The 57,280-nt window shown below is 56.0% G+C and carries 52 protein-coding genes (1 of these 52 running past the window's edge); 42 read left to right on the forward strand and 10 right to left on the reverse strand.

Annotated features, from left to right (window positions below):
* Positions 1–124 precede the first annotated feature (124 nt).
* Positions 125–1,039: a DNA-binding transcriptional activator PunR gene (punR, locus tag ACP7CZ_RS06885; RefSeq protein WP_054919795.1), complete on the reverse strand. Its 915-nt coding sequence runs from the start codon at positions 1,037–1,039 to the stop codon at positions 125–127.
* Positions 1,040–1,161: 122 nt separating this feature from the next.
* On the opposite strand from punR, the gene punC reads away from it, so the two are divergent.
* A complete protein-coding gene (gene punC, locus ACP7CZ_RS06890; RefSeq protein ID WP_054898625.1) occupies positions 1,162–2,346 on the forward strand; it encodes a purine nucleoside transporter PunC in 1,185 nt (394 codons plus the stop codon).
* Positions 2,347–2,484: 138 nt separating this feature from the next.
* On the opposite strand, the gene ACP7CZ_RS06895 is transcribed toward punC, so the two are convergent.
* Positions 2,485–3,318, reverse strand: coding sequence for a hypothetical protein (locus ACP7CZ_RS06895; protein WP_054898624.1), 834 nt, complete (start codon positions 3,316–3,318; stop codon positions 2,485–2,487).
* Positions 3,319–3,475: 157 nt separating this feature from the next.
* Between ACP7CZ_RS06895 and ACP7CZ_RS06900 the strand changes: the two genes are divergently transcribed.
* Positions 3,476–4,978 carry a nucleobase:cation symporter-2 family protein gene (locus tag ACP7CZ_RS06900; protein ID WP_032892803.1) on the forward strand — a complete coding sequence of 501 codons (1,503 nt, stop codon included), beginning with the start codon at positions 3,476–3,478 and terminating at the stop codon, positions 4,976–4,978.
* A gap of 114 nt (positions 4,979–5,092) precedes the next feature.
* Here the strand turns inward: ACP7CZ_RS06900 and ACP7CZ_RS06905 are convergent, their stop codons facing one another.
* Together ACP7CZ_RS06905 and ACP7CZ_RS06910 are read right to left on the reverse strand one after the other, a co-directional pair.
* Entirely contained in the window at positions 5,093–6,025 is a 933-nt protein-coding gene (locus ACP7CZ_RS06905) for a proline iminopeptidase-family hydrolase (protein ID WP_057975713.1), read from the reverse strand.
* A gap of 94 nt (positions 6,026–6,119) precedes the next feature.
* The gene (locus ACP7CZ_RS06910) at positions 6,120–6,884 is read right to left on the reverse strand and encodes a LuxR family transcriptional regulator (protein WP_034126677.1); all 765 of its coding nucleotides are present in this window, start codon (positions 6,882–6,884) and stop codon (positions 6,120–6,122) included.
* Between the two features lie 183 nt (positions 6,885–7,067).
* Here ACP7CZ_RS06910 and ACP7CZ_RS06915 point away from each other — a divergent pair, with 183 nt between their 5' ends.
* From ACP7CZ_RS06915 to ACP7CZ_RS06940, 6 genes are read left to right on the forward strand one after another with little or no spacing between them, the layout of a single operon-like run.
* Positions 7,068–7,955 (forward strand): proline iminopeptidase-family hydrolase, encoded by an 888-nt coding sequence (locus tag ACP7CZ_RS06915; RefSeq protein ID WP_034126678.1) that lies wholly within the window; start codon positions 7,068–7,070, stop codon positions 7,953–7,955.
* Between the two features lie 3 nt (positions 7,956–7,958).
* Complete coding sequence (locus ACP7CZ_RS06920) at positions 7,959–8,906, forward strand: ABC transporter permease (protein WP_197901399.1); 948 nt, start codon at positions 7,959–7,961, stop codon at positions 8,904–8,906.
* Positions 8,903–9,760 (forward strand): ABC transporter permease, encoded by an 858-nt coding sequence (locus ACP7CZ_RS06925; RefSeq protein WP_197901400.1) that lies wholly within the window; start codon positions 8,903–8,905, stop codon positions 9,758–9,760. Before ACP7CZ_RS06920 ends, ACP7CZ_RS06925 begins: the two co-directional genes overlap by 4 nt.
* Positions 9,757–10,713, forward strand: coding sequence for an ABC transporter ATP-binding protein (locus ACP7CZ_RS06930; RefSeq protein ID WP_054919784.1), 957 nt, complete (start codon positions 9,757–9,759; stop codon positions 10,711–10,713). The genes ACP7CZ_RS06925 and ACP7CZ_RS06930 overlap by 4 nt, the downstream gene beginning before the upstream one ends.
* Entirely contained in the window at positions 10,710–11,681 is a 972-nt protein-coding gene (locus ACP7CZ_RS06935) for an ABC transporter ATP-binding protein (protein WP_054898620.1), read from the forward strand. Before ACP7CZ_RS06930 ends, ACP7CZ_RS06935 begins: the two co-directional genes overlap by 4 nt.
* Before the next feature lie 32 nt (positions 11,682–11,713).
* Positions 11,714–13,228 carry an ABC transporter substrate-binding protein gene (locus tag ACP7CZ_RS06940; protein ID WP_294149815.1) on the forward strand — a complete coding sequence of 505 codons (1,515 nt, stop codon included), beginning with the start codon at positions 11,714–11,716 and terminating at the stop codon, positions 13,226–13,228.
* Positions 13,229–13,347: 119 nt separating this feature from the next.
* Here the strand turns inward: ACP7CZ_RS06940 and ACP7CZ_RS06945 are convergent, their stop codons facing one another.
* From ACP7CZ_RS06945 to ACP7CZ_RS06960, 4 genes are all read right to left on the reverse strand, one after another.
* Complete coding sequence (locus tag ACP7CZ_RS06945; protein ID WP_197901402.1) at positions 13,348–14,088, reverse strand: YciK family oxidoreductase; 741 nt, start codon at positions 14,086–14,088, stop codon at positions 13,348–13,350.
* 177 nt (positions 14,089–14,265) lie between these two features.
* Positions 14,266–14,937 (reverse strand): N-acetylmuramic acid 6-phosphate phosphatase MupP, encoded by a 672-nt coding sequence (gene mupP / locus ACP7CZ_RS06950; RefSeq protein WP_034135125.1) that lies wholly within the window; start codon positions 14,935–14,937, stop codon positions 14,266–14,268.
* A 4-nt stretch (positions 14,938–14,941) separates the two neighbouring features.
* Positions 14,942–15,640, reverse strand: a complete 699-nt coding sequence (gene ubiG / locus ACP7CZ_RS06955) for a bifunctional 2-polyprenyl-6-hydroxyphenol methylase/3-demethylubiquinol 3-O-methyltransferase UbiG (RefSeq protein ID WP_003189760.1) — start codon at positions 15,638–15,640, stop codon at positions 14,942–14,944.
* A 64-nt stretch (positions 15,641–15,704) separates the two neighbouring features.
* Positions 15,705–17,036: a TRZ/ATZ family hydrolase gene (locus tag ACP7CZ_RS06960; protein ID WP_034126684.1), complete on the reverse strand. Its 1,332-nt coding sequence runs from the start codon at positions 17,034–17,036 to the stop codon at positions 15,705–15,707.
* A 109-nt stretch (positions 17,037–17,145) separates the two neighbouring features.
* On the opposite strand from ACP7CZ_RS06960, the gene mtnA reads away from it, so the two are divergent.
* The 31 genes from mtnA to ACP7CZ_RS07115 all read left to right on the forward strand — a co-directional run bounded on the left by mtnA (position 17,146) and on the right by ACP7CZ_RS07115 (position 52,993).
* Complete coding sequence (gene mtnA, locus ACP7CZ_RS06965) at positions 17,146–18,216, forward strand: S-methyl-5-thioribose-1-phosphate isomerase (protein ID WP_057975719.1); 1,071 nt, start codon at positions 17,146–17,148, stop codon at positions 18,214–18,216.
* Between the two features lie 424 nt (positions 18,217–18,640).
* Positions 18,641–21,295, forward strand: a complete 2,655-nt coding sequence (gene gyrA, locus ACP7CZ_RS06970) for a DNA gyrase subunit A (protein WP_032892792.1) — start codon at positions 18,641–18,643, stop codon at positions 21,293–21,295.
* 242 nt (positions 21,296–21,537) lie between these two features.
* Positions 21,538–22,623 (forward strand): 3-phosphoserine/phosphohydroxythreonine transaminase, encoded by a 1,086-nt coding sequence (serC, locus tag ACP7CZ_RS06975; protein WP_054921888.1) that lies wholly within the window; start codon positions 21,538–21,540, stop codon positions 22,621–22,623.
* Complete coding sequence (gene pheA / locus ACP7CZ_RS06980) at positions 22,623–23,717, forward strand: prephenate dehydratase (RefSeq protein WP_032902668.1); 1,095 nt, start codon at positions 22,623–22,625, stop codon at positions 23,715–23,717. Before serC ends, pheA begins: the two co-directional genes overlap by 1 nt.
* A 9-nt stretch (positions 23,718–23,726) precedes the next feature.
* Entirely contained in the window at positions 23,727–24,839 is a 1,113-nt protein-coding gene (gene hisC / locus ACP7CZ_RS06985) for a histidinol-phosphate transaminase (protein WP_294149758.1), read from the forward strand.
* A gap of 28 nt (positions 24,840–24,867) precedes the next feature.
* Positions 24,868–27,078, forward strand: coding sequence for a bifunctional prephenate dehydrogenase/3-phosphoshikimate 1-carboxyvinyltransferase (locus ACP7CZ_RS06990; protein WP_294150438.1), 2,211 nt, complete (start codon positions 24,868–24,870; stop codon positions 27,076–27,078).
* Positions 27,075–27,764, forward strand: a complete 690-nt coding sequence (gene cmk / locus ACP7CZ_RS06995) for a (d)CMP kinase (RefSeq protein WP_003189772.1) — start codon at positions 27,075–27,077, stop codon at positions 27,762–27,764. The genes ACP7CZ_RS06990 and cmk overlap by 4 nt, the downstream gene beginning before the upstream one ends.
* Positions 27,765–27,884: 120 nt before the next feature.
* Positions 27,885–29,570 carry a 30S ribosomal protein S1 gene (gene rpsA, locus ACP7CZ_RS07000; RefSeq protein WP_003189774.1) on the forward strand — a complete coding sequence of 562 codons (1,686 nt, stop codon included), beginning with the start codon at positions 27,885–27,887 and terminating at the stop codon, positions 29,568–29,570.
* Positions 29,571–29,730: 160 nt separating this feature from the next.
* Complete coding sequence (locus tag ACP7CZ_RS07005) at positions 29,731–30,015, forward strand: lipoprotein (protein WP_034126690.1); 285 nt, start codon at positions 29,731–29,733, stop codon at positions 30,013–30,015.
* A gap of 130 nt (positions 30,016–30,145) precedes the next feature.
* On the forward strand, positions 30,146–30,442 hold the full coding sequence (ihfB, locus tag ACP7CZ_RS07010) for an integration host factor subunit beta (RefSeq protein WP_003189779.1): 297 nt from the start codon (positions 30,146–30,148) through the stop codon (positions 30,440–30,442).
* Between the two features lie 24 nt (positions 30,443–30,466).
* Positions 30,467–30,709, forward strand: a complete 243-nt coding sequence (locus tag ACP7CZ_RS07015; protein ID WP_054921884.1) for a LapA family protein — start codon at positions 30,467–30,469, stop codon at positions 30,707–30,709.
* Positions 30,710–31,134: 425 nt separating this feature from the next.
* Positions 31,135–32,478, forward strand: a complete 1,344-nt coding sequence (locus ACP7CZ_RS07020; RefSeq protein WP_294149356.1) for a Wzz/FepE/Etk N-terminal domain-containing protein — start codon at positions 31,135–31,137, stop codon at positions 32,476–32,478.
* Positions 32,479–32,946: 468 nt separating this feature from the next.
* Positions 32,947–33,753 (forward strand): GNAT family N-acetyltransferase, encoded by an 807-nt coding sequence (locus ACP7CZ_RS07025; protein ID WP_197901034.1) that lies wholly within the window; start codon positions 32,947–32,949, stop codon positions 33,751–33,753.
* Positions 33,754–33,820: 67 nt separating this feature from the next.
* The gene (locus ACP7CZ_RS07030) at positions 33,821–34,861 is read left to right on the forward strand and encodes a DegT/DnrJ/EryC1/StrS family aminotransferase (protein ID WP_197901033.1); all 1,041 of its coding nucleotides are present in this window, start codon (positions 33,821–33,823) and stop codon (positions 34,859–34,861) included.
* Positions 34,862–34,875: 14 nt separating this feature from the next.
* Positions 34,876–36,024: a DegT/DnrJ/EryC1/StrS family aminotransferase gene (locus ACP7CZ_RS07035; RefSeq protein ID WP_197901032.1), complete on the forward strand. Its 1,149-nt coding sequence runs from the start codon at positions 34,876–34,878 to the stop codon at positions 36,022–36,024.
* A complete protein-coding gene (locus ACP7CZ_RS07040; protein WP_172415458.1) occupies positions 36,024–37,379 on the forward strand; it encodes a lipopolysaccharide biosynthesis protein in 1,356 nt (451 codons plus the stop codon). Before ACP7CZ_RS07035 ends, ACP7CZ_RS07040 begins: the two co-directional genes overlap by 1 nt.
* A gap of 11 nt (positions 37,380–37,390) precedes the next feature.
* Positions 37,391–38,401 carry a polysaccharide biosynthesis protein gene (locus ACP7CZ_RS07045; RefSeq protein ID WP_072446735.1) on the forward strand — a complete coding sequence of 337 codons (1,011 nt, stop codon included), beginning with the start codon at positions 37,391–37,393 and terminating at the stop codon, positions 38,399–38,401.
* A 1-nt stretch (position 38,402) separates the two neighbouring features.
* Positions 38,403–39,590 (forward strand): glycosyltransferase family 2 protein, encoded by a 1,188-nt coding sequence (locus ACP7CZ_RS07050; RefSeq protein ID WP_054921868.1) that lies wholly within the window; start codon positions 38,403–38,405, stop codon positions 39,588–39,590.
* A complete protein-coding gene (locus ACP7CZ_RS07055; protein WP_082430495.1) occupies positions 39,547–40,470 on the forward strand; it encodes a glycosyltransferase family 2 protein in 924 nt (307 codons plus the stop codon). The genes ACP7CZ_RS07050 and ACP7CZ_RS07055 overlap by 44 nt, the downstream gene beginning before the upstream one ends.
* Before the next feature lie 32 nt (positions 40,471–40,502).
* A complete protein-coding gene (locus ACP7CZ_RS07060) occupies positions 40,503–41,519 on the forward strand; it encodes an EpsG family protein (protein ID WP_172415457.1) in 1,017 nt (338 codons plus the stop codon).
* Between the two features lie 104 nt (positions 41,520–41,623).
* A complete protein-coding gene (galE, locus tag ACP7CZ_RS07065; RefSeq protein WP_072446731.1) occupies positions 41,624–42,643 on the forward strand; it encodes a UDP-glucose 4-epimerase GalE in 1,020 nt (339 codons plus the stop codon).
* Positions 42,640–43,764, forward strand: a complete 1,125-nt coding sequence (locus tag ACP7CZ_RS07070; protein WP_054921858.1) for a glycosyltransferase family 4 protein — start codon at positions 42,640–42,642, stop codon at positions 43,762–43,764. The genes galE and ACP7CZ_RS07070 overlap by 4 nt, the downstream gene beginning before the upstream one ends.
* Before the next feature lie 28 nt (positions 43,765–43,792).
* Positions 43,793–44,776: a UDP-glucose 4-epimerase family protein gene (locus ACP7CZ_RS07075; RefSeq protein WP_072446729.1), complete on the forward strand. Its 984-nt coding sequence runs from the start codon at positions 43,793–43,795 to the stop codon at positions 44,774–44,776.
* Complete coding sequence (locus ACP7CZ_RS07080) at positions 44,773–45,792, forward strand: MraY family glycosyltransferase (protein ID WP_072446727.1); 1,020 nt, start codon at positions 44,773–44,775, stop codon at positions 45,790–45,792. Before ACP7CZ_RS07075 ends, ACP7CZ_RS07080 begins: the two co-directional genes overlap by 4 nt.
* An 86-nt stretch (positions 45,793–45,878) precedes the next feature.
* Complete coding sequence (locus ACP7CZ_RS07085) at positions 45,879–47,876, forward strand: polysaccharide biosynthesis protein (RefSeq protein ID WP_072446725.1); 1,998 nt, start codon at positions 45,879–45,881, stop codon at positions 47,874–47,876.
* 125 nt (positions 47,877–48,001) lie between these two features.
* Positions 48,002–49,024 carry a glycosyltransferase gene (locus ACP7CZ_RS07090; RefSeq protein WP_054921849.1) on the forward strand — a complete coding sequence of 341 codons (1,023 nt, stop codon included), beginning with the start codon at positions 48,002–48,004 and terminating at the stop codon, positions 49,022–49,024.
* The gene (locus ACP7CZ_RS07095) at positions 49,024–50,205 is read left to right on the forward strand and encodes an NAD(P)/FAD-dependent oxidoreductase (protein WP_054921846.1); all 1,182 of its coding nucleotides are present in this window, start codon (positions 49,024–49,026) and stop codon (positions 50,203–50,205) included. The genes ACP7CZ_RS07090 and ACP7CZ_RS07095 overlap by 1 nt, the downstream gene beginning before the upstream one ends.
* Positions 50,198–50,992, forward strand: coding sequence for an NAD(P)-dependent oxidoreductase (locus ACP7CZ_RS07100; protein ID WP_054921844.1), 795 nt, complete (start codon positions 50,198–50,200; stop codon positions 50,990–50,992). The genes ACP7CZ_RS07095 and ACP7CZ_RS07100 overlap by 8 nt, the downstream gene beginning before the upstream one ends.
* On the forward strand, positions 50,989–51,813 hold the full coding sequence (locus ACP7CZ_RS07105; RefSeq protein ID WP_054921842.1) for a sugar phosphate isomerase/epimerase family protein: 825 nt from the start codon (positions 50,989–50,991) through the stop codon (positions 51,811–51,813). The genes ACP7CZ_RS07100 and ACP7CZ_RS07105 overlap by 4 nt, the downstream gene beginning before the upstream one ends.
* The gene (locus ACP7CZ_RS07110) at positions 51,810–52,172 is read left to right on the forward strand and encodes a DMT family transporter (RefSeq protein ID WP_232241726.1); all 363 of its coding nucleotides are present in this window, start codon (positions 51,810–51,812) and stop codon (positions 52,170–52,172) included. Before ACP7CZ_RS07105 ends, ACP7CZ_RS07110 begins: the two co-directional genes overlap by 4 nt.
* 11 nt (positions 52,173–52,183) lie before the next feature.
* Positions 52,184–52,993 carry a glycosyltransferase family 2 protein gene (locus tag ACP7CZ_RS07115; RefSeq protein ID WP_054921837.1) on the forward strand — a complete coding sequence of 270 codons (810 nt, stop codon included), beginning with the start codon at positions 52,184–52,186 and terminating at the stop codon, positions 52,991–52,993.
* Positions 52,994–53,140: 147 nt separating this feature from the next.
* Here ACP7CZ_RS07115 and ACP7CZ_RS07120 read toward each other — a convergent pair whose 3' ends face one another.
* Positions 53,141–54,007, reverse strand: coding sequence for an acyltransferase (locus ACP7CZ_RS07120; RefSeq protein WP_054921834.1), 867 nt, complete (start codon positions 54,005–54,007; stop codon positions 53,141–53,143).
* A 376-nt stretch (positions 54,008–54,383) separates the two neighbouring features.
* Positions 54,384–55,703, reverse strand: coding sequence for a hypothetical protein (locus ACP7CZ_RS07125; protein ID WP_252950396.1), 1,320 nt, complete (start codon positions 55,701–55,703; stop codon positions 54,384–54,386).
* A 196-nt stretch (positions 55,704–55,899) separates the two neighbouring features.
* Here ACP7CZ_RS07125 and ACP7CZ_RS07130 point away from each other — a divergent pair, with 196 nt between their 5' ends.
* The 3 genes from ACP7CZ_RS07130 to ACP7CZ_RS07140 all read left to right on the forward strand — a co-directional run.
* The gene (locus ACP7CZ_RS07130) at positions 55,900–56,232 is read left to right on the forward strand and encodes a ComEA family DNA-binding protein (RefSeq protein WP_057975727.1); all 333 of its coding nucleotides are present in this window, start codon (positions 55,900–55,902) and stop codon (positions 56,230–56,232) included.
* Positions 56,233–56,372: 140 nt separating this feature from the next.
* The gene (locus tag ACP7CZ_RS07135; RefSeq protein WP_057975728.1) at positions 56,373–57,017 is read left to right on the forward strand and encodes a GntR family transcriptional regulator; all 645 of its coding nucleotides are present in this window, start codon (positions 56,373–56,375) and stop codon (positions 57,015–57,017) included.
* Between the two features lie 14 nt (positions 57,018–57,031).
* Positions 57,032–57,280 carry the beginning of an urea carboxylase-associated family protein gene (locus tag ACP7CZ_RS07140; protein ID WP_054898468.1) on the forward strand. 600 nt of this gene lie beyond the right edge of the window, so the window shows 249 of its 849 coding nt (coding positions 1–249); it begins with the start codon at positions 57,032–57,034; the stop codon falls past the right edge of the window.

Consider the following 57,280-nt stretch of genomic DNA (forward strand, 5'->3'; position numbering starts at 1 on the left):
GTTCCCACGCTATGCGTGGGAACGCCTCCTGTGACGCTCTGCGTCACGCGTTAAGAGCGGACGCGGAGCGTCCAGGGCAGCATTCCCACGCAGAGCGTGGGAACGATCAGCAGCGTGGGAGTGATCAGAAAGAGGGGCCATTCAGCCATTCCTGGTTCATCGTTTCGGTGTCCCCCAAGTACTCCAACAACCACGCCATGGCCGGCGACAGTTTGTTCTGCGCCCACGCCACACACGACGGGCTGGCCGGAAATGGCCGGCTCAATTGCAGCGCCACCAACTCCCCGCGCTCGATCCATGGCAACACCTGATGGGCCGGCGCCATCCCTACACACAGGCCATCGCGCAGGCAATCCAGGGCCGACGCCCAGTTGGGCACTACCAGGCGGCGCTGGTTATCCAGGGTCCAGGTGTCGCGCTTGGGCAGGTTGCGGGAGGTGTCGGTCATGCACAGCGAGGCAAAGGGGCGCAGTTGGTCATCACTGAGCAAACCTTCCACCGCCGCCAGCGGGTGCCGGGCGCTGACCACGCACAGCCAGTTCAACAGGCCCATGTCGCGGAAGCTGAAGTGGCTGGCCACCGGCACCGCGCTGGTGGCGCCGATCACGATGTCGGTGCGTTCATCGGCCAACGCATCCCACACGCCGTTGTACACCTCGTATTCGAGCAGCAATTCCACTTCGGGAAACTGCCGATAGAAGTCGAGCACCAACTGCCGGCAGCGCTGGGGTTTGACGATTGAGTCCACGGCCACCTTCAACTGCCCGCTCCAACCATTGGCCACCTGTTGGCACAGGCGCCGGGTGCCGAGCATTTTTTTCATCACGCCGCGGGCTTCGTCGATAAACAGGCGGCCGGCAGGGGTCAGTTCCACGTCGCGATGCCGACGCACAAACAGCGGCACGGCCAACCATTCTTCGAGCTGACGCACGGTGTAGCTGATGGCCGACGGTACACGGTGCAGTTCCTGGGCGGCGGCGCTGAAGCTGCTGTGACGGGCGACGGCGTCCACCACATCCAGGGAATATTCCGACCACATAGGTACTGCCTTCAAAATTATTGATAAGAGTGTCCAATTATTATCGCTTCACACAGATATTGTCAGCCTCATAATGGGCGACAGTCAGCAAATAGTTTGATGGCAGTATCTACAAGGCTTCGATGAAAAATTCTTTTGGTTTTACCTGGTATCTGGCGGGGCTGAGCATGCTCGGTTATCTCGCCATGGACATGTACTTGCCGGCATTTGGCGCCATGGGCGAGCAGTTGAACATTGGTGCTGGCGCGGTGGGCGCCAGCTTGAGCATTTTTCTTGCCGGCTTTGCGCTGGGGCAGTTGCTGTGGGGGCCGCTCTCGGACCGCCTGGGGCGCAAGCCGATTCTGATCGCGGGCCTGAGCCTGTTTGTGCTCGGTTGCCTGGGCATGTTCTGGGTTCAGAGCGCGCCGCAACTGCTGGCCCTGCGCTTTATGCAGGCGATTGGCGTGTGTGCCGCCGCCGTCAGTTGGCAGGCCTTGGTGATTGATCGCTACCCGGCCGACAAGGCTCACCGCGTCTTCGCCAGCATCATGCCGTTGATGTCGCTATCGCCGGCCCTGGCACCGCTGTTGGGCGCCATGGTGCTGAATCACTTTGGCTGGCAGGCGATCTTCGGCGTGTTGCTGGTGGTGTCGTTGTTGCTGTTGTTGCCGACCTTGTTCCTGCGCAATGTGCCCAAGCGTTCGGAGCACAAGGGCAGCCCGGTGCGCCTGGGGTATGGGCAATTGCTCACTTCTCGGGTGTTTACCGGCAATGTGATGATCTTTGCCGCCTGTTCGGCCAGCTTCTTCGCTTGGCTGACCGCCTCGCCGTTCATCCTCGGTGGCATGGGTTACAGCCCGAATGACATTGGCCTCAGCTACGTGCTGCCGACCCTGGCGTTTCTCGTTGGCGGCTACAGTTGCCGCAGCGCCTTGCAGCGCCTGCCGGGTAAAACCCTGCTGCCATGGTTGCTGGTCGCCTATTGCTTGAGCATGGTGGCGTTGTACGTGGTGGCCACCTTGAGTGTGCCGACCCTGACCACCTTGTTGATCCCGTTCTGCCTGATGGCGCTGTGCAACGGCGCCAGCTACCCGATTGTGGTGGCGAATGCGCTGATGCCCTTTGCGGAAAATTCCGGCAAGGCGGCGGCCCTGCAAAATACCCTGCAATTGGGCTTGTGCTTCGTGGCCAGCCTGTTGGTGTCGTCGATGATCGAGCAACCGCTGTTGATCACGGTGATTGTGATGCTGGCGACGGCGCCACTGGCGGTGTTGGGCTATTGGCTGGCACGGCCGAAGGGCAACTCTTCCGAACTGGCCAACGCCTGAGCTGACAATACGATCAAACTGGTAGGAGCGAGCTTGCTCGCGAAAAACGTCAACGATAACGCGGGCTTTCTGAATGAACGCGGCGTCGGTGAGTTTTTCGCGAGCAAGCTCGCTCCTACAAAAAGCCTGCTTCTTCAGTTAGAACGTCACTTCCATGTTCAGCGTCGGTGTTGAGGTGCGGCTGCCACGGCCGCCGTCCACCCCAAACTTGTTATGCCAGTACTCATACCCCACCCCCAGGTACAGGTTAGGCTTGACGCTTTTACCCGGTCGCACCGCCACCATCAGCGCTGTACGCATCAAGGCCTCCGCTGCCGTATCGCGGCCATGGTAATCCTCACCTTTCTCCCCGACGTAATTGATAAACCCCTGGAATTTCGCCGCATGGTTGCCCACCTCGAACGGTCGCATCCAGGTCAGGTTGAGCATGTAGGTAGCGTCGAAGGTGTGGTTCGACTCTTGCGCGCCGGGAATGCCGGTGTGGTTCTTTTCCTTGTAGTACATCAGGCTCAGGTCCAGCACGCCGACAGTGTTGAACTTCAACGTAGGGCCAATCACCAGGGCGCGCTTCTTGGCGGAAGCGAAGTTGTTGTTGCGGTTGGCGTCGAAGCCCAGGGTCAGCGCGTAATCCTTGATCAGCGCCGTGCCCGGCGGCAAGTCGAACACGCGTGAGGCATACAGCTGATGCCGGTACACGGCGTACACCTCGCTGCCACCGTGGTCGGTGCCTTTGCGCGGGTCGCTGCTGTCGGACAGGAATACGTCGAGGTTGAGGAAATTGCTGCCGTAACGGTAGCCGCTGGCGTGGGTAAAACTGTAGATGCGCTTGCTGAAGTCGTCGGGGTTGTTCGGGTTGGTGAAGTGCTGCCCGTAGCGGAACCCGACGCTGTTGTTCATCCATTCCACCGCAACAGCCTCCCCGCCGCCGAGAAGGGTCAATGCGACGGTGGCGCCCTGTAGTGCCTTTTTCATTATTTTTGTCCTTTGGCGTTCTGGCTCGTGACGGCCGGATTGTTTTTGTAACGCCGTTGGAGGGTATCTTGTTCGATTGATTGTATACAACTCTATGGACATACAGTCTGAACATTGCATACAGTGAGCGCACAACAAAAACAGAGAACCCCTCACCATGACTATCCCGAAGGCGTCACCGCAGCGGCCCGAAGATGAAAATCTGGGCGTCGCCGCCAACATGGCTTACGGCCTGCAGCATGTGCTCACCATGTATGGCGGCATCGTCGCCGTGCCGTTGATCGTCGGCCAGGCCGCCGGGTTGTCGCCGGCGGATATCGGTCTGCTGATCGCTGCATCGCTGTTTGCCGGTGGCCTGGCCACGCTTTTGCAAACCCTGGGCCTGCCGTTCTTCGGCTGTCAGTTGCCGCTGGTGCAGGGCGTGTCGTTCGCGGGTGTGGCGACCATGGTGGCGATTGTCGGCAGCGACGGTGCCGGTGGTGTGCCAGCGATTCTCGGGGCGGTGATGGCCGCGTCCTTTATCGGTTTGTTGATTACCCCGGTGTTCTCAAGGATCACCAAGTTTTTTCCGCCGCTGGTGACGGGCATTGTGATTACCACCATCGGCCTGACCCTGATGCCTGTAGCGGCGCGCTGGGCCATGGGTGGCAACAGCCGGGCGGCAGATTTTGGCAGCATGTCCAACATCGGCCTGGCCGCACTGACCCTGGTGCTGGTGCTGCTGCTGAGCAAGATCGGCAGCGCAACAATCTCTCGCTTGTCGATCCTGCTGGCCATGGTGATCGGCACGGTGATCGCGGTGCTGCTCGGCATGGCGGACTTCTCTGGCGTCATGCAGGGGCCGATGTTCGGTTTCCCCACACCCTTTCACTTCGGCATGCCCACCTTCCATGTGGCGGCGATCATTTCCATGTGCATCGTGGTGATGGTGACGCTGGTGGAAACGTCGGCGGACATCCTGGCGGTGGGTGAGATCATCGACACCAAGGTGGACTCCAAGCGCCTGGGCAACGGCCTGCGTGCCGACATGTTGTCGAGCATGTTTGCGCCGATCTTCGGTTCGTTTACCCAGAGTGCATTCGCCCAGAACGTCGGCCTGGTGGCGGTGACAGGGGTCAAGAGTCGGTTTGTGGTGGCCACTGGCGGAGTGTTCCTGGTGGTGCTCGGCCTGTTGCCGTTCATGGGGCGAGTGATCGCGGCCGTGCCCACCTCCGTGTTGGGCGGCGCCGGGATTGTGTTGTTCGGCACAGTGGCGGCCAGTGGGATTCGCACGCTGTCCAAGGTGGATTACCGCAACAACATGAACCTGATCATCGTTGCCACGTCTATCGGCTTCGGCATGATCCCCATCGCCGCGCCGAGCTTCTACGATCAGTTTCCAAGCTGGTTCGCGACCATCTTCCACTCGGGCATCAGCTCGTCGGCAATCATGGCGATATTGCTGAACCTGGCGTTCAACCACTTCACCGCCGGCAACTCGGACCAGCAGTCAGTGTTTGTGGCGGGGACTGAGCGCAGCTTGTGCTTTCGCGACGTGGCTGCGTTGCGCGATGGGGATTACTACCGGGGTGGCAAGTTGTTTGATGCCGAGGGCAAGGAAATTCCCCTGGTAGCAGATACCTCAAAGAAAGCCGCAAAACCCGAAACCACTGAGGTTTAAACAGGTAGGAGCGAGCTTGCTCGCGAAAAACGTCAACGATGACGCGTGCTTTCTGAATAAACACGGCGTCTGATAGTTTTTCGCGAGCAAGCTCGCTCCTACAGAGGGCGGATTTCAGCCGGCCTTGAGGGCTTTGTGCGGCAACGAACACGCCTCATCCAGAAACTTCACCACCGTCCCCATGCACGCCTGGCGCTCTTCCACATGGGGCATGTGACTGGAGTCTTCAAACAGTGCCCAGCGCACGTCCGATATCTCATCCAGGAATGGCTTGACCACCAACGGTGTGGCTTCGTCATGTCGACCGGAAATCACCAGGGTTGGCACCTTGATGGCTGACAGGCGGCCGATCACATTCCAGTCCTTCAAGCTGCCAATCACGTGGAATTCGGTCGGGCCGCTCATGGCGTGGTACACCGTCGGGTCGGCATCCACCTGGGCGAAGGTGCGTGCCACTTCTTCGGGCCACGGGTTGACCCGGCACACATGCTGGTCATAGAAAATCCGTGAGGTCGCCAGGTATTGCGGGTCTTGGTAGGTGCCGGCCTGCTCGTGCTTTAGCAGGGTTTCATGCACGCCTTCAGGCAACAGCTTGCGCAGGCGGTTGGCTTCGCTGACCCAGGTGCGCATGCAGGTGGGGGAGTTGGCAGGGATAAACGCGCGCAGGCCCTTGGGTTGCAAGATTGCGTGTTCGCTGCCGAGCATGCCGCCCCAGGATTGACCGAGGATCGCGTAGTTCTCACTGATTTGCAGGTGGTCCAGCAGGTTGTTCAACTCGTCGAGGAACAGGCCGATGGTCCAGAACGACGGGTCTTTTTCCGGTAAGTGCGTGGAGCGGCCGTTGCCCAACTGGTCGTAGTGGATGACCGCGTGGCCGCTGGCGGCGACGTCCTTGAAGGCGTCGACGTAATCGTGGGTGCAGCCCGGGCCGCCATGGATGATCACCAAGGGCGTACGGCCTGTGGTCAGGTCGCCGGTGACGCGATACCAGGTCTGATAGGCGCCAAAGGGCGCGTAGCCTTCGCGAACTTTTTCGATGAATTCCATTTCGTACCCTGCTCTGAAAAAAAGGATCAGGGTTACGATAGTCTGAACAAAAAGTTTAGGTAACTAGCAAAACAGATAGGTTTTTGCCGAAAGCTCAACCTTCCAGCAAGCGGTAGTGGGTGGCGCGAACCACGGCCTGAACACGGTTCTTGGCGCCCAGTTTGTGCATGGCCGAGGCCAGGTGCAGAGTGACCACCGCCAGGGAGCGGCTCAATTGCGAGGCGATTTCGGCGGCGGTCAGGCCTTCAGCCGCCCATTTCAGGCATTCGCGCTCGCGCTTGGTCAGGCGTATGTGCGGATAAGCCCGCACCTCCTTGCTGAACAGCGGGTACGCCGCTTCCTGGAGGGCATGGGTAATCAGGCTGAAATCGGCCAGCGTATGTTGGGCGTCCTTCAATACCGTGCGCGCCTTGCCGGTGCGCAACCCGGTCAGCGAGGCGAAGCCGCCCCGGGGCAGATGAATCGGCACGCTGACGCCGCAGGTCAGCTGACGCTCATGCAGATAAGAAGAAACGGGGGCGTGGCAGGGGTCGATGATCTTTTGCAGGGCCGTCTCAGTCTTGGCCTCATAGGACCAGACAAACGGCGACACTGTGCTCAGCGCCAGGTGTTGCACCGGGTCGATCTGGTAAAACCCTTCGCTGCACCATAAGGCGTGCCAATCGCTCGGTGTGTTGCGCAGTTGCAACAGCGAGGGCGTGATCAATGCGCCGTTGAGGTCGATGGGCACCGGGGTGTAGTCATACACCAGGGCATCGAAGCCCAGTTGTTGGGCAAGGATAAACGTATTGTCCATCTGTTCATCCAGGCTCCTGCCCGGTATGAGGCGATTATTGAAGGCGGTCAGCTTGGCCAGCATCCGTTCTGCTCCCGAATTCATTTGAATCTAGACTTGCTGCAAGTAGAATGCCACGCCCCGGCGAAGGACTGCCAGGCCAAACCTATAAGAAATACTAGGTTATGGACGCACGGCATCCTCGGTAGTGTTGACCTGATAAACGGCCGCTACCCGCCAGGCCGATACAACACAAGGAATGTATGCATGTGGCGTGAAATTGCCCCCGACCAGCAGTACAACGTGCAAGTCGACGGCCATAACCTCGTGGTCTACAGCTTTGGCGAAGGCGATGAGGTGCTGCTGTGTCTCAACGGCGGGCCGGGCCTGCCGTGTGACTATCTGCGCGACGCCCATGGCTGGCTCAAAGCACATAACCTGCGAGTGGTTGCATTCGACCAGCTTGGCACGGGCGCATCAGCCAGACCGACCGATGCTTCACTGTGGGAAATCCGCCGTTATGTCGAAGAAGTCGAGACCGTACGCCAGGCGCTGGGCCTGGGCCGCGTGCATCTGCTCGGGCATTCCTGGGGCGGTTGGCTGGGGATCGAATATGCCGTGCATTATCCCGGTGCGCTCAAAAGCCTGATCCTGGAAAACACCGTCGGCGACATTCCCCACCTGTCCCAGGAACTGGAGCGTCTGCGTGGCGCCCTGGGCAGCGAAACCGTGGCCATGATGCAACGCCACGAAGCCATGGGCACCCTCGACCATCCGCAGTACCAGGCCGCCATCACTTTGCTCAACTACCGCCACGTGTGCCGGCTCGACGAATGGCCAGAGCCGGTCAAGCGGTCCCTGGGCGACTGGAACATGGGGCCTTACGAAACCATGCAAGGCCCCAACGAGTTCCTCTATATCGGTAACCTCAAGGACTGGAACCGCCTCAAGGAAATGGCCGAGTTCACGATGCCGATCCTGATCACCACCGGCCAGCATGATGAACTCACCCCCGCCTGTGCGATGCGCATGAAACTTGCAGCCCCCCACGCCGAGTTGCATGTGTTCCCCAACAGCAGTCATATGCCTTTTTACGAGGAGCCACAGGCGTACTTCCCGGTGCTGCTGGACTTTCTCGCTCGCCACCGAGGCTGACGCATGGACCTGGCGCGCTACCGTTTTGTGTTGTCCCGGCCCCTGCAATTGCTGCCGGTGCTGCTGGGCATCAGCCTGATCACCTTCGTGTTGGTGCGCTCGATTCCTGGCGACCCGGCGCGTGCCTTGCTGGGTTCGCGCAGCACGCCGGATGCGCTGCTGAAGATCCGCGCCCAGTTCGGCCTCGACCAGCCCTTGTGGCTGCAATACTTTTACTTCCTGAAAAACCTGCTCAAGGGCGACCTCGGCCAATCGCTGCTGTACAAGGTCGACGCCCTGAAACTGATCGTCACCCGGATCGAGCCGACGCTGGTGCTGGTGCTGGGCAGCGTGGTGCTCGCTTTGTTGATAGCGGTGCCACTGGCAACGATTGCGGCGCGCCAGCAAGGCCGTTGGGCGGACAAGCTGATCCGCGTGTTCACCACGGTCGGCCTGGGCATGCCGGCGTTCTGGCTGGGGTTGATGCTGATCCTGCTGCTCAGCGTGAAATGGGGCTTGTTCCCGGTGTCCGGTTACGGGCGCACTTGGCTGGATAAGGCGCACCACATGCTTTTGCCATGCCTGACCATCGCCCTGGCGCTGTCGGCGGTGCTGGTGCGCAACCTGCGGGCGAGCATGTTGATGGAGTTGCAGGCGGATCACGTCACCGCCGCACGTGCACGCGGGCTGGCGGAAGGCGCGGTGTTTCGCCGGCATGTACTGCCCAACGCTCTGGTGCCGGCGGTCAACCTGCTGGCGGTCAACATCGGTTGGCTGATCAGCGGCACGGTGGTCATCGAAAGCCTGTTCGCGATTCCAGGCATCGGCCAGTTGCTGGTGCGCGGCATTTTCACCCGTGACTACATGGTGGTGCAGGGTGTGGCGATGGTGCTGGCCTGTGCCACGGTGGTGGTCAACTTCCTGGCCGACCTGGTAACCGTGGCCCTCGACCCACGGGTGAAGATGCAATGAGCAGTCGCCCATTGATTGCCCCGTGGCGCTTGCGCCTGCGCTTTGGTTTTCGCAATGGCCGGCTGACCGCCGCATGGGGTTTGTTGATCCTGTTCGCGTGGTTGGCCCTGGCGTTGTTTGCGCCGTGGGTCGCGCCCTATGACCCTATCGCGCAGGACACCAGCATGAGTTTGCTGGCCCCCAGCCTTGCCCATCCGTTGGGTACGGACAATTACGGCAGGGACATCCTGTCGAGGGTGATCTGGGGGGCGCGCATCGACCTGCAGTTGGCGGTTATCGGGGTGATCTTCCCGTTCATCATTGGCACCTTTATCGGTGCGGTCTCGGGTTATATCGACGGGCGTTTCGACAGTGTCTGCATGCGTGTGATCGATGTGGTGCTGGCGTTCCCGTTCCTGGTGCTGATGCTGGCGATCATGGCCATCCTCGGGCCGGGCTTGCAGAGTTTTTACATCGCCATGGCGCTGGTGGGCTGGGTGTCGTACGCGCGCCTGATTCGCTCGCAGATCCTGGTGCTCAAGGAAAGCGAGTTCGCCCTGGCCGCCAAGAGCCTGGGCTTTGGCCATGGGCGCATTCTGTTCCGGCATTTGCTGCCTAATGCGCTGTTTGGCTCCATCGTGTTTTCCATGTCTGACGCGGTGCTGGTGCTGCTCAACGGCGCCGCCGTCAGTTACCTGGGCCTGGGGGTGCAACCACCGACCGCCGAATGGGGGACGATGGTGGCCGAGGGGCAAGCCTTTATCACCACTGCCTGGTGGATCTGCACCTTCCCGGGCCTGGCCATCGTGACCTTGGCCATGGGCTTCAGCCTGTTGGCCGATGGTGTTGCGCAGGTATTGGGAGAGCGCTCATGAGCCTGTTGCAGGTGCGCGACCTCAGTGTGATCGCCAACAACGCCGGGCGTGAGGTCACCTTGGTGGATCGGGTGTCCTTCGACCTGGCCGAAGGTGAAATCCTTGGCCTGGTGGGCGAGAGCGGTTCCGGCAAGACCATGGCCTGTCGCGGCCTGATGCGTCTGTTGCCATCGCCCAATCTGCGCGTGCAGGGCGGCGCTGTGCAGTTGGCCGGCCAGGACCTGTTGGCACTGGATGATGCCGGCATGCGTGCCGTGCGCGGCGGGCAGTTGGGCATGGTCTTCCAGAACCCCAGCAGCCACCTGGACCCGTTGATGCGCATCGGTGAGCAGATCGCCGAGGGCATCCGCCTGCACCAAGGCGCGTCGAAAAAAGACGCGCGCTTGCAGGCGATCGAGGTATTGCGTCAGGTCGGGATTCCCGACCCCCAGGCGCGGGTCGACAACTACCCCCATGAGTTTTCCGGTGGCATGCGCCAGCGCGCCATGATCGCCGTGGCCCTGGGCTGCAACCCGAAGGTGTTGATCGCCGACGAACCGACCACGGCCCTGGATGTGACGGTGCAGGCGCAAATCCTGCGGCTGTTGCTCGACCTGCGCGACCAGCGTGGCCTGTCGATCATCATGATCACCCATGACCTGGGCGTGGTGGCGCAAACCTGCGATGCCATCGCCGTGATGTATGCCGGGCGCCTGTGCGAGCACGGCAGCAAATACGAACTGCTGGCCCAACCGCAACATCCGTATACCGCAGGCCTGATCGACTGCCAGCCAGCCCACAGCAGCGGGCATGCGTTGTTGCGCACCATTGCTGGCCAGCCGCCGTTGCTCGATGCATTGCCCGACGGCTGCCGCTTCCACCCGCGCTGCCCACAGGCCGGCGCCTTGTGCGCCGAGTTGCTGCCCCAAGGCGCACGCGTGGCCTGTCACTACCCGTTGGGAGCGCGCCCATGAGCCTGTTACAGGTCAAGGATTTGGAAGTGCGCTTTACGGCGTCCGGCAGCGGCCTGTTTGGCCTCAACCGCCAGTGGGTGAGGGCGGTGAACGGGGTGTCGCTGAACCTCGCCGCCGGTGAAACGCTGGGTTTGGTGGGCGAGTCCGGCAGTGGCAAGAGCACCCTGGGCCGGGCAATTCTGCACCTCAACCCGATCAGCGCCGGGCAGGTGTTGTTCGACGGTATCGACATGGCCCATGGCAGTGCCATCGACATCGCCCGGCTGCGGCATGAGACCGCGATGATTTTCCAGGACCCCTACGCCGCGCTCAATCCACGGCACAGCATTGGCGAAACCATCGCCGAGGTACTGCGTGTGCAGCGTAAGGTGGCGGCGCAGCAGATTCCTGATCGTGTGAATGAGTTGCTCGAACTGGTCGGCTTGCGTCCTGAGCTGGCTTCACGCAAGCCCGGCTCGCTCAGTGGTGGCCAGTGCCAGCGCGTGGGTATCGCCCGGGCGCTGGCAGTGGAGCCGCGCCTGATCATTGCCGATGAATGTGTGGCCGCGCTGGATGTGTCTATCCAGGGCCAGATCATCAACCTGCTGCTGGAACTGCAACAGCGTATGAACCTGGCGATCCTGTTTATCGCCCATGACCTGGCCATCGTAAGGCGCCTATGCGACCGCGTGGCGGTGATGTACCTGGGCAAGATCGTCGAAGAGGGCCCGGTGGAAGCGGTGTTCACCGCGCCCCGTCACCCGTACACGGCGGCGCTGATCCAGGCCATCCCGGAGATCGATCCGCACCGGCCATTGCCTGCGCAGCCATTGCCCGGCGAACCGCCGAGCCCGCTGAATCTGCCGACAGGCTGTGCCTTTCACCCGCGTTGCCGGTATGCGCAAGCCATGTGTTCCTCGGTATTGCCCCCCACCCATTTCCAGCACGAGCATCGGTACAGTTGCGTGCTTGAAGACCCTTTGCTTTGACCCTCTGCCATTCATTAACAAGGAGTTGTGATATGCACTCGCGCCACTTGAAATTGCTCGCCGCCGCTACCCTCACGGCCTGGTCGCTGACCGCCGGCCTGGCCCATGCCGCCGGTGTGCTCACCATCGGCTGCCGTGAAGACAGCACCACTTTCGACCCGATCAAAAGCGCGCAAAACCGCGACACCTGGGTATTTGCCAACGTCTACGACACCCTGGTGCGCGTGGATAACCTGGGCACCAAGATGGAACCGGGCCTCGCCGAAAGCTGGGGCATTTCCAAGGATGGCCTGACCTACACCTTCAAGCTGCGCGAGGCGAAGTTCTCTGACGGCTCGCCGATCACTGCCGCCGACGCCGCGTTCAGCCTGCTGCGCATCCGCGACAACAAGGCCTCGTTGTGGAGCGACCCGTTCAGCCTGATCAACACCGCCACGGCCAGCGATGCCAAGACCCTGGTGGTCACCCTGAAAACCCCGGCTGTGGCCTTCCTCTCGCAACTGGCGTCGCCGACGGTGTCGATCCTGTCGGAAAAAGCCATGACCAAGATGGGCGAAGACGCCTACTCGGAAAACCCGGTGACGTCCGGCGCGTTTACCGTGGACGAGTGGCGCAAGGGCGACCGCGTGATCCTGAAGAAAAACCCGAATTTCTGGCAGGCCGGCAGCGTGAGCCTGGACGGCGTGGAATGGGTGTCGGTGACCGATGACAACACGCGCATGCGCATGGTGCAGAACAACGAACTCGACACGGCGATCTTTGTACCGTTCTCCCGCGTGGAAGAGCTGAAGAAAGACCAGAACGTGGTGATCCACGCCGACCCGTCTACCCGTGAAGATCACCTGTTGATCAACCACGAGCACGGCTTGTTGGCGAAGCCGCAAGTGCGCCAGGCCCTGGACATGGCCATCGACAAGCAATCGCTGGTCAAAGCGGTCACTTACGGTCAAGGCACCGTGGCTTATTCCTACATTCCAAAGGGCTCGCTGTACCACTACGCCAACAACCTGCAATGCCCGTACGACCCGGCCGAAGCCCAGAAGCTGCTGGCCGCTGCGGGTGCCCAGGACTTGAAGCTCAACTACGTGGTCAACGCCGGCAACGAGGCCGACGAGCAGATCGCGGTGATCATCAAGGACCAGCTAGCCAAGGTCGGCGTGACCGCCAACCTGCAGAAAGTCGACCCCACCCAAAGCTGGCAGATGCTGGTGGACGGTGAATACGATATTTCGGTGATGTACTGGACCAACGACATCCTCGACCCCGACCAGAAAACCACCTTCGTACTGGGCCACGACACCAACCAGAACTACATGACCCGCTACAAGAACGACCAGGTCAAGGCGTTGGTGGCGGCCGCGCGGATCGAGGCAGACCCGGCCAAGCGTGAGCAAATGTATGTGGAGTTGCAGAAGGTGGCCAAACAGGATGTGAACTGGATTGACCTGTACTACAGCCCGTACATCAACATCTCACGCAAGAACATAAGCAACTTCCTGCAGAACCCGTTGGGGCGCTTCACCCTTGAGGAAGTGGTCAAAAACTGAGTTTTTAACTACACCACAAAGCAATGTGGGAGCTGGCTTGCCTGCAATGGCGATGGAATATTCACCACCGCTATCGCAGGCAAGCCAGCTCCCACCTTTGTTTTGCGGTGTGTCAGGGCTTATTGCGCATCGAAGGCCTGGCCATTGATGCCGGCACTGTCGGGCCCCATCAGGTACAGGTACACCGGCATGATCTCTTCCGGCGCCGGCCTTTCCATCGGGTTTTCCCCTGGGTACGCCTGGGCGCGCATGCTGGTGCGGGTGCCGCCCGGGTTGATGCTGTTGGCGCGCACTGCGGCCACATCTTCCAGCTCATCGGCCAGGGTTTGCATCAGCCCCTCGGTGGCGAACTTGGACACGCCATAGGCACCCCAATAAGCACGGCCCTTGCGCCCGACACTGCTGGAGGTGAACACCACCGACGCGTCCTGGGACAGCTTGAGCAGCGGCAGCAAAGTGCTGGTCAGCGTGAACATCGCGTTGACGTTGACGTGCATCACCCGCATGAAGTTCTCGCCGGACAACTGCTCGATGGGCGTGCGCGGGCCGATGATCGAGGCGTTGTGCAACAAGCCGTCGAGGTGGCCGAATGCTTTTTCGATCATCGCTGCCAGCTCATCGTATTGATGGGGCAGGGCGGTCTCCAGGTTGAACGGGATTACCACCGGCTGTGGGTGGCCCGCGGCTTCGATCTCGTCATACACCTGGGCCAGGTTGGCTTCGGTCTTGCCCAGCAACAACACGGTGGCGCCATGGGCGGCATAGGTCTTCGCCGCTGCCGCGCCAATCCCGCGACCGGCGCCGGTTACCAGGATGGTCCGGCCTTTGAGCAGTTCTGGCGGTGCAGAGTAATCAAACATAAATAGCCTCGACAAAATTCAAGGTGATACACCACTTGAAGTGGAATCCATTTCCTGTGGGAGCTGGCTTGCCTGCGATGGCGGACTAACTGCCGCCAGATGTGCTGGCTGGCAGGCCGCTATCGCAGGCAAGCCAGCTCCCACATTGATCTCAGCGTTGTTGAGATCTTCGAACAATCAGCAACTGCACAGCGCGTTATCCAGCACCTTGCGCAATTCCAGCGGGTGATCCACCACCACATCCGCGCCCCAGTGGCGTGGGTTGTCATCCGGGTGGATATAGCCATAGGTGACCGCCGCCGTGCGCGTACCGGCGTCGCGGCCGGATTCGATGTCGCGTAGGTCATCGCCCACGAACAGCACGCTGGCCGGGTCCAGGTCGAGCATCTTGCACGCCAGGATCATCGGCTCCGGGTCCGGCTTGCTGTTTTTCACATGGTCCGGGCAGATCAGCACGGCCGAGCGTTCGGCCAGGCCCAGGCGCTGCATGATCGGTTCGGCAAAGCGCACCGGCTTGTTGGTGACCACGCCCCAGATCAGCTTGGCTTTCTCGATGTCTTCCAGCAGTTCGGCCATGCCGTCGAACAGTTTGCTGTGCACCGCGCAGTCCTTGAGGTAGCGCTCCAGGAATTCCTGGCGCAGCTCTTCAAAGCCTGGGGATTCAGGATCCATCGAGAAGGTCACGGCAACCATCGCCCGGGCACCGCCGGAGATTTCATCGCGGATGTGCTGCGGGTTGATCGGTTCCAGGCCTCGGTCGGCGCGCATGGCTTGGCAGATGGCGATAAAGTCCGGCGCGGTATCCAGCAGGGTACCGTCCATGTCGAAGAGAACCGCTCGCAACTTCACAGGCTTACTCCTCGCGCAGGGTCTGGATCATGTAGTTGACGTCAACGTCGTTGGCCAGCTTGTAGTGCTTGGTCAGCGGGTTGTAGGTCAGGCCGATGATGTCCTTGACGGTCAGCCCGGCCTGGCGGCTCCACGCACCCAGCTCGGAAGGGCGGATGAATTTCTTGAAATCATGGGTGCCACGCGGCAGCAGCTTCATGATGTATTCGGCGCCAATGATCGCGAACAGGTAAGCCTTGGGGTTGCGGTTGATGGTGGAGAAGAACACCTGGCCGCCGGGCTTGACCATACGGAAACAGGCGCGGATCACCGAGGACGGGTCCGGCACGTGTTCGAGCATTTCCAGGCAGGTGACCACGTCGAACTGCTCGGGCATTTCCTCGGCCAGGGCTTCGGCGGTGATCTGGCGGTACTCCACGCTCACCCCGGATTCGAGCTGGTGCAACTGCGCCACGGCCAGCGGCGCTTCGCCCATGTCGATGCCCATGACGGTGGCGCCGCGCTGGGCCATGGCTTCGCTGAGGATGCCGCCGCCGCAACCGACGTCCAGCACCTTCTTGCCGGCCAGGTTGACGCGCTCGTCAATCCAGTTGACCCGCAGTGGGTTGATATCGTGCAGGGGTTTGAATTCGCTCTCGCGGTCCCACCAGCGGTGAGCCAGGGCTTCAAACTTGGCGATTTCGGCGTGATCGACGTTGCTCATGGTGAATCCTCTGAATCTGATAAGTCGGTGTGTCGCGGCTGAACCCAAGGCTTCAGCCGCGTCGTTATTCGCTGTGCCCGCTGATGCGTTGGCCCCAGGCAATGGCCGTGGCGGTCAACTGTTGTTCATCCATGCGGGTCAATTGCCGGTCGTCGAGCAATGGCTTGCCGGCAACCCAAAGGTGTTTCACGCAATCGCGCCCGGTGGCATATATAAGCTGTGAGACCGGATCGTAGATCGGTTGTTGCGCCAACCCGGAAAGATCAAAAGCGACGATGTCTGCCGCCTTGCCGACTTCCAGGGAGCCAATCTGGCTGTCCAGGCCCATCGCCCTGGCGCCGTTGAGTGTGGCCATGCGCAGGGCGCGGTGGGCATCCAGCGCAGTGGCCGAGCCGGCCACGGCCTTGGCCAGCATCGCCGCCGTGCGGGTTTCGCCGAGCAAATCCAAGTCATTGTTGCTGGCAGCGCCGTCGGTGCCGATGGCCACGTTGACGCCAGCCTGCCACAAGCGCTCCACCGGGCAAAAGCCGCTGGCCAGTTTCAGGTTCGATTCCGGGCAGTGAATGACGCTGGTGTTGCTTTCTACCAGTAAAGCCAGGTCGTCTTCGCTGATTTGGGTCATGTGCACGGCCTGAAAGCGCGGGCCCAGCAGGCCAAGGCGAGCCAGGCGCGCCAATGGCCGCTCGCCGGTCTGCTCGACGGCTTGCTGCACTTCAAAGGCAGTTTCGTGAACGTGCATATGGATCACGGCGTCCAGCTCTTCGGCGATCACCCGGATCTTTTCCAGGTTGGCATCGCACACGGTGTAGGGCGCGTGGGGGCCGAAGGTGATTTTGATGCGCGGGTGGTGCTTGAGGTCGCCGAACAGCTCGATACCCTGGCGAATCGCCTCGTCGGCACTGCTGGCGCCGGGGATCGGGAAGTCGAGGATCGGCAGTGCGATCTGCGCACGCATACCGCTGTTGTGCACGCAGTCACTGGCGACCTTGGGGTAGAAATACATGTCCGAGAAGCAGGTGATGCCGCCCTTGATCTGCTCGGCAATGGCCAGGTTGGTACCGTCGCGCACGAACGCTTCATCGACCCACTTGGCTTCGGCTGGCCAGATGTGCTTTTCCAGCCAGGTCATCAGTGGCAAATCGTCGGCCAGGCCGCGGAACAGGGTCATGGCTGCATGGCCGTGTGCATTGACCAGGCCGGGGCTGAGCAGCATGCCGGGCAGTTCACGCACCTCTTGCGCCGCCAGCTTCAACGCCGCGTCCCGTGGCCCGATAAAGGCAATGCAGCCATCGCGGATACCCAGGCCGTGCTCCTTGAGCACCACCCCAGCGGGCTCGACGGGTACCAGCCAGGTCGGCAGCAGCAACAAGTCGAGCGGGGCGGCAGTGGAGGTCATCGCAGGCTTCTTCCCAGGCAGCTATAAAAGAAGGGCGAAGTATACCCGAGCGTCCCGGCTGGCGGATCGCTATAATCGGCGGCTTTTGTTCATGAGTGCGGGGTAAGGGATGCGCGACCGACTGTTGGCTGCAGAGAACGTGAAGGCCATCGAATGGCGTGATGGCGCGCTGCACCTGCTCGACCAGCGTGTTTTGCCGTCCCGGGAGCACTGGGTGGCCTGCGGTACCGTTGAAGCGGTGGCTGACGCCATTCGCACCATGGTGGTGCGGGGCGCACCGGCCATCGGCATCTGCGCTGCCTATGGCTTGGTGCTCGCCGCCCGCGAGCGCATCGCCGAGGGCGGTGACTGGCAGGCCGCGTGGGAAGAAGACTACGCCTTGCTGGCCCACACCCGGCCGACCGCATCGAATTTGTTCTGGGCCTTGCAGCGCATGCGCGACCGCCTGGATCGCCTCAAGCAGGACGCCGACCCGCTGGTGGTGTTGGAGGCCGAAGCCGTCGCGATCCATGAGAGTGATCGGGAAGCCAATGTGGTCATGGCCCAGTTGGGTATGGAGCGGATTCGCAAGCATCAGGGCAATGCCCAGGCGATCCTTACCCATGGCAATGCCGGCGCGTTGGCTTCCGGCGGCGTTGGCACAGCCCTCGGGGTGATTCACGCGGCGTATCTGGAGGGGTTGGTCGAGCAGGTCTATGTCAATGAAACCCGCCCATGGCTGCAAGGCTCGCGTCTGACGGCGTGGGAGTTGGCGGGCCAGGGCATCCCGGTGGCGGTGAATGCCGACTCCGCCGGGGCGCATATCCTCAAGACCAAAGGCGTGACCTGGGTGGTGGTGGGTGCTGACTGTATTGCGGCCAATGGCGATGTGGTCAGCAAGATCGGCACTTATCAACTGGCCGTCTGTGCCATGCACCATGGCGTGCGCTTTATGGTGGTGGCGTCAAGTTCGACCCTCGATTTGATGATGGCTACGGGGGAGGATGTTGCGCTGGAGCAGCGCGATATGGGTGAGTTGCTTGAGGTTGATGGGCAGCGGTTGGATATCGCGGCGCTTAACCCTGTATTTGATGTGACGCCTGCGGACCTGATTGACGTGATCGTCACCGAAAAAGGCATTGTCGAGCGGCCAGACACCGCAAAACTGGCCAAGTTGATGTGTCGTAAGCGGCTGCATTGAGTGTGTGGGTGCCTGTGGGGGCGCCATCGCAGGCAAGCCAGCTCCCACCTTTAACTGTATTCACAAATCAAAGGTGGGAGCTGGCTTGCCTGCGATCGGCCCTTGCAGTCAACAAAACGTCTGCATTCCACCCTCGCAAAAAAGCACCATCGCGCCTCTGAGCCCCTCTCGTCCCCTTCAAGCCTGTCATCCGTCAAATTACTAGCCTCCATGCGCATCAGGGGGATAGGTGCGTGGCGGCGATTGTGATAACATCCGGCGGTTTCCAGGGCTGCCCCGAGGGGTTGCCTATAACGTGCAGATCCGTGTCATAACTCGTTGATTTGTCGTAAGTCGTTGTCAGGCACCGTGCCGGCAGCGGCGAGCTTCGTTCGTCCCGAATGGATGTGACGAGGTTTCACCCGAAAAAGGAATCAGGCTTCTCATGGGCGAACTGGCCAAAGAAATCCTCCCGGTCAATATCGAAGACGAGCTGAAACAGTCCTACCTCGACTACGCGATGAGCGTAATTGTCGGTCGGGCACTGCCTGATGCGCGCGATGGCTTGAAGCCCGTGCACCGGCGTGTGCTGTTCGCGATGAGCGAGCTGGGTAACGACTGGAACAAGCCGTACAAGAAATCTGCCCGTGTTGTCGGTGACGTGATCGGTAAGTATCACCCTCACGGCGACACTGCGGTGTACGACACCATCGTTCGGATGGCGCAGCCGTTTTCCTTGCGCTACCTGCTGGTAGACGGCCAGGGCAACTTCGGTTCGGTGGACGGCGACAACGCCGCAGCCATGCGATACACCGAAGTGCGCATGACCAAGCTGGCGCACGAGCTGCTGGCCGACCTGCATAAAGAAACCGTGGACTGGGTGCCGAACTACGACGGCACCGAAATGATCCCGGCTGTCATGCCCACCAAGATTCCCAACCTGCTGGTCAACGGTTCCAGCGGTATCGCCGTGGGCATGGCCACCAACATCCCGCCGCACAACCTCGGTGAAGTCATCGACGGTTGCCTGGCCCTTATCGACAACCCTGAGCTGACCGTCGATGAGCTGATGCAATACATCCCCGGCCCGGACTTCCCGACCGCCGCGATCATCAACGGTCGCGCCGGCATCATCGAAGCCTACCGCACTGGCCGCGGGCGCATTTACATGCGTGCCCGCTCGATGATCGAAGATATCGACAAGGTCGGTGGCCGCCAGCAGATCGTCATCACCGAGCTCCCTTACCAACTGAACAAGGCACGCCTGATCGAGAAGATCGCCGAGCTGGTTAAAGAGAAAAAGCTGGAAGGCATCACCGAGCTGCGCGACGAGTCCGACAAGGACGGTATGCGCGTGGTCATCGAGCTGCGCCGCGGCGAAGTGCCTGAGGTGATCCTCAACAACCTCTACGCTCAGACCCAGCTGCAAAGCGTGTTTGGTATCAACGTGGTTGCCCTGATCGACGGCCGCCCGCGCATCCTGAACCTCAAGGACCTGCTGGAAGCCTTCGTGCGTCACCGTCGCGAAGTAGTGACCCGCCGTACCGTGTTCGAACTGCGCAAGGCCCGCGAGCGCGGCCATATCCTGGAAGGCCAGGCGGTTGCGTTGTCGAACATCGATCCGGTGATCGCCCTGATCAAGGCCTCGCCAACCCCGTCGGAAGCCAAGGAAGCGCTGATCAGCACGCCTTGGGAATCCAGCGCCGTGGTCGCGATGGTTGAGCGCGCTGGCGCCGACTCGTGCCGCCCGGAGACCCTGGACCCGCAATACGGTCTGCGTGAAGGCAAGTACTTCCTGTCGCCAGAGCAGGCCCAGGCCATCCTGGAACTGCGTCTGCACCGCCTCACCGGCCTTGAACACGAGAAGCTGCTGGCCGAGTACCAGGAGATCCTCAACCAGATCGGCGAGTTGATCCGCATCCTCAGCAGCGCCGTGCGCCTGATGGAAGTGATCCGCGAAGAACTGGAAGTGATCCGCGCCGAATACGGCGACGTGCGCCGCACCGAAATCCTCGATGCGCGCCTGGACCTGACCCTGGGTGACATGATCCCGGAAGAAGAGCGCGTGGTGACCATCTCCCACGGCGGCTATGCCAAGACCCAGCCGCTGGCTGCTTATCAGGCCCAGCGTCGTGGCGGTAAAGGTAAATCGGCTACCGGCGTGAAGGATGAGGACTACATCGCTCACCTGCTGGTCGCCAACAGCCACACCACGCTGCTGCTGTTCTCCAGCAAGGGCAAGGTGTACTGGCTCAAGACTTACGAAATCCCGGAAGCCTCCCGCGCTGCCCGTGGCCGTCCGTTGGTCAACCTGCTGCCCCTGGACAGTGATGAATACATCACTACCATGCTGCCGGTCGAGGAATACACCGAAGGCCACTTCATCTTCATGGCCACCGCCAAAGGCACCGTGAAGAAGACCCCGTTGGAATCCTTCAGCCGTCAACGCAGCGTGGGCCTGATCGCCCTGGAGCTGGATGAAGGCGACGTGCTGATTTCCGCAGCCATCACTGATGGCGAGCGCGAAGTCATGCTGTTCTCCGACGGCGGCAAGGTCACACGTTTCAAGGAGTCCGACGTGCGTGCCATGGGCCGTACCGCCCGGGGTGTACGCGGCATGCGCCTGCCGGAAGGGCAGAAGCTGATTTCGATGCTGATCCCGGAAGAAGGCAGCCAGATCCTCACCGCATCCGAGCGTGGTTATGGCAAGCGTACCGCCATCAGTGAGTTCCCGGAGTACAAGCGTGGCGGCCAGGGCGTGATTGCCATGGTCAGCAACGACCGCAACGGCCGTCTGGTCGGCGCGGTGCAGGTGCTCGATGGCGAGGAGATCATGCTGATTTCCGACCAGGGCACCTTGGTGCGTACCCGTGTAGCGGAAGTGTCGAGCCTGGGCCGTAACACCCAGGGCGTGACCCTGATCAAGCTGGCCAAGGACGAAAAACTGGTCGGCCTGGAGCGTGTGCAGGAGCCTTCGGAAGTCGAAGGTGAAGAGCTCGAAGGTGAGGAATTTGAAGGCGAGGTGATCGCAGCTGGCGATGACAACGTTGACGAGCCAACCCTCGACGCTGCCGCAGACGAAGAAGAACCGCAGGAATAAGCGGACACACAGGGGGCGGATGAAGATTCGCCCCCTTGTTGTTTGTCCCGTATGAAATACAGCGCCCTTTGCCTGGACGCGGTCCATGTGGGAGCTGGCTTGCCTGCGATACAGGCGCCTCGGTCATTAAGTGATACCGCGGCGCTGCTATCGCAGGCAAGCCAGCTCCCACAGATGTCCGCTCCAGAACGAGGGCGTTGCTGACATGATTGCAGCCCCACCAGATCAGAGTGAGATTGGATGTGAGCAAGAGAGCCTATAACTTCTGTGCCGGTCCCGCGGCGCTTCCTGAAGCAGTCCTGCAGCGTGCGCAGGGTGAACTCCTCGACTGGCATGGAAAAGGCCTCTCCGTGATGGAAATGAGCCATCGCAGCGATGAGTTCGTGTCTATCGCCAACAAGGCCGAGCAGGACCTGCGCGACCTGCTGGACATCCCATCCAATTACAAAGTGCTGTTCTTGCAGGGTGGTGCGAGCCAGCAGTTCGCCCAGTTACCGCTGAACCTGCTGCCCGAAGGCGGCACTGCCGACTATATCGACACCGGTATCTGGGGGCAGAAGGCCATTGAGGAGGCCTCGCGCTACGGCCATGTCAACGTGGCGGGCACCGCCAAGCCCTACGACTACTTCGCCATTCCCGGTCAGAACGAGTGGAAGCTGACCAAGGACGCGGCCTACGTTCACTACGTCGCGAACGAAACCATCGGCGGCCTGGAATTTGATTGGGTGCCGCAAGTCGGTGACGTTCCGCTGGTGTGCGACATGTCTTCGGACATCCTCTCGCGCCCGATCGACGTGTCCAAGTACGGCATGATCTACGCCGGCGCGCAGAAGAACATCGGCCCGAGCGGCATCCTGGTCAATATCATCCGCGAAGACCTGCTGGGTCGCGCCCGCTCGGTGTGCCCGACCATGCTCAACTACAAGGTCGCGGCCGATAACGGCTCGATGTACAACACCCCGCCGGCGTTTGCCTGGTACCTGTCGGGCCTGGTGTTCGAATGGCTCAAGGAGCAGGGCGGCGTGGCGGCCATGGGCAAGCTCAACGAAGAGAAGAAGCGCGTCCTGTACGACTTTATCGACGCCAGCGGCCTGTACAGCAACCCGATCAACCTCAGCGACCGCTCGTGGATGAACGTGCCGTTCCGCCTGGCCGACGACCGCCTGGACAAGCCGTTCCTGGCCGGCGCCGACGCGCGCGGCCTGCTGAACCTCAAGGGCCACCGCTCGGTGGGTGGCATGCGCGCCTCCATTTATAACGCCGTTGACATCCACGCCATCAATGCGCTGGTTGCCTACATGGCAGAGTTCGAGAAGGAACACGGCTAATGTCTGAGCAAGAACTCAAGGCCCTGCGCGTACGCATTGACAGTCTGGACGAAAAGGTCCTGGAACTGATCAGTGAGCGCGCGCGCTGCGCCCAGGAAGTGGCCCGGGTGAAAATGGCGTCCCTGGCGGAAGGCGAAGTGCCGGTGTTCTACCGGCCCGAGCGTGAAGCCCAGGTGCTCAAGCGTGTGATGGAACGCAACAAGGGCCCGTTGGGCAACGAAGAGATGGCGCGGTTGTTCCGTGAAATCATGTCTTCGTGCCTGGCGCTGGAGCAGCCGCTGAAAGTGGCTTACCTCGGCCCTGAAGGCACCTTCACCCAGGCGGCAGCCATGAAGCACTTCGGCCATGCGGTAATCAGCAAGCCGATGGCGGCCATCGACGAAGTCTTCCGTGAAGTCGCGGCCGGTGCGGTGAATTTTGGCGTGGTGCCAGTGGAAAACTCCACCGAAGGCGCGGTCAACCACACGCTGGACAGCTTCCTCGAACACGACATGGTCATCTGTGGTGAGGTGGAGTTGCGTATCCATCACCACCTGCTGGTGGGTGAAAACACCAAGACCGACAGCATCAGCCGTATCTATTCCCACGCCCAGTCCCTGGCCCAGTGCCGCAAGTGGTTGGACGCCCATTACCCGAATGTAGAGCGCGTTGCGGTGTCCAGCAACGCCGAGGCGGCCAAGCGGGTCAAGGGTGAGTGGAACTCGGCGGCGATTGCCGGCGATATGGCTGCCGGCCTGTACGGCCTGACGCGCCTGGCCGAAAAGATCGAAGATCGCCCGGATAACTCCACGCGCTTTTTGATGATCGGCAGCCAGGAAGTGCCGCCGACCGGCGACGACAAGACCTCGATCATCGTCTCCATGAGCAACAAGCCCGGCGCGCTGCATGAGCTGCTGGTGCCATTCCACGACAACGGGATTGACCTGACGCGCATCGAGACTCGTCCTTCGCGCAGCGGTAAGTGGACCTACGTATTCTTTATCGACTTCATGGGCCATCACCGCGACCCGCTGGTCAAGGGCGTGCTGGAGAAAATCAGTCAGGAAGCCGTGGCACTCAAGGTGCTGGGCTCTTACCCGAAAGCGGTTTTGTGAGGCTTTGACATGAGTGGCAACTTCCTCGCCCTGGCGCAGCCGGGCGTGCAACAACTCTCGCCTTACGTTCCAGGCAAGCCTGTGGACGAACTGGCCCGCGAGTTGAATCTGGACCCGTCCAAAATCGTCAAGCTGGCGAGTAACGAAAACCCGCTGGGCCCGAGCCCCAAAGTGTTGGCGGCGATCCGTGAAGAGCTGGCCGAACTGACCCGTTATCCCGATGGCAACGGTTTTGCGCTCAAGTCTTTGCTGGCGGACAAGTGCCGGGTCGAGCTGAACCAGGTAACCCTGGGCAATGGCTCCAACGACATCCTTGAACTGGTCGGCCGTGCTTACCTGGCGCCAGGCTTGAATGCGGTGTTCAGCGAGCACGCGTTTGCGGTCTATCCGATCGTGACCCAGGCGGTGGGGGCGGATGCTCGGGTGATTCCTGCCAAGGAGTGGGGCCACGACCTGCCGGCGATGCTGGCGGCCATCGATGCCCAGACTCGCGTGGTGTTTATCGCCAACCCGAACAACCCGACCGGCACCTGGTTTGACGAGCAGGCACTGAACGAATTCCTGCAGGACGTGCCGGAGCATGTGCTGGTCGTGCTGGACGAAGCCTACATCGAGTACGCCGAAGGCAGCGACCTGCCCGATGGCCTGGATTTCCTCGCGGCCTACCCGAACCTGCTGGTGTCGCGTACGTTCTCCAAGGCTTATGGCCTGGCGTCGTTGCGGGTCGGTTATGGCTTGTCCACGCCCGTGGTAGCCGATGTGCTGAACCGCGTGCGCCAGCCGTTCAACGTCAACAGCCTGGCCCTGGCGGCCGCCTGTGCGGCGGTGAAGGATGCCGAATACCTGGAAGAAGGCCGTCGTCTCAACGAAAGCGGCATGCTGCAATTGCAGGAAGGCTTTCGTGAGCTGGGCCTGGGCTGGATTCCGTCCAAGGGCAACTTCATCTGCGTCGACCTCGGCCAGTTGGCTGCGCCGGTGTTCCAGGGCTTGCTGCGCGAGGGCGTGATCGTGCGCCCGGTGGCCAACTACGGCATGCCGAACCATCTGCGTATCACCATCGGTCTGCCGGCTGAGAACAGCCGCTTCCTTGAGGCGTTGGCCAAGGTTCTGGCCCGTGGTTGATGTCACTGCATTGCAACCTGCTGTGCCTATGATCGGTCGCCTGGTGGTGGTCGGCCTGGGGTTGATCGGTGGCTCCTTCGCCAAGGGCCTGCGTGAAAGCGGGCTGTGTGGCGAAGTGGTGGGCGTGGACCTCGACCCGCAGTCGCGCACGTTGGCGGTGGAGTTGGGCGTGGTGGACCGCTGTGAAGCGGACCTGGCCGTTGCGTGCCAGGGCGCGGATGTGATCCAGCTCGCCGTGCCGATCCTTGCCATGGAGAAATTGCTGGCGGTAGTGGCTGGTATGGACCTCGGGCAAGCGATTCTTACCGATGTGGGCAGCGCCAAAGGCAACGTGGTGCGTGCGGCACGATTGGCGTTTGGTGGGATGCCGCCGCGCTTTGTGCCGGGCCATCCAATCGCTGGGTCCGAGCAGAGCGGGGTAGAGGCATCCAATGCGCAGCTGTTCCGTCGGCATAAGGTGATCCTGACGCCGCTTGCGCAAACCGATCCCACGGCGTTGGCAGTGGTGGATCGTCTCTGGCGCGAGCTGGGCGCGGATGTAGAGCATATGCAGGTCGAGCGTCACGACGAAGTGTTGGCAGCGACCAGCCACTTGCCGCATCTGTTGGCATTTGGCCTGGTGGATTCGCTGGCCAAGCGCAACGAGAACCTCGAGATATTCCGCTACGCCGCCGGCGGCTTCCGCGATTTCACGCGGATTGCCGGCAGCGATCCGGTGATGTGGCACGACATCTTCCTCGCCAATCGCGAAGCGGTGTTGCGCACTCTGGACACCTTCCGCAGTGACCTCGACGCCTTGCGCGATGCGGTGGATGCGGGAGACGGCCATCAACTGCTGGGCGTGTTCACCCGTGCGCGGGTGGCGCGTGAACATTTCAGCAAGATCCTCGCGCGCCGGGCCTACATGGAAACCGCAGTGAGCACCGATGACTTGACCTTCATCGCCAGCCCGGGTGGCCGCTTGAGCGGGCGCATCCGCGTGCCGGGTGACAAGTCGATCTCTCATCGCTCGATCATGCTGGGGTCGTTGGCCGAAGGTGTGACCGAGGTGGAGGGCTTCCTTGAGGGTGAAGATGCCCTGGCGACCTTGCAGGCCTTTCGCGACATGGGCGTGGTGATCGAGGGCCCGCACCATGGGCGCGTGACCATTCACGGTGTCGGCCTGCATGGCCTGAAGGCTGCGCCGGGGCCGATCTATGTGGGTAATTCCGGCACATCGATGCGCCTGTTGGCCGGTGTATTGGCGGCGCAGCGCTTCGAAAGCGTGCTGACCGGCGATGCCTCGCTGTCCAAGCGCCCGATGAACCGCGTAGCCAAGCCGCTGCGGGAAATGGGCGCAATCATCGAGACGGGGCCGGACGGGCGTCCGCCACTGAGCATTCGTGGTGGGCAGTCGCTCAAAGGCTTGAACTATGTACTGCCCATGGCCAGTGCCCAGGTGAAATCCTGCCTGTTGTTGGCGGGGTTGTACGCTGAGGGTAAAACCTCGGTGACCGAGCCCGCACCGACCCGCGACCATACCGAGCGCATGCTGCGCGGCTTTGGTTACCCGGTGGCGGTGCAGGGCGCGACGGCGTCGCTGGCGTCGGGGCATGGGTTGACCGCTACGCGTATTGAAGTGCCGGGGGATATTTCGTCTTCGGCGTTTTTCCTGGTGGCGGCCTCGATTGCCGAGGGCTCCGAGCTGCTGCTGGAGCATGTCGGTATCAACCCGACCCGCACCGGGGTAATCGATATCCTGCGGCTGATGGGGGCTGATATCGCCCTCGAAAATCAGCGCGAGGTGGGCGGCGAGCCGGTTGCGGATTTACGTGTGCGTGCCGCCGCGCTCAAGGGCATCGAAATTCCAGAGGCCCTGGTGCCGTTGGCGATTGATGAGTTCCCTGTGCTGTTTATTGCCGCAGCCTGCGCTCAAGGTCGCACCGTTTTGCGCGGTGCCGAGGAGTTGCGGCTCAAGGAGTCCGATCGTATCCAGGTGATGGCCGACGGTCTGTTGGCCCTGGGCGTGAAGTGTGAACCCACGCCTGATGGGATTATCATTGACGGTGGCCCGATGGGCGGCGGTGAAGTGCATGCCCATGGCGATCACCGGATTGCCATGGCGTTCAGTGTGGCTTCCCTGCGGGCGATGGCGCCTATTCGTATCCTTGACTGCGCCAATGTTGCTACGTCTTTTCCGAACTTTCTGACACTGTGTGCCCAAGTCGGCATCCGTGTTGCCCAAGAGGCTCAATTGTGAATATCAAAGCACCGGTGATTACCATCGACGGGCCTAGTGGCTCGGGCAAAGGCACAATCGCTGGCATTCTGGCCAAGCGCCTGGGTTGGTGCCTGCTGGATTCTGGCGCGCTGTACCGCCTGCTGGCGTTTGCTGCGCACAACCATGGTGTTGACCTGACCAACGAAGAATTGCTGACGAAGCTTGCCGCCCATCTGGATGTGCAGTTCATTGCGGCGACCGAGGGTCAGTTGCAGCGCATCATTCTGGAAGGTGATGAAGTCAGCGATGTGATTCGCACCGAGAGTATCGGCGCGGGCGCCTCCCAAGTGGCTGCGCTGCCCGCCGTGCGCGAGGCGCTGCTGCAGCGCCAGCGCGCATTCCAGGAGGCGCCGGGCCTGGTGGCCGATGGCCGCGACATGGGCACGGTGGTGTTTCCCGAGGCGCCGCTGAAGATTTTCCTGACCGCCAGCGCCGAGGAGCGGGCACGCCGCCGTTACTTGCAGTTGAAGGGCAAAGTCGATGGTGTTAGTCTGTCGAGTCTGCTAGATGAGATCCGTGCACGCGATGAGCGTGATACCCAGCGTGCGGTAGCCCCGCTCAAACCGGCGGCTGACGCCATACAGCTGGATTCCACGGAGCTGTCCATCGAGCAGGTGCTGGAACGCATCATGAGTGAAATCGCCATTCGCGATATCGCCGGGTGATCAAGAAGGCCGCAGGGGACCAGTCATAGTCCTGCGGTGGCTTCTTTTAACTGAAACTGACCCACACCGTCTGGGGTGTGGAGATGGGCGTATTCTTCGCCCTTATCAACAGGAATTAAAATGAGCGAAAGCTTTGCGGAACTCTTTGAAGAAAGCCTAAAAACCCTGAACCTTCAGGCAGGCTCCATCATCACCGGTGTTATCGTTGATATCGATTACCAAGCTCGCTGGGTAACCGTTCACGCTGGTCTGAAGTCTGAAGCTCTGATCCCGCTGGAACAGTTCTACAACGATGCTGGTGACCTGACTATCAATGTCGGTGACGAAGTTCACGTTGCTCTGGACTCGGTTGAAGACGGTTTCGGTGAAACCAAGCTGTCCCGTGAAAAAGCCAAGCGCGCTGAATGCTGGATTGTTCTCGAAGCAGCCTTCGCAGCTGAAGAAGTGGTCAAGGGCGTTATCAACGGTAAGGTTAAAGGCGGCTTCACTGTCGACGTTAACGGCATCCGTGCGTTCCTGCCAGGTTCTTTGGTCGACGTTCGTCCAGTGCGCGACACCACGCACCTGGAAGGCAAAGAACTCGAATTCAAAGTCATCAAGCTCGACCAGAAGCGCAACAACGTTGTCGTTTCCCGTCGCAGCGTGCTGGAAGCAGAGAACTCCGCCGAGCGTGAAGCTCTGCTGGAATCCCTGCAGGAAGGCCAACAAGTCAAAGGTATCGTCAAGAACCTCACCGATTACGGCGCATTCGTCGATCTGGGTGGCGTCGATGGCCTGCTGCACATTACCGACATGGCTTGGAAGCGTATCAAGCATCCTTCCGAAATCGTCAACGTTGGCGACGAGATCGATGTCAAGGTTCTGAAGTACGATCGTGAGCGTAACCGCGTTTCCCTGGGCTTGAAGCAGCTGGGCGAAGATCCATGGGTTGCTATCAAGGCTCGTTACCCAGAAAGCACTCGCGTAACCGCGCGTGTTACCAACCTGACCGACTACGGCTGCTTCGCAGAGCTGGAAGAAGGCGTGGAAGGCCTGGTACACGTTTCCGAAATGGACTGGACCAACAAGAACATCCACCCTTCGAAAGTCGTACAAGTCGGCGACGAAGTGGAAGTTATGGTTCTGGACATCGACGAAGAGCGTCGTCGTATCTCCCTGGGCATCAAGCAGTGCAAATCTAACCCATGGGAAGATTTCTCTGGCCAGTTCAACAAGGGCGATAAAATCTCCGGCACCATCAAGTCGATCACCGATTTCGGTATCTTCATTGGTCTGGACGGCGGCATCGACGGCCTGGTTCACCTGTCCGACATCTCCTGGAACGAAGTTGGCGAAGAAGCTGTTCGTCGTTTCAAGAAGGGCGACGAGCTGGACACCGTTATCCTGTCGGTTGACCCAGAGCGCGAGCGCATCTCCCTGGGTATTAAGCAACTGGAAAGCGATCCGTTCTCCGAGTACGTTCAAGAGAACGACAAAGGCGCCATCGTTAAAGGCACTGTGAAAGAAGTTGACGCCAAAGGCGCCATCATCGTTCTGGCCGACGATATCGAAGCGACTCTGAAAGCCTCCGAAATCAGCCGTGACCGCGTTGAAGACGCGCGCAACGTTCTGAAAGAAGGCCAGGAAGTAGAAGCCAAGATCATCAGCGTTGACCGCAAGAGCCGCGTGATTCAGCTCTCCATCAAGTCGAAGGACGAAGTGGAAGAGAAAGAAGCTATCCAGAGCCTGAAAGAAGCTGCTCCGGAAGCTGCTGCTGACACCACCATGGCGGCACTGCTGCGCCAGGCAATGGCTAAGCAGAACTAAGTTCTGTAAAGCTGTAGAAAAAGGGCGACCTCGGTCGCCCTTTTTTGTGCCTGAAATTTGATGAAGCAACTGCACCGAACGAAGGTGTTCAGCCCAATGTCAGAACTGACTATAGTTTTAAAAACGGCTATTTCGCGTTGCTGACTCAATAAGGGTTTGAATGAACAGAATTATCGTAGTATTCGCTTTGCTGGCGCTTGCAGGCTGCTCCTCTACCAGCGCCAAGACCCACGCCAAGCGTGGCGTCAGCGGCATCGAGATCGACTGCTCTGGCTTGGGTAACAAGTGGGAAAAATGCGAAAAACGCGCCGCCCGTGAGTGCAAGATGCAGGGCTATAAGGTCATTACCCGCTCCAGTGATGCGGAGGACGAAGAGGGCGACTACCTGTTCGGCTGGAACCCTGCTGGCGCGGTGACGCGGACCATGTTGGTGATCTGTAAGTAAGGGGTTGACCGCTCGCTGAGCGTGTTTATTCAGCCTCACATAAGTTGATACATGGGCTGTTCAAATTCATCAACTCATGCTAAAACCTTCGGAGCGCTTTTCCTAGCTGCTTGAAAAAGAAGGGAAAAATATGACGAAGTCGGAGTTGATCGAACGAATTGTCACCCATCAAGGGCTGCTCTCATCCAAGGATGTGGAGCTGGCTATCAAGACCATGCTTGAGCAAATGTCCCAATGCCTGGCCACCGGAGATCGCATCGAAATCCGCGGCTTCGGCAGCTTCTCCCTGCACTACCGCGCACCGCGCGTAGGCCGCAACCCAAAAACCGGCCAATCCGTCAGCCTCGACGGCAAATTCGTTCCCCACTTCAAACCGGGCAAGGAATTGCGCGATCGGGTGAACGAAGAAGAGGAAGAAGGCGTCTGAGTTTTTTTGAGTAAGGAGAAGGGCATGCGTGGGGTTAAGCGCGTTGTTGCGGTGTTGATTGCGGTGCTTGCGGCTTTGGTGGTTCTGGCATTTGTGCTGGAGAACCAGCAGGGTGTTGCGCTGTCATTCCTGGGGTGGAGTACTGCGCAGATGCCGGTGGCGGTGTTTGTGGTGGTGGCTTTGATTTTGGGGATGTTGATTGGGCCGCTGATTGCTATCTTCATCCGCGGTAGAAGAGGCGGGGCGATGAGGGCAGAGCGGGTTTAGAGTGGATTGTCACTAGCTCGTTCACCGGCTTTGTAGGCTGCAGCTTTTACCGCCTGTCAGATAAATATCTTCCACAAAGCTTTTCACGCTGCATTTGATCGGGATGCTGAATCAAGGGAGGAGGCGTGCGTGTCCATTTTATTGAATGGCGTGGGGCTGATTTAGAATTTTTTTCATGTTTGTGTCTGGGAGAGGGCTAAAGCGATTTTTCTTTCGAATTTTAGGAAAGTTCCTATAGGAATTCAAGACTTGTATTATGGCTGGGAGATGGCAAAATGGAATCTGTTCTCGATAACGGGCATTTTGTGCGCTAAAAATTTGGCAGAGACGCTGAGTTTTTAGCGGTCATCCAACTAAAATAAAAGTACACACAATCTTGTCTGCATAACGAGCCCGCAGTTTCTCTTTGAAGGCAGGTTTTTGTTGTGAGTAGTAGCTTCCGCGCTCCGCCGGTACCCCCGTCCGACGAAATTGATCTTGCGCAACTCTTGCGCGCTGCCTGGCTGCATAAGAAATTAATTTTAGGCGCGTCCATTGTTTTTGGGTTGCTGGCTGGCTTTTATGCCTATTCAGTGGTTCCGGAGTATGAGGTCAGCAGCGTGCTGCGACCTGCTGCGATCAACGAACTCGACGCGCTTAATCGCTCGGAAATTTATCAACTGCCGCCTAGTGCAGCACTCATCAGGGTGGGGGCTTCTCTGGAGTCCTACGACACCCGGTTGGGGTTTTTCCGTTCCAATCCAAAGCTCTTTCAGGCGTTTGAGCGCCCCGGCAGAACGTTGGAGCAAAGCTTCGAAGAGTTTAATCGCAACTCCATTCGTCTTATTCTCACTGATCCAAAAAAGGTAGATGCTCTCAGTTCCTTTATTGGCGTCGAGATGACATACCCGCAGGGGGTTGATGGTGTCGCGATTATCAACGGTTTTGTTGATTACGCCATCGCCACTGAGCGAGACCAAATTGCTGGCGATCTGCGTGTAATCGTTAAAAATCGCTTGAGTGAGCTCAAGGGCAAGTTGGAGGCTGCTCGTTCCAGTTACCAAATTGGAAAAGAGGCCAAGATTGCGGCTTTGCGAGAGACTGATAATTTGCGCCGCGCGCAATTGCAGGATGAGCTCAAGGCTTTGCGTGCGCAGCTAAAGGCGTTGCGTGGGGATCGTATCGCACAGCTTACGGAGGCGATCGGCATTGCCAAGTCACTTGGGATACGCAAGCCTACTACGCCCTCATCGCTTGGCGACTCGGATCGAGCCAGTTCGACTGGGACCATGCGTACTGAAATCAATAATCAGCAGATTCCGTTGTACTTCATGGGTGTCGAAGCTCTCGAGGCTGAGCGCTCAGCGTTGGCGCAGCGTAAGTCTGATGATTTTACCGATGGTCGAATTGCCCAGATCGCAAAAGAGCTTCAACTGCTGCAGGCTAACCGCGAGGCAGAAGTATTGGGCCGGCGCGATAATGAAGATATTTTTCTAGGTGGTGTGGAGTCTCTCAGGGCCGAAGAGGCCCGCCTGTCCGCACTCAGTATCGACATAAGCCGGCTCAAGCTGGTGACGGTGGATAAACGAGCACTGGAGCCTTTGGCGCCAATTCGGCCTAAAAAGACACTGATCATTCTTGCAGGCCTGGCACTTGGCCTCCTGTTAGGATTGGTAGTAGTGTTGGGCCGTTATCTTTTCGAAACCTCAGGGATTAACTCGCGGAATAGGCTGCGTGCGTCAAGCTCACTTGCGGGCGCCCAACTGTCGATTGCGAGCCGAGAAAAATAGTGCCGTAAGCACTGTAGAGAGGGGCGAGCAATGCCAGGCATTAAAGTCACTGAGCAATTGTGAGGGTGAGAGCGACTTTTTGGTTTGGTTTCGGAACTCGCTCGTTCGCGTCGTATCCAATCCGACAGGCCGAGATCATCGCATTTTGCTCTGTTTCGGGCGCGCTTTACGCTTGCTGGCCTGGCACCGTCCCTGTGCAGGTTTGGTCGGCTCCTGTTTAAACTTCTATCAAATGGCACCCGATCAGTAAATTTGACTGTTTTTTTCACCCGCTACACTGAGTGTTGGTTCAAAATTGGATACCGCTTGCTATCACTCTTGATGTTTAAACGTTGAGAATGGTCAGGGGAATTCTCTAAGCAGTTTTTGAGGGAGCGAGAATGGTGTCGAATGTGCTGCCTGTGAAGTTTATCTGGCTGGCGACGCTTGTGGAGTGGCCGATCGTCACTCAAAGGTCGGGCACTCATAATGTCTGATGTGATCGCGCGTGCTGGGGCCTCTGAGGCTGCCCGAGCGCTATTCTGGGATGTTTTCTTTTCCTCTCGTGGCCGTGGGGTTAGCTTGCAGGTTCATTTTCCCTGGTTGGAAAATGATCGGGAAGTGACTTGCCTTGAAATCAGAGACCCCTCCAACCTGGAGTCTGCCATAGCCGCTCTGATTATCAGGGTAATTGAGCTACCCACCGGTGAGTCGGTAGGACTGATCGGCTTAGTCTGCGTACATGAGGAGTGGAGGGGGGCAGGCTTGAGTGTTGAATTGATGTCGGCTGCGATGGACCATGCTATGCATAATGGTCTATCCGCATTGGTGCTCTGGACTCAGAAACCAGGCATCTACGACCGGCATGGCTTCCGTTTTGACGAGCGAGACTCAATAGGGTCGATCTATCTCCCTAGCGAGTGTGCTGAAAATATTGAATACGTAACGAGCGACTGGCCTGGCTCGGATACGCACGACCGAGAACGTGGTCTTCCGCCGTTTGCTTTACATGGGAAACGGATTAAAAGCGAATGCGCTGAGTTGATTCTTTTAGGCGGAGCAAATCGCGTAACCTTGGCCGAGTGGCAAGGGGAGGACTCGCAGGTGGCGAGTTTGATCCAGGCTGTTATGGCAGAGCCTTGGGTCATCAATGTCTGCGCACAGAGTACATTGGTGGCGGAGTTGACTAAAAGAGGCTTCAGAGTTGATCTTGTGCCGGGAGCGGTTCGAATGATCAAGTGGTTAACAAGCCGTCCCTTGAAAGTGCACCCTATTAAACTTATTGATCGGATCTAAATGAATGTCTAGTAGTCTTCCAATGTTACCTATTGTTAAGGTCGCAATGCCTCCCAAAGAGGTACTGATGCCCGCCTTGGAAGCGGTGCTCTATAGCGGAATGATTGGAGAGGGCGAGTTTGTTTATCAATTCGAAGCGGCATTTGCGCAATTGTTTGGTCTCCAGAACGTAGTCGCCACGAGCAGCGGTACGGCCGCCTTGCACTTGGCTATGCTGCTTGGCGGGATCGAGCCTGGGGATGAGGTCATCACCACCTCAATGACGGCTGAGCCGACGAATACGACGATTCTACAAATCGGTGCCAAGCCAATTTTCGCAGACGTTGACAGTCTGACAGGTAATCTTGACCCCTCAGCTGTGGAAGCCCTGATTACAGAGAATACAAAAGCTATTTGTGTTGTCCATTATGCCGGATATCCTGCGCGGTTGACTGAGCTGCGATCCATAGCCGATCGTCACGGGCTTTGTCTGATAGAAGATTGCGCCCATGCACTGGGAGCGTCTTATGGAAATCAGTCCATTGGAACGATTGGTGATTATTCGATCTTCTCCTTTCAGGCGATCAAGCACATGACCACCGTGGACGGCGGTGCCTTGGTGGTGAAGGATGCTGCGAAAATTGCAGAGGCGCGTCGCTTGCGTTGGTTTGGATTGGCCAAGGGCGTTCCTCGCACCGAAGTCGATATAACGCGTGTGGGTTATAAATACAACATGCATAACGTGGCGGCCGTTATCGGGCTCAAGCAACTTGAATATATAACGCCACTGTTGAAGCGGCATCAGGCTAACGGCCGATACCTGGATCAGGCATTACAGAATATCCCTGGACTTCAGCCAGCTAAGTATGAAGCCAATGCACAGTCTGCCTACTGGCTTTATACGCTACTAGCGGATGATTCGGATGATGTTGAGCGTATCTTGGCTGAAGAGAGCGTAATGGCGTCGAAGTTGCACCGTCCCAATCACTTTCATTCGGTATTCAAAGAGTTCGTGAGGCCGATGCCACAATTGGACGCTTTCTATAAAAAATTGATTCATGTACCTTGCGGTTGGTGGGTCTCGGATGAGGATCGTGAGAAAATTGTTACGGCCTTGAAACGCGGCTGATTAGAGATTTGACTATGCTCAACAACGTCCCTCTGTATAACTCGGTCATGCTTCCTGAAATGGAACAAGCTGCTGTGGAAGTTTTACGTTCCGGGAGAATCGCGGGCGGAGAGTGGGTGGCAAAGTTTGAGTCCGAGTTGGAAAAAATTGCCGGCTTGCCCCATGTAGTTTCCACCATCGATATGACGACGGCTTTATATCTTGCTCTGTATTTGGCTGGTGTAAAGGATGGGGATGAGGTGCTCACCACGGCGTTTGCCTGTCTCTCCACCAACTCAGCAATTGCACAGAGTAAAGCGGTTCCTGTCTGGGTGGATGTTAGCCCGCGCTCGGTTACCATGGACGTTGCAGACCTCGAATCGAAGATCACGCCAAAGACTAGAGCTGTTATTCTATATCATGTTGCTGGCTATCCTGGGCCAGCCCGTGAAATAGCAGAAATATGCAAGAAGCATAATCTTGTCTTGATAGAAGACTGTGATAACGCTTTGTCTGCTATGCACGCTTCGCTACCGGTTGGCGCTTATGGTGACTTTGCCATTTATTCGTTTTATCCAAACCGACAGATCAATACCACTGAAGGTGGCGCGCTGGCATGCCGAAGTATTGACATGGCGAAAAGAGCCCGCAAACTACGGCGCTTTGGTATCGACTTCGGCACTTTCCGATCAGCTATTGGCGAGATAAATAGCAGCTCGGATGTGCCAGAAATTGGCTGGAGCATGACGCTGAATAATATGTGCGCGGCTTTGGGATATGCTCAAATGACATCCTTGCAGTCCCGGCAGGCAGCTACACAGTCTAATGCCAAAGCGTTGCTGGAGTTAACTAGGGATATGGACGGTTTGACACCTGTGCCTGTATTGGAGGGTGATCAATCCGCCTATTGGGTGTTACTGTTTTTTGTTGAAAATAGAGATGAAGTGATTTGCCGGCTCAAGCAGTCCGGAGTCATGGTTTCAAGTATTCATCAAAGAAACGATATCTACAGTGGGTTTGACGCGGCGCCGCAATATCTGCCGAACACCGATTTCCTTCAGCATCATATAATAGGTGTGCCATGTGGTTGGTGGCTCGATGAGGATGACTTGCTGACGGTCACAGCGTCTTTGAAGGGCGCACTGAGAGGCCCTGCGGATACTATGACCGATTGTGCGAAATGATGAATATGTCCGTTATTAGCAGGATGCTGATGCTGTACGCTGGGCGATCGTCCAGCCTATTGGTAGCTTTTGTTTTTTTACCTATTTATAGCCGTATGCTCGGTGCGAGTCAGTTTGGCAGCATCGCGGTGATTCTGTCCTTTCAAGCCCTTCTGGTGATGATGGACTTGGGGATGTCAACGCTGCTGGGAAGGGAGGTTTCTGTATCAGACAAAGATAAATCCCCCTTAATCAAGTTGCTTAGAAGTGCGGAGCTTAGTCTCGCTGGATTTTATGGGTTTTTGTTTTTTGTTGCAGTGGGCGTCAAGCTGTTTATTACTGAGCTGGGCATCAGCTGGGGGGCGATCGTTGCGGTAGTCCTACTGTTTTGGTTTTTGGTGCTGCAAAACCTTTACTATTCGATGCTGATCGCCAACAGGCAATATATATCGGGTAGCGCTTTGCAGGTGATAGGTGTGTCGCTAAGAGCAGCCTTAACTGTCATTGCAATGTACGTGTTTTCAGCGACTCTGGATGTGTTCATATACACCCAACTGGTAACTACGATTATTCATTGGTGGGTGTCTCGACTGATCTTGATAAAAGATCTGTCGGACACATCACTCGGGGTCCAAAAGGCTGATTGGCCATCTTTTTCTGAAGCATTCAACCTCACGAAGGCGGGTGGTGCGCTGGTTATCTTCTCTGCGGCGGGTGCCGCGGTGACGCAGCTCGACAAACCAATCATCTCATTTTTTACTTCTGCTGCCAGTGTCGCGCCCTATTACCTCGCCAGCTTGCTTTGCATGGCCCCGATTTCGATTCTCGCAGGGCCAGTCAGCCAGTATTTTCAACCGATCATGCTGCGTACAGCAGCGAGCGGAGTGCGCAGTGACGCGCGTAAGATAATTATCAGGTTCACCATCTCGGTCTTCGTAGTGACCGCGCTACCGACCTTTGTACTCTGGTGGTTCCGTGAACCTCTCATCACGCTTTGGGTGGGGCCAGGTGCTAATAACGAGCTGATTTCAGCCTATCTCGCGATACTTTTACCCGGTGTTGCGATCGGGGCTTTCGGATTTATCCCTTATAGCCTGTTAATCTATGCCAAAGACTTCAGGTTTCAGGCGACCATGTCAGGCTTATTGACGATCGCTACGCTGGTCATGACGATATTGGCCGCCTCCGCTGGCGACGTAAAAGCGATCTGTTATGTGTACTCGGCCTATCATGCGTCATCGACTATGGTTTCGTGGGGCAGGGCGATGACCCTGCCGGATGTAAAAGGCTACGCGAGAGTTTCGGCGCTATTGGTGTCTTCAGCAGTGATGTTGTTTGTAGCGGTGGTAGCGCTGCTGTTTTTCTTCTTGGTTTGATTGGTGAAGGTATGTTTGACAATAAGGTTTTGATGATCACCGGTGGCACAGGCTCATTCGGTAATACTGTCCTGAAGCGTTTTCTCGACACTGCGGTTAAGGAGATCATCGTGTTCAGTCGCGATGAGAAGAAGCAGGAAGACATGCGGATTGCACTGAACAATCCCAAGGTGAAATTTCACATTGGCGATGTGAGAAATTACGAGAGCATCAGTCGCGCAATGGCCGGGGTCGATTACGTATTTCATGCTGCCGCACTGAAGCAAGTGCCGTCTTGTGAGTTTTACCCGATGGAAGCTGTATTGACCAATATCATCGGTACAGAGAACGTACTCAATGCGGCGATTGATAACAAAGTACAACGCGTTGTTCTGCTGAGTACAGATAAAGCGGTCTACCCTATCAACGCTATGGGTATTTCCAAGGCGATGGGCGAGAAGGTATTGATCGCAAAGTCGCGGACAGTCCGCGACGGCGGCCCAGTGTTGTGCGCAACCCGTTACGGTAATGTAATGGCCTCCCGTGGCTCGGTCATTCCGTTGTTCGTGGATAAAATCAAAGCGGGTGTCCCTCTCACGGTGACTGACCCGAACATGACCCGGTTCCTCATGAGTCTTGAAGACTCCGTGGACTTGGTATTGCATGCGTTCGAACATGGCGAGCAGGGTGATATCTTCGTGCAGAAGGCGCCGGCCAGTACCATCGGTGATCTGACGAACGCGTTGAAGGAGCTTTTTGATAGCCACGTGCCGGTTAATATTATTGGTACTCGACACGGCGAAAAACTCTATGAGTCTTTGGTGTCTCGAGAAGAAATGGCCAAAGCCAAAGACATGGGACGTTACTATCGAATTCCGGCGGATAACCGCGACCTGAACTATGATAAATTTATTATTGAAGGTCAGCCAGAGGCAAACGCAATCGACGACTATACGTCGCACAATACAGAATTGCTGAAAGGCGAAGATATTAAGAAGTTGCTCATGACATTGTCCTATATTCAGCACAGTCTTGGTCAATAGTATGAGCATTCTGAGTGTCATTATCCCTACGCATAATCGGGCGCGCTACGCGATTCCGTCAATCCGATCTATATTGGATTTGTCGGAAGAAATTCAAGTAGTGGTTTGTGACTCAAGCCCGGTTGACGAAATATCAGAAGCCTTTAAAGGTCTATATCCAGAAACACGCTTGAAGTTGGTTCGTTCGACTGAGGGCATCAGTGTGGTCGATAACTTCAACCTTGGGTTGCAGTCGGCAGATGGTGATTATTTAGTTTTCATCGGCGATGATGATTTCGTCGCGAAGGAAATAATTGATGTTGCCCATTGGGCTAAAAAACACGATGTTGATGCGCTGAAATTCAATTTTCCTGCGCTGTACTACTGGGATGATTTCAAACATTCAACCCGTGGCGATTCTTATTTTGGCACGCTGCACATGAGCCCGTTCACAGGTGATGTGGTTCGACACGACGTCAAAGCGTCGGTCAATTACGCTCTGGATAATTTTGGCGGTGGCGTATTTGGTATGCCGCGAGCGTATGCAGGTATGATTTCAAACACATTGGCCAAGAGGATTGAGGGGAAGTACGGCGCGCTGTTTGGCGGCGTCAGTCCTGATATCTACAGTTCATTGCTGATCGCCACTGAGTCCACCTCGTGCGTGCTGGTCGATTATCCGGTCATCGTACCAGGCGCCTCGGGTCAAAGTACTTCAGGCAAGAGCGTAACGGGCGGGCACTACGGAGCGTTAAGAGATAATGCTCATATTGCGCCGTTCAAAAACTTGGTGTGGGATGCCCGAATACCCGAATTTTATTCGGTTCCCACGGTGTGGTCGTATTCTTTGCTTAAGGCCGTCGAGAGAGTTCAGTCCCAAGGCGGTAAGAGCCTGAATCCGAATTTTGGCAGGTTGTTATTGAAGTGTTTCGTTTACTTTCCAGGCTCGTATAAATATACATTGGCTTCCCTGAAGGCAGCTTGCGCAGAATTTGGTGTTCTGAAGATTACTGCACAGTTAGTATTTTCAGTGTGTTCAGAATTTGTATGGGGCTTGTCAAGGATAATTAACCGGGTTCGTGCACGATACGTCGAGAAGAATGTCGAGGTTTTTGATCAGCTCAACAACACGTTGATCGGCAGCGAAAAACTACGTGAAGTCTTAGATGCGCGCGGCTCGAAGATCAATTTTCCTGAGTCAAATTCGTGAACTTCTGTTACTTCATAATTACGAAGGTGTGAGCCAGAACATGCTGTGTGAAAAGGGCGCCCGTAGCGCCACGTCTGCTAACGTGAGCGTTGTGATTCCTTGTTATCGCTGCAAGGGAACAATTCGGCGTGCGCTTGATTCAGTGTTTGCCCAGACGCTGAGACCGGCCGAGGTATTGCTGGTCGACGACGCAAGTCCGGACGGCACTCTAGACTTTCTTCAGTCATTGGTCACAGAGTACCCGGAGGACTGGGTGCGGGTTTGCGCGTTGGAAAAAAACGCAGGACCCGCAGCGGCTCGCAACACGGCATGGGAAATGGCGTCGCAGCCCTATATTGCGTTTCTAGACTCCGATGATAGTTGGCACCCACAGAAAATCGAGCTTCAGTATGGCTGGATGCTGGAAAATCCAGAGGTGACGCTAACCGGACAGATCTGTGAGACGCTGAGTTCGGAGTCGATGCCGCATCAAGTTTATAACGCTTCGCAGGCAGGATTCTATCAAGTTACCTTCCCGGCTTTATTGAAATCCAATAGATTTTCAACGCCCTCGGTCATGATCAAGAAAGATGTGGCTTTTCGTTTTTCAACGGATAAGAGGTTCTGCGAGGACTACCTGCTGTGGTGCGAGTTGCTGGGTAGTGGCGCTCGCGGCTATTCATTTGAGTTGCCCTTGACGTTTTGCCACAAGCCCATTTATGGGCATGCCGGACTGAGCAGTAATATGTGGGCAATGGAAAAGGGGGAGCTGGATGTCTATGACCATCTTTTTCGTGAGGGTCGAATTGGATCTGTCCGTCGGTGTCTCCTAAAAGGGTGGTCGGTCATGCGTTATATACGCAGAGTGCTTAAGATTAAGTTGGGATCAAGCCTGGGATGATATATCTAATTGGCTGGGGCATACTGTATCTCATGTTTTTCCTGACCGGGTTGGCGGGTAACAGGACGCGCCTGTTTATCGCAATATCTTTGATTGTATTTATGGTGTTTTCGGTCATGCGCGGTGCCGTAGGCACAGACACGGCCAACTACGAGTTGATCGTTGAAGGCTTTTCGGCAGACTATGTCTGGGGTGGCATGGAGCCGGGTTTCGTATTATTGGGTAAAGCGTTATTGTCTGTTTCAGACTCAGGCGTCATCGCAGTGAGGGTGCTCAGCTTTCTGATTTTTGCGATGTTGTTTCTATACTTGGGTCGTGCCGACAAGAACGAACGTTTTTTGCTCATCGCCTATATTTTGCCGACCTTTGTTTATCAGTACAGCATGAACGGGTTACGAATTGGACTGGCGGCAATGTTGCTGTTGCTGGCCACGCAGAACGTGCGTCAGCTTAGGTATAAATCTGGAATGGTGCTGGCGGTATCTGCCCTGTTGTTTCACTACTCGTCTCTGGTGTCGTTGCTGTTTATCTGGGCATCGTGGTCTCGTTGGCTGAAGACAAGTAATGTCTTGGTTGTCCCGTTTGTAGTATGTGCATTGTTGTTTTTACTGAGTTTGAATGGTGACTACTTTCTCGCCAAATTGCTGTCTTATCAGGATTCAGAGTCTCCAAATCCGCTGTCGGGCCTGAGTAAGGTCGGGGTATTATTGCTGTTCGTGGCAGCGTTGTTCTTTTCAAAACTTCCAAATGCGGAAAAAACCAAACTCATAGTGTTAGGCGCTGGTTTCACCATTTCTTTTTGGTTGGTGTCAGCGGTGTCATATGCCGGTTTGCGATTTTTGGATTTGATATCCTTCGCCTTTCCCGTTGCGATTCTCTTGACCTATAGCCGTCTGGCCTTGAAATTTGACACAACAATCAAACTCGCCTTCATTATGGCGGGCGTTTTGAGCGCGGCGAGTGGCTACAGGAATTTTGTAGCCGAGGAGGGTATTGGGCCCTCTCCGTTCATGCCTTATCATTTTATCGGCTTTCCCAATGGAGATTAGAGAGGCAGCCTCATTCTGCATCTAGTGAACAGCAGCAGAGCGTGTATCTGGCTCTCGATCATTTTATATTCATGCGGTCGTGAAGGGCCGTTGGAGACGAAGTTGTGAAGATATTAGTAACTGGAGGTGCTGGCTACATAGCATCTCATACGGTGGTCGAGTTACTGGGCGTCGGTTGGGACGTTGTCGTGCTTGACAACCTGGCTAATAGCTCCGAGGTCTCCTTGGTTCGGATTGCCCAGATAGCTGGACGCGAGCCATTATTTGTCCTCGGCGACATTCTGGACGAGGCACTCCTCGCGACGCTTTTTCGCGAGCATAAATTCGATGCCGTAATCCATTTTGCTGGGTTGAAAGCTGTTGGGGATAGCGTTAAAGACCCCCTTGCATACTACCAAACCAATGTTGCGGGCAGCCTTTCACTATTTTCTGCCATGGCGGCAGCGGGCGTGTTCAGGCTTGTGTTCAGTTCGTCGGCAACAGTGTATGGCGAGCCAGAAGTCATGCCTATCTCTGAGCAATATCCCGTTGGTGCGCCCAAAAGCCCCTATGGTCGTTCCAAGCTTATCGTTGAGCAGGTACTCGAAGACCTGGTTCGCGCCGATGATCGATGGGCGATAGCGACACTTCGGTACTTCAACCCGGTGGGGGCTCATCCCAGCGGGCTGATTGGGGAAAACCCGAATGGCACGCCTAATAATTTACTGCCGTATATCAGTAAAGTAGTAACCGGTAAGCTGCCCTATTTGTCCATCTACGGTAATGATTATCCAACGTGTGATGGAACGGGCGTGCGCGATTACATTCATGTTGCTGATTTGGCGAACGGCCACATTAGCGCATTGCGGTATATAGCAGAGAAGACTGGGTTACATGCTTGGAACTTAGGCACCGGCGTGGGCTATTCTGTCTTGCAAGTGATCGCTGCATTTGAAAAAGTGTCAGGAGTGGAAGTCCCCCAGAAAATCTGTGAGCGCAGGCCGGGAGATATTGCCGAATGTTGGTCTGACCCCTCGAAGGCGTTGAGAGAACTAGGGTGGCGTGCGGAATTAGACCTTGAGGATATGATGCGGGATACTTGGAGATGGTTACAGAGCAACCCGGATGGATATCAGTCCAAATGAAAATTGCTTTGATAGGAACTACTGCTGCCTGTGTGTTGGGCTTTCGTGCTGATCTAATCCGTGCGATGACGGAGCAAGGCCACGTTGTTTACGCATTCGCTCTGGACTACGACAGTGCAAGTCGCGAGGGCGTCAGGGCGTTGGGCGGCATTCCAATGGATTATCACATTAGCAGGGCAGGATTAAACCCGTTAAATGACCTTGCCTCGACGCTGAAATTATCCAGAATTCTTCGCTCCATCGCGCCAGACATGGTTTTTTCATATTTTGCAAAGCCTGTGATATTCGGTACTTTCGCGGCTGTGTTGGCAGGTGTCAAACGCAGGGTTGGAATGTTGGAAGGCCTCGGCTACGTATTTACGGAGCTCCCTGAGGGGATGGGGTTTAAACGCAAGCTGTTAAAGTGGGTTCAAGTTTCACTTTATCGAATGGCGTTTCCGTTTCTTGAGCAATTGATCCTCTTGAACAAAGATGACCAGATTGACTTGGTTGATAAGTATCGTCTGAAGGTCAATAAGATTTCAGTGCTCGGCGGAATCGGCTTGAAATTGAGTGACTACCCCTATTCCCGACCTCCCGTGTCTCCCGTGAGCTTCATATTTGTCGGGCGACTCTTGGCGGAAAAGGGGGTGCATATATTTATCGAGTCGGCGCGGATTGTGAAAGAACAATTTCCCGAGGCGCGATTCGTGATGCTTGGGGGGATTGACGAGTCGAATCCAGGTGGACTAAAGGCGCACGATTTAGAGCGACTGAAGATGGAAGGCGTGATTGAGCATCCGGGGCACGTGTCTGATGTTGTTGGCTGGGTCTCCGGTGCCAGTGTCTTTGTTCTCCCGTCTTATTATCGTGAAGGCGTCCCCCGGAGCACTCAGGAAGCAATGGCAATTGGCCGTGCGATCCTGACTACGAATGTGCCCGGTTGTAGGGACACTGTGGTGGACGGGGTCAACGGTTACTTGGTTGCACCTTGGTCTGCGGAAGAACTCTCTGACAAGATGATCCATTTCATCAGACACCCAGACGATATAGTCCAAATGGGGTTGGCAAGCCATGCGATGGCGCAGGAGAAATTTGACGCTGGCGTTGTTAATCAGCGTTTGATGACTTATCTCGTTTGAACTTTTTGTATTATAGGTCTGGTGGATTATGGAAGGCACTAAGAAAGTCGTGCTCCTGACGGGCGTTTCCGGCTTTGTGGGGCGGGCGCTTTTGGACTCTCTGGTTGGTAGCGCAAGCTATCAGGTACGCGCCTGCGCTCGCAATATCGGTGTGGCCGAGCACCCTGATGTCGAGTACATCACCATGGGCGATCTGGGTGGTGATGCCCGCTGGGAATCTCTCGCCCAGGATGTTGATGTAGTTGTTCATGCCGCTGCTCGCGTGCATGTGATGAACGATAACAGCGCAGATCCTTTGGCAGAGTTTCGTAAGGTCAACGTGGACGGTACGTTGAACCTGGCGCGCCAAGCTGCGGCTTCCGGGGTGCGGCGCTTCGTATTTATCAGCTCAATCAAGGTAAACGGCGAGTTCACGCTCCCCGGCAGGCCTTTTACGGCAAATGACTCTCCATGCCCGGTAGACCCGTACGGCATTTCCAAGCTGGAAGCCGAAAATGGTTTGTTGGCCCTTTCCAAGAGTACCGGCATGGACATTGTGATCATCAGACCGGTTCTCGTTTACGGGCCAGGTGTGAAGGCGAATTTCCGCAATATGATGGCGTTCCTGGCGAAGGGAGTTTCCATTCCGTTGCCGCTGGGTTCGGTCAATAATAAACGCAGCCTTGTTGCTTTGGACAATTTGGTCGACTTGATCAAAACCTGTATGGTGCATCCTGCCGCAGCCAACCAGATTTTTTTGGTGAGTGATGGCAATGACGTGTCCACCACAGAGCTTTTACGCAAGGTCGCGCATTCGGTTGGAACTAAGGCGGTGTTGGTCCCGTTTCCAGTAAAATTATTGATGTTTTTGGCCACGCTTGTTGGCAAGAAAGGGGTAGCAACCCGACTCTTCGGTTCACTGCAAGTGGACATTTCGAAAAATCATCAGCTATTGGGTTGGTTGCCTCCTGTCACTCTCGATGCGTCCCTCAAAAAAACGGCCAACGCTTATCTCGAGAGTAAATTTGAATGACATTATTTTGGTTGTTTCCTGCCATTTTGATTTTGGCGTTGGTGCTCACAGGAGCGCTGCGCCGCTACGCTCTTAACAACAATCTCATTGATCTTCCGAATGGTCGTAGCTCTCATGTTGTCCCAACTCCGCGGGGAGGGGGGGTAGCGATCGTCTTGAGCTTTCTCGCGTTCCTTCCCGTCCTCTGGATCGGGGATGTACTTTCTTTTGACGCATTCATGGCGCTATTCGGCGCCGGCCTGCTGGTTGCGATCGTCGGTTTCCTCGATGACCATGGGCATATTCCAGCCCGCTGGCGATTATTGAGCCATTTCACCGCTGCTGTCTGGGTGCTGATATGGAGTCACGGCCTACCCCCTGTTGAGGCTTTTGGCTATGTGGTGGATTTAGGTTGGTTCGCCCACATACTGGCTGCGTTTTACCTGGTATGGATGCTCAACCTTTACAATTTCATGGATGGAATTGATGGCCTGGCAAGTGTTGAGGCCATCACCACCTGCTTCGGCGCAGCCTTGCTCTACTGGCTCTGCGCGACGCCCATCATCGCCTGGGTGCCATTGCTTCTTGGTTTTGCGGTGGCTGGCTTCTTGTATTGGAACTTTCCCAAAGCACGAATTTTCATGGGCGATGCTGGCAGCGGCTTCCTTGGCATATCCTTGGGTGTCTTGGCGATACAGGGAGCTTGGATGTCGTTTGACCTTTTCTGGGGGTGGTTGATTCTTCTGGGCGTGTTTATTGTTGATGCCACTTTCACACTGTGTCGGCGTACCCTGCGCGGTGACAAACTATATGAGGCGCATCGCAGCCATGCCTATCAATTCGCCTCACGCGAGTTTAGATCGCATATTCCTGTAACTGTAGCTGTTGCCCTCATTAACATTCTGTGGTTATTGCCTTTAGCTTGCTTGGTCGCGACTAAACAGCTTGATGGCATTGTCGCGTTGATCATCGCGTATACGCCGTTGATATTGTTAGCCTGGAGGTTCAGGGCGGGTGCGTTGGAAGCCAGCGAATAACATTTGTTGCTCTGTCGATAGGATGGAGCGTATTTGAAAGATCAAGCGACTGTTTTTTTGAACAATGCGGTGCTTCAGAGGTAGGTATGGATAGGGTTCGTGCATTTTTAGTTGATCTGCCACGGCGGCAAAAACGGCTTATTCAAGTTTCCGTAGATGTATTACTTGTATGGACTGCGCTCTGGCTGTCGTTCATTGTACGATTGGGTGTAGAGGATTTTGTTAACCCCTTGGTTGCCCATACCTGGCTTTTCCTGTGTGCGCCGATTGTCGCTATACCGCTCTATGTACGGTTTGGCATGTACAGAGCGGTTATGCGTTACTTTGGCAATGATGCGCTGATAGCTATTGTCAAAGCCGTGAGCCTGTCAGCGCTGATATTGGGTGTCGTTGTGTACTGGTACAGCAACCACCAAAACGTCGTGCCTCGTTCTATTATCTTCAATTACTGGTGGTTGAGCCTGATCATGGTCGGAGGGTTGAGACTCGCCATGCGGCAGTTCTTCCTGGGCGACTGGTTCTCTGCTGCTCAGCATGTGCCATTTACCAGTCGCGACAATGGCCTGCCACGGGTTGCAATTTATGGCGCAGGCGCCGCGGGTAATCAGTTGGTTGCGGCATTGCGGATGGGGCGTGTGATGCGGCCTGTCGCCTTTATTGACGACGATGTCAGCATTTCCGATCGTGTTATTTCCGGCTTGCAGGTTTATAAGTCCAAACACATCCAGAGGATGATTGACGCAACGGGTGCCCAAGAAATTCTTTTGGCTATCCCGTCATCTAACAGAGCCCGTCGCCGGGAAATCCTGGGGTTTCTGGAGGGCTTTCCGTTGCATGTTCGTAGTGTTCCGGGATTTATGGATCTCGCCAGCGGACGGGTTAAGGTCGATGATATCCAAGAGGTGGATATTGCCGACTTGCTGGGACGTGACGCGGTTCCTGCCCAAGGGGAATTGCTCGAACATTGTATCAAAGGTCAAGTAGTGCTCGTGACCGGCGCGGGCGGCTCGATAGGGTCTGAGTTGTGCCGGCAGATACTGGCGCTGCGTCCGTCTACACTGTTGTTGTTTGAACACAGCGAGTTCAACTTATACAGTATTGTTTCCGAGCTGGAGCAGCGGGTCTCCCGTGAGTCGCTGTCTGTATTGTTGCTTCCGATTTTAGGGTCGGTGCGCAACGAAGGTCAGCTGTTCAACCTCATGAAGTCTTGGAACGTAAATACCGTCTATCACGCTGCGGCCTATAAACATGTGCCGATGGTCGAGCACAATATCGCTGAAGGCATACTCAACAATGTGATGGGTACTCTGAGTGCGGCGCAGGCGGCACTCAAGGCGGAAGTCCAAAACTTCGTACTCATTTCAACGGACAAAGCGGTGCGTCCTACTAACGTGATGGGCAGTACAAAGCGGTTGGCCGAGCTGATACTCCAGGCGCTTAGTCGTGAAGATAATCCGCAATTGCACGGTGATTTAGCGGCTGTAGGCATGCCTAACAAAACGCGCTTCACGATGGTACGTTTCGGCAATGTATTGGGTTCTTCAGGCTCAGTCATTCCGCTTTTTCACAAACAGATCAAGTCAGGTGGCCCCCTGACAGTGACGCATCCGAAAATTACTCGATACTTCATGACCATTCCCGAAGCTGCGCAACTTGTCATTCAGGCAGGATCGATGGGCTTGGGCGGCGACGTGTTCGTTCTGGATATGGGCGAACCGGTCAAAATCGTGGAGTTGGCTGAAAAGATGATCAATCTTTCTGGGCTTAGTGTTCGTTCCGAGAAAAACCCGCATGGTGATATTTCTATTGAGTTCAGTGGGCTTCGGCCAGGCGAGAAACTCTATGAAGAGCTGTTGATTGGCGATAACGTTGCCCCCACCCAGCATCCAATGATTATGAGTGCTTCTGAAGACTATCTCGAATGGGATCTACTGAAAGGGGTCCTCAGAGATCTGCTTTCCGCGATAGAAGTGCATGACTACGCTAAGGTACGCCAATTGCTACGCGAGACCGTAAGCGGTTATGCGCCGGATGGCGATATCGTCGATTGGGTTCACCAGCAGCGTAGAATGAAGCTCAAGTGAGCTGAGGTGATGCGCCCAGGCCGAAAGCGATGGCCATGGTATGCGGCCATCTCGGACACGCTGGTGGAGGGCGGATTAGTCGTCCCTTTAGATCTCGGCTTCGGCATTAGCTTTTGAGAGCAAGCATGGATTATTTCCCCTGTTTTTTGTCTGTCGTGTTCGTGGCACGAAATCAGTCGGCCAGTGTCGAGAGAATTCTCGCTGATGCAGCGCTTATCATTGCTGATACTGTCGCGGACTATGAATTGATTGTGGTGGATAACGCCTCCGACGATGACAGCGTGTCGATATTGAAAGGACTCACGGCTGAAAATGGACTCGCGAATCTGCAGGTATATGCGCTAACCAAGGAAGTGGATACGGACACCGCATTTTGGGTTGGCCTGGAAAACGCACTGGGAGATTTCGTCGTTGTAGTTGACCCGTTAGCCGATGATGTAGCTTTTATCCCGACTATGCTTGATCAGGCGCTTAGCGGCGCTGATGTTGTATTTGCGAATAACGCGATGAAGCCGGCGCAGGGGCCAATGTACCGTGCGGCTAATTCTGTTTTCCATAGCCTTTACAATCGGTTCAATGGCGTGCATCTGGCCAGAGAGGCGCCGCAGTATCGCATTTTGAGCAAACGAGTAATCAATTTCATTCTTCAGCATCCGCAGCCTGTAATGACCTATAGGCACTTACCCGCAACGGGTGGTTTTGCCAAAGCTTATTTGAATTACAGTTCTCCCCCGCAAACCTCACAGCGTAAACGCCTGGGTGAAAGCATTGATCGCGGCATGCGCTTGCTGATTTCGACTACGCGCGCTCCAATGCGATTGGTCACGTCTCTCTCGCTGTTTGGGGCCGTTGCAAACCTGCTGTACTGCATCTACGTCATTGCCGTGGGCATTTTAAAAACTGATGTTGCTCCAGGTTGGATCAGTCTCTCATTGCAACAATCTGGCATGTTCTTTCTCATCTCTCTGGTGTTGTTGGTGTTGGGTGAATACATTCTAAACATGGCAAGCCTGTCGAACGAGGGGCCGCTTTATCATGTTGCGCAAGAGTTCACCAGTGCGCGGATGACCCGTTGTGAAAAGTTGAATGTTGAAGAGTGGGCATCAGAGTCGGCGGATAAGGAAATTCCGACCAGTGACCGTGCCTGATGTCGGGGCTTAACAAAGGCGAAATATGCCACGATGCGGTAGTCATCGGGGGTGGGTTCTACGGCGCTGCTATCGCTATTTATCTGGCCAGACAACGGGGATTCAAGCGTATTTTACTAATTGAGCGCGAATCGGCGTTATTGATGCGTGCGTCTTATAATAACCAGGCACGCGTCCATAACGGCTACCATTACCCGCGCAGTTTTACCACTGCCTATCGCAGTCGAGTAAACTTGCCGAAATTTGTTCGGGATTGGCCGCTCGCCATAAAGCAAGACTTCACCAAGCTCTATGCTATTGCCCGACGCAACTCCAAAGTTACGGCTAAACAGTTTGAACGGTTTTGCCGAGAGATCGGTGCAGGGATCAAACCGGCTGAGCCTTCTTTACGTGCGTTGTTTGAACCTCGATTGATTGAGCAAGTATATTGGGTCAATGAGTGCGCATTTGACACCTCGCAACTTTCCATTTGGGCTTCGCGAGAACTTAAAGAGAGTGGTGTGCAGGTTCACTATCAAACCCGCGTCGTGGCTATTTCAAAGGGGCGGCTGGCACCACTGGAGGTGGTAGTCGACCTGGCGCAGGGAGAGCAGCAAGCCTTTTCCTGCCGCTATGTATTCAACTGTACCTATAGCGGGCTAAACCAATTTGGCGGAGACTTTCCAGGCGTCGGTTTAGGCCTAAAACAAGAGATTACAGAAATGGCCCTGCTCCAGATGCCGCCCGCACTTGAAAATGTGGGTGTTACAGTCATGGACGGTCCGTTCTTTTCTATGATGCCGTTTCCCGCACGTGGGCTCCATACATTGTCTCATGTGCGCTATACACCGCACCTTCATTGGAATGATCTGCAAGGGCTAGATCCTTATCAGAAACTTGGCCAATATGATCGTGCCACGCGCGTTGATAAGATGCTCAGGGACGTAGGTCGCTATATCCCTGAAGTGTTAAAAGCCAAACATGTTGACTCATTATTTGAGGTTAAAACCGTTTTGCTGAAGAATGAAGGCGACGACGGAAGGCCGATTCTATTTGAGAAACACACCGGTTTGCCAGGCGCCTACTCAGTGCTGGGTGGTAAAATCGACAATATTTATGACGTGCTTGAAAAGCTGGATGCTGAGAGTTTCTTCACCGGCAGCGATCAAACCACGTCGATGTCTGGAGGTACGGATGCGTAGCGCGCTAATTGGATATTCTGGGTATGTAGGGGGCACACTCCTCAAGCAAACTGCCTTCGCGTCGTTGTACCGCTCAACGAATATCGGTGACATCGATCATCAGTCATTCGATACCGTCGTGTGTGCGGCTGCCTCCGCGCAAAAATGGCTCGCTAACCGGGAACCTGAAGATGACCTCAAGAAAATTGAGACATTGATTGGTCATCTTAAAACCATAAAATGCAAGACCTTTATTTTGATTAGTACGGTAGATGTTTTCAAGCACCCTATAGGGGTCGATGAGGATGCCTCTGTAGATGAATCAGGTTTGCACGCTTACGGTTTGCATCGCCGGAAATTGGAAATATTTGTTGAGAAATATTTTTCGAATTGTCTTGTTGTGCGTTTGCCGGGACTCGTAGGCCCGGGGCTACGTAAGAACGTGATTTTTGATTTTTTGAATGACAACAACCTTCACACAATTGACAGCCGTGGCGTTTTCCAATTTTATCCCATGGTTAACCTCTGGCATGACATCCAAACAGCGCTTGATGCCAAGCTCAAGTTGGTCCACCTGACGGCGGCACCCGTCAGTGTGGAGCAGATCTCGCTGCAAGGTTTTGGTCTGCCTTTTACCAATACCTTGAGCCATTCGCCTGCGTCGTATGACTTGCGTACCAAATACGCTCACGTATTCGATTCTGCTGGCTTCTATCAAAATAGTGTTCGCGAAACAATCCTGGCGGTCAGGGCATACGCGCAGTCTGAGTCCCGCACGATTAAACCTGAAACAGGGTTGAAGGCATGAGGTTGGCTATATCCAACATTGCGTGGGACATTTGCGAGGATGAGGCCGTCGCTGCCTTGCTTCAGCAGTTCTCGGTGGATGCGATAGATATTGCCCCTGGAAAGTATTTTCCTGAACTTACCAAAGCGACAGGGGAAGATATCGCTCAAGTCAAAGCTTGGTGGGCTGAGCGAGGAGTCGAAATCACCGGTATGCAGGCGCTGTTGTTTGGTACGAAGGGGCTGAATATCTTTGGTAGTGCTCGGAGCCGGGCGGATCTGCTTACACACTTGGCCGCAATATGTCGAATCGGTGCAGGCTTGGGCGGGACGCGAATAGTTTTTGGCTCACCGAAGAATCGGGATCGCAGTGGGCTGAATGATCAAGAGGCGCTGGACATTGCGATTCCCTTTTTTCGTGAGTTGGGCGATCTCGCTCAGGCGTGCGGCGTGACACTCTGCCTGGAACCCAACCCTGCGTGTTACGGCGCGAACTTTATGACCACCAGTGTTGAGACTGCCAGAGTGGTTCGTGCTGTTGCGCATCCTTCTATTCGTATGCAATTTGACACAGGCGCACTCGCGATTAACCAGGAAGATCCGCTGGAAGTCCTGGCAGATTGTGCTCAATTGATTGGGCATGTGCATGCCAGCGAGCCGAATCTTTTACCCTTGGGCGATGGCAGTACTGACCATGTGGCAATGGCCGCTGCACTGGGGCGCTACCTGCCGGCTCATCTCGTGTCCATCGAAATGGTAGCAACTGGGAATGAGCCACATTTAGAGTCGATTAAACGCGCTATCCAGGTAGCCACTCTTCGTTACCGTGGGGTCAGTGTATGAATATGAAATGGCTCATTCTCATTCTTGGTATTCTCTGCAATGCGTCAGCAAGCGTATTGGTGAAGATGGCCATGACTCCACCACGTAAGTTTCCGTCCCCCAGCGACCCCATGAGCGCGTTGAGTAATTGGCCATTTTGGCTAGGGCTCGGTTTGTATGGTGGGGCCTTTGTTCTTTACGCAGCGGCATTGGCGCGGCTCCCGATGAATGTTGCCCACCCGGTCCTGACGGCTGGAGCGATTGCGACCGTTGCTGTGTTTTCGGTTGTTTTTTTTCGTGAATCCTTCCACTGGACCACAGCGGTCGGAATCGTACTGATAATCGCCGGCGTCGGGCTGATCACAGCTCGCGTGACTTGATGGAAACCCAAATGATCCTTTCGGATATTGCTGCCGTTCGCGCAACATGGGAAGTGCCAGCGCATGACACCCCACTCTGGCTTGGACGCCAACACTCCTGGTGCGTCGTAATCCCTGTCATTAACGAAGGTGAACGAATTAAAAATTTACTCGCGAGGATGTCCGTACTTCACGTCGAGAATATTGCTGACATCATCATTGTCGATGGCGGCACCACGGACGGTTCCCTGAAGTTGCACGAGTTGAAGCCGCTTGGCGTGCGGGGGCTATTGGTCAAGACAGCAGCAGGAAAACTTAGTGCACAGCTTCGTTGCGCCTACTCCTTTGCGCTCGATCAGGGTTATGAGGGCATCGTTACCATCGATGGTAATGATAAAGATGATCCAGAAGCCATTCCGCGCTTTATAGCAGCGCTGGAGCAGGGCGTTGATTTTGTACAAGCTTCGCGATTCGTTGCAGGGGGCGTGGCTGAAAATACCCCCAAATCAAGAGACTTTGCCATCCGCTTTATCCATGCTCCGATGTTGAGCATGTTCTCGGGGTTCAAGTGGACTGACACGACTCAGGGCTTTCGGGCGTATAGCCGGAAAATGCTATTGGATTCCAGGTTGGCTGTGTTCCGTGATGTCTTTATCACGTATGAATTACTCGCTTACCTGTCATGTCGGGCCCCAAGGTTGGGATATCGTTGTGCTGAGTTGCCTACCGTGCGGCGATACCCTAAGGGTGAAGTACCGACAAAAATTAGCAGTGTGAGGGGGAATCTGTCTGTCTTGACGATATTGTTTAAGTCATGTTTTGGCAATTACAATCCGCGTTAGCAGGCCGATATGCCATGGTTTTTTCATGTGGGCAGTTCGCCTGATGAGGACGAATCGGAATGTAACGTTTATGTGGCTGGCTCGGTGGTCTGTGTCGGGGTGAAGCCGGTGCTTATCACTGGACGGTGATAAGCACGCCGGCTTTAGTTAATCCCTTAGAAAACGTGCTTTGTTGCCGGACAGGTAACGCATCACCCTTTCTTCGGATAGCGTAAATCCTTTGGTGTAGGTTTTGGTTTCGATGCACGCTTTGGATTTGAATTCTTGATTAGCCGCAGCGCTGTAGCTTTCAGTGTACTTGAACATAATTATCTGGTCGTTCAAGTCGCTGGTTGAATGAATTGTCAGCTTTTCGTTGTCTTCGTTTTTGAACGCGAAAGCATGGTTGGATTCATCGCAGAAGTCCTTGATCCAACCGCGAAGCATTTCAAATTTCTCATCCAGCGACTTGTGCGTGTAAGCATTGATATGCTCTTTGACTTTGGCGGGGGCGCCGGCAACCGTGACATTTTCTGGCACTGACTTGATAATGTTCGAGCCGCTGAGACACACGGCCCTCTTACCAATCGTGACACCAGAGCCGACAGTGCATGAGCCCACTAACCAGACATTGTCCTGGATGACTACCGGGTCGGCGGAGTAGAAGAGACAGCCTTCAATCTGTTCACCTGCGGCTATGTGCGTCCAAATTTGCGAATACATGCCGACTCTAACGCCATTGCCGATCGTCAGGCCGCCTGTGCCATCAATCACACAGTTTTGGCCAAACCAGCAGTGTTGTCCTATCGATACACCCTTTGTACTTAATACAAGGCAGTCCGAGTGTAGGGTGGTCCAATCATCAATCGATACATCACCGTCTTCAATGATGACTTTTACACCATCGCCCAAGGTGACATAGTCGCCCAGGGTTAGCGTTCTGTTGGTCTTGAAGATGAATTTTACGTTATTGCCTATCGAGCAGTTTTTACCAATATTAACAATGCCAATTCCGTGAGTCTGATAATTTTGCATCACTAACTGTCCATTTTTTTGGTTTTTTGGTTCAGGCAGAGTTATCTGCATTTGTCCTGGAAACACTACCGAACGCTGAATTCGGTCTAAGTAGTGACGTATTAAATCATATGAGGATGGTATCTGTCCTACGTGCAGGCCGTTCGATCACGAGGTATGTCGACCTCGATGTGGTTTGACGCTATGAGTCGCTAGCCTTCACCGACCCTACCGGATCCGTGCTCGTGCTGAAGCCTTCACGATGGGTACGTGAAGAGAGCTTTTGGCTTGGATGAGCACTCGTTCTCGAATCGGGGCTGCCGCAGGCTATACCGGCAGCGCTCCTTAGCTCTGTTGCAAGAAATATCGTGGGCCGAGGGGAAGTTCAGCTTTCGACTCAACTGGATGTGGCCGGTTTTTTAAAGTGGATATTTATGAATAGAACGATTGAAAGAGTGGCTATAAAAATCATCCAGTAGGCGTACCGCAGATCGCTGGCTGGTGTGATGAGTAGATAGCTTGTCGTGTAGGAAAGCCCCGACATGGGTAAAAGCCAGAGTGAATGTGCCCTGCACTGTCGGCTGAGTTGAAATGCGCCAATCAATAGTATGGATATGATAAGCCAGCTATAAGGTTTGAAGAGCTCGGGAAGTATTTCTATCGAGGTTGTAACGTAACCAGCGGTAAGTTTTTCTATCGACGAGACCGATCTGGTTCCTGCATTGGGCTCATACGGCTGATTCATGACACGAAATTCAGTAGGGTAATAAGGAGGGAGGGAGGGCGAGCGTATGAAATTCAAAAAAGCATTCAATCGGAATTCTCCATACGTCAGAATATTCCGCGGTACATACCGGGTCCACGCTTCTTTGAGTTCCTGGTAATGCGCTTGGGTGATATCGGTGAATTTTTCATTGCTCAGACAAAAGGCGGCGCCCACTTCATGAACATTCAGGTACTCACACTGTTTGATGGCATTCATGTCGTCTGGACTCAAAAAGCTTACAGGCACTTCGACGCCTCTGACCTTGAGTGCAACGATATCATCGAACATCACATAACTAACTGAATTGGCTTTTTTCGCCCCAATCAAGGGGGTAACGCATAAATGCGCCAGACCAATTATCGCGCCACTGATGAATATAAAAAATATTGTGCTCTTGATGGTATGGATTTTTAAAATTGAGTTGATCAAGAATGGCAGCAGAAAGATCCCGGCGCTTAAAGAGTTGGTTCGCACTAGCGCGCCGTACAAAAATAATACTGAGACAAGCAGCGCAGCAGCCTTGGGGAATTTTTGACAATCTCTATAATATAAGCAGATTGCAGTAGCCAAGCCCCAGGAGTAAGCCATGGCCACATCTTTCCAGAGGGTAAATTCGAAGTTCATGATCCATGGGACAATAGGAATCAGCAAGAAAAGCATGCCATAGGAGTATTCCTCTCTAATGCAAGCTTTATATAAAATCAGCGCGGTTGCCCATAGCAGACTGCACTGCAATAGGAACATCCCTCCCGGACCATCTGTAAAGGGCAATAACCAACTCCATACGTAAGCCATCGTGGGCGGTTGCCAATCGCTGTATTCTCCGGCTCTCGCTTGTCTGAGCTGCTCCATGCTGTCCCATGTCATCGCACCGGGATAAAACGAGAAAACCGATACCATCGACAGGATGAAAAGTGCCAATCCGATCAGGTTTAAATATTGCTTTTTCACCGTGCAGTCCTTGGTCAGAGTCTCACAATCAGGTGCAACTTTATCATTGGGCCATGAACCGTTGTGAAAATCATCTATTAGGCGTCATTCATACTCTGTTACTCACGGGCTTTTGACATGCTCCAACATTCGCCTAAGTTAGAAAAGCAGCTTCGGAAAAGCTGCTTTCCCTCACCGATATCATGGAGCGTCACCAATGCAAAACCTCTACATCTCGTCCCTCATCTTCGCCTTCCTCACCAGCCTCTCCGTCGCCACCACTGCCGCGCCGTCCATCAAGCCGGAACCTCCAACCTCCATCTCCACCCAAATGACCAAGACCGAGCAATCCACCAAGGTCAACCTCAACGCCGCCGACGCCGAGACCCTGCGTCGCGATCTATTCGGCATTGGTGCTTCCAAGGCGAAGGCAATTATCGCCTATCGCGAAAGCAACGGCCCGTTTACAGCGGTGGATGAGTTACTGGAAGTAAAAGGCATCGGCAAGGCACTGCTGGAGAAGAATCGCGACAGGTTGGTTATTGATTGAAGATGTAATAAAAGCGCAGAAGGCCGGTCATTGACCGGCCTTTTCTTTATCGGACCTAGCGCCTGGTAATTCGCAGGCAGCATTGGCACGAAACGTGGTTACCTCTTACTTAGTGATTGTTCAACAATCTTGAGGTAACGATGACACTCACTTTATCTTTAGCCGACCAAATCGCCCTGGAACTCCGCGCCGACATCATAGGCGGCCGGCTGTTACCAGGCATGCCGCTGATCGAGGTGGACCTGGTCAAAGCCTACAACGCATCCCGCAATACGATTCGCGAGGCGCTGCATCGTCTGGGCCAGGAGGGCCTTACTCGCTATGTCCGCAACAAGGGCGTGATGGTTCGGCGCTTGGTGCGGGCGGAAGTGCGTGACCTCTTTGTCGTCCGCCGCACCCTGGAGTTGCAGGCGATTGCCCAGAGCGGGCCGCTGACGGACGTCCAATCGACGCGTATGCAAAGCGCCATTGACGCCACCCACTTGGCCCGGGAGCGCGAAGATTGGCGAGCCGTGGCCACCCACAGTCTTATGTTCCACCAGCAGATCGTCGCCTTGATGGGCAGCCCATTGTTCGACGAGTTTTTCGCTCAGGTGATTGCTCAGTTGCGTCTGGTGTTCTGCGCCGCGCCTGACGAGCAGCGTTTCCAGTCGCCCTGGCTGGAGCGTGACCATGAGATATACACACTGCTAACCCGCAACCAAACCCAGGCCGCCAGCGAGGCGATGAGCCTGTACCTGGACGATTCAGAACACCTTTCCCTCGCCCTGTTTGATCACCCTTGATAGAGGATTGCCCCATGTACAAAGACTACCCGGCCGCGTACCAGGTCAGCAAAGGCTCAGCATTGCAGGTGGATACGGCGTTCTATGAGCGTATTCGTGATCAGAAAAGCCAGCGCACGTTGATCGAACAGTTCGAGGTGCCGATCCGCACGGGGAGGGCGTGGAAGGTGCCGGCCGGGCATGTGTTTCGTGTGACCACGCCGGTGGGGCCGCAGGTGGGGGACTTTAATGTCTGGAACGCCAACGATCCGCGCGAACGTTTG

The organism is Pseudomonas sp. DWP2-2 (assembly GCF_049897065.1).
GTDB lineage: Bacteria > Pseudomonadota > Gammaproteobacteria > Pseudomonadales > Pseudomonadaceae > Aquipseudomonas > Aquipseudomonas paracarnis.

What these genes read in the sequence shown, in the direction of transcription:
- punR (WP_054919795.1), bottom strand. Translation starts at nt 1,039, where the DNA reads ATGTGGTCGGAATATTCCCTGGATGTGGTGGACGCCGTCGCCCGTCAC.
- punC (WP_054898625.1), top strand. Translation starts at nt 1,162, where the DNA reads ATGAAAAATTCTTTTGGTTTTACCTGGTATCTGGCGGGGCTGAGCATG.
- ACP7CZ_RS06895 (WP_054898624.1), bottom strand. Translation starts at nt 3,318, where the DNA reads ATGAAAAAGGCACTACAGGGCGCCACCGTCGCATTGACCCTTCTCGGC.
- ACP7CZ_RS06900 (WP_032892803.1), top strand. Translation starts at nt 3,476, where the DNA reads ATGACTATCCCGAAGGCGTCACCGCAGCGGCCCGAAGATGAAAATCTG.
- ACP7CZ_RS06905 (WP_057975713.1), bottom strand. Translation starts at nt 6,025, where the DNA reads ATGGAATTCATCGAAAAAGTTCGCGAAGGCTACGCGCCCTTTGGCGCC.
- ACP7CZ_RS06910 (WP_034126677.1), bottom strand. Translation starts at nt 6,884, where the DNA reads ATGCTGGCCAAGCTGACCGCCTTCAATAATCGCCTCATACCGGGCAGG.
- ACP7CZ_RS06915 (WP_034126678.1), top strand. Translation starts at nt 7,068, where the DNA reads ATGTGGCGTGAAATTGCCCCCGACCAGCAGTACAACGTGCAAGTCGAC.
- ACP7CZ_RS06920 (WP_197901399.1), top strand. Translation starts at nt 7,959, where the DNA reads ATGGACCTGGCGCGCTACCGTTTTGTGTTGTCCCGGCCCCTGCAATTG.
- ACP7CZ_RS06925 (WP_197901400.1), top strand. Translation starts at nt 8,903, where the DNA reads ATGAGCAGTCGCCCATTGATTGCCCCGTGGCGCTTGCGCCTGCGCTTT.
- ACP7CZ_RS06930 (WP_054919784.1), top strand. Translation starts at nt 9,757, where the DNA reads ATGAGCCTGTTGCAGGTGCGCGACCTCAGTGTGATCGCCAACAACGCC.
- ACP7CZ_RS06935 (WP_054898620.1), top strand. Translation starts at nt 10,710, where the DNA reads ATGAGCCTGTTACAGGTCAAGGATTTGGAAGTGCGCTTTACGGCGTCC.
- ACP7CZ_RS06940 (WP_294149815.1), top strand. Translation starts at nt 11,714, where the DNA reads ATGCACTCGCGCCACTTGAAATTGCTCGCCGCCGCTACCCTCACGGCC.
- ACP7CZ_RS06945 (WP_197901402.1), bottom strand. Translation starts at nt 14,088, where the DNA reads ATGTTTGATTACTCTGCACCGCCAGAACTGCTCAAAGGCCGGACCATC.
- ubiG (WP_003189760.1), bottom strand. Translation starts at nt 15,640, where the DNA reads ATGAGCAACGTCGATCACGCCGAAATCGCCAAGTTTGAAGCCCTGGCT.
- ACP7CZ_RS06960 (WP_034126684.1), bottom strand. Translation starts at nt 17,036, where the DNA reads ATGACCTCCACTGCCGCCCCGCTCGACTTGTTGCTGCTGCCGACCTGG.
- mtnA (WP_057975719.1), top strand. Translation starts at nt 17,146, where the DNA reads ATGCGCGACCGACTGTTGGCTGCAGAGAACGTGAAGGCCATCGAATGG.
- gyrA (WP_032892792.1), top strand. Translation starts at nt 18,641, where the DNA reads ATGGGCGAACTGGCCAAAGAAATCCTCCCGGTCAATATCGAAGACGAG.
- pheA (WP_032902668.1), top strand. Translation starts at nt 22,623, where the DNA reads ATGTCTGAGCAAGAACTCAAGGCCCTGCGCGTACGCATTGACAGTCTG.
- hisC (WP_294149758.1), top strand. Translation starts at nt 23,727, where the DNA reads ATGAGTGGCAACTTCCTCGCCCTGGCGCAGCCGGGCGTGCAACAACTC.
- ACP7CZ_RS06990 (WP_294150438.1), top strand. Translation starts at nt 24,868, where the DNA reads ATGATCGGTCGCCTGGTGGTGGTCGGCCTGGGGTTGATCGGTGGCTCC.
- rpsA (WP_003189774.1), top strand. Translation starts at nt 27,885, where the DNA reads ATGAGCGAAAGCTTTGCGGAACTCTTTGAAGAAAGCCTAAAAACCCTG.
- ACP7CZ_RS07005 (WP_034126690.1), top strand. Translation starts at nt 29,731, where the DNA reads ATGAACAGAATTATCGTAGTATTCGCTTTGCTGGCGCTTGCAGGCTGC.
- ihfB (WP_003189779.1), top strand. Translation starts at nt 30,146, where the DNA reads ATGACGAAGTCGGAGTTGATCGAACGAATTGTCACCCATCAAGGGCTG.
- ACP7CZ_RS07015 (WP_054921884.1), top strand. Translation starts at nt 30,467, where the DNA reads ATGCGTGGGGTTAAGCGCGTTGTTGCGGTGTTGATTGCGGTGCTTGCG.
- ACP7CZ_RS07025 (WP_197901034.1), top strand. Translation starts at nt 32,947, where the DNA reads ATGTCTGATGTGATCGCGCGTGCTGGGGCCTCTGAGGCTGCCCGAGCG.
- ACP7CZ_RS07030 (WP_197901033.1), top strand. Translation starts at nt 33,821, where the DNA reads ATGCCCGCCTTGGAAGCGGTGCTCTATAGCGGAATGATTGGAGAGGGC.
- ACP7CZ_RS07035 (WP_197901032.1), top strand. Translation starts at nt 34,876, where the DNA reads ATGCTCAACAACGTCCCTCTGTATAACTCGGTCATGCTTCCTGAAATG.
- ACP7CZ_RS07040 (WP_172415458.1), top strand. Translation starts at nt 36,024, where the DNA reads ATGAATATGTCCGTTATTAGCAGGATGCTGATGCTGTACGCTGGGCGA.
- ACP7CZ_RS07045 (WP_072446735.1), top strand. Translation starts at nt 37,391, where the DNA reads ATGTTTGACAATAAGGTTTTGATGATCACCGGTGGCACAGGCTCATTC.
- ACP7CZ_RS07050 (WP_054921868.1), top strand. Translation starts at nt 38,403, where the DNA reads ATGAGCATTCTGAGTGTCATTATCCCTACGCATAATCGGGCGCGCTAC.
- ACP7CZ_RS07055 (WP_082430495.1), top strand. Translation starts at nt 39,547, where the DNA reads ATGCGCGCGGCTCGAAGATCAATTTTCCTGAGTCAAATTCGTGAACTT.
- ACP7CZ_RS07060 (WP_172415457.1), top strand. Translation starts at nt 40,503, where the DNA reads ATGTTTTTCCTGACCGGGTTGGCGGGTAACAGGACGCGCCTGTTTATC.
- ACP7CZ_RS07070 (WP_054921858.1), top strand. Translation starts at nt 42,640, where the DNA reads ATGAAAATTGCTTTGATAGGAACTACTGCTGCCTGTGTGTTGGGCTTT.
- ACP7CZ_RS07075 (WP_072446729.1), top strand. Translation starts at nt 43,793, where the DNA reads ATGGAAGGCACTAAGAAAGTCGTGCTCCTGACGGGCGTTTCCGGCTTT.
- ACP7CZ_RS07080 (WP_072446727.1), top strand. Translation starts at nt 44,773, where the DNA reads ATGACATTATTTTGGTTGTTTCCTGCCATTTTGATTTTGGCGTTGGTG.
- ACP7CZ_RS07085 (WP_072446725.1), top strand. Translation starts at nt 45,879, where the DNA reads ATGGATAGGGTTCGTGCATTTTTAGTTGATCTGCCACGGCGGCAAAAA.
- ACP7CZ_RS07090 (WP_054921849.1), top strand. Translation starts at nt 48,002, where the DNA reads ATGGATTATTTCCCCTGTTTTTTGTCTGTCGTGTTCGTGGCACGAAAT.
- ACP7CZ_RS07095 (WP_054921846.1), top strand. Translation starts at nt 49,024, where the DNA reads ATGTCGGGGCTTAACAAAGGCGAAATATGCCACGATGCGGTAGTCATC.
- ACP7CZ_RS07100 (WP_054921844.1), top strand. Translation starts at nt 50,198, where the DNA reads ATGCGTAGCGCGCTAATTGGATATTCTGGGTATGTAGGGGGCACACTC.
- ACP7CZ_RS07105 (WP_054921842.1), top strand. Translation starts at nt 50,989, where the DNA reads ATGAGGTTGGCTATATCCAACATTGCGTGGGACATTTGCGAGGATGAG.
- ACP7CZ_RS07110 (WP_232241726.1), top strand. Translation starts at nt 51,810, where the DNA reads ATGAATATGAAATGGCTCATTCTCATTCTTGGTATTCTCTGCAATGCG.
- ACP7CZ_RS07115 (WP_054921837.1), top strand. Translation starts at nt 52,184, where the DNA reads ATGATCCTTTCGGATATTGCTGCCGTTCGCGCAACATGGGAAGTGCCA.
- ACP7CZ_RS07120 (WP_054921834.1), bottom strand. Translation starts at nt 54,007, where the DNA reads ATGCAAAATTATCAGACTCACGGAATTGGCATTGTTAATATTGGTAAA.
- ACP7CZ_RS07130 (WP_057975727.1), top strand. Translation starts at nt 55,900, where the DNA reads ATGCAAAACCTCTACATCTCGTCCCTCATCTTCGCCTTCCTCACCAGC.
- ACP7CZ_RS07135 (WP_057975728.1), top strand. Translation starts at nt 56,373, where the DNA reads ATGACACTCACTTTATCTTTAGCCGACCAAATCGCCCTGGAACTCCGC.